Origin of the sequence: Acidovorax sp., from assembly GCF_021287135.1 — a bacterium.
GTDB lineage: Bacteria > Pseudomonadota > Gammaproteobacteria > Burkholderiales > Burkholderiaceae_C > Acidovorax.
The window spans coordinates 1-46,942 of record NZ_JAJTBB010000025.1; the positions used below are offsets into that span (position 1 = coordinate 1).

At 66.5% G+C, this 46,942-nt stretch carries 49 protein-coding genes and 1 tRNA gene; 29 read left to right on the top strand and 21 right to left on the bottom strand.

The annotated features are described in order from the left end of the window. The 6 genes from infB to LWW96_RS06895 all read left to right on the top strand — a co-directional run. Window positions 1–1,359, top strand: a 1,359-nt coding sequence (gene infB, locus LWW96_RS06870; protein ID WP_291485347.1) for a translation initiation factor IF-2, incomplete at its 5' end; no start/stop codon positions are given. A gap of 24 nt (window positions 1,360–1,383) precedes the next feature. Continuing rightward, entirely contained in the window at window positions 1,384–1,764 is a 381-nt protein-coding gene (gene rbfA, locus LWW96_RS06875; protein ID WP_291485349.1) for a 30S ribosome-binding factor RbfA, read from the top strand. Continuing rightward, entirely contained in the window at window positions 1,761–2,741 is a 981-nt protein-coding gene (truB, locus tag LWW96_RS06880; protein ID WP_291485351.1) for a tRNA pseudouridine(55) synthase TruB, read from the top strand. Before rbfA ends, truB begins: the two co-directional genes overlap by 4 nt. Before the next feature lie 19 nt (window positions 2,742–2,760). Then, window positions 2,761–4,590: a translational GTPase TypA gene (gene typA / locus LWW96_RS06885; protein ID WP_291485352.1), complete on the top strand. Its 1,830-nt coding sequence runs from the start codon at window positions 2,761–2,763 to the stop codon at window positions 4,588–4,590. A gap of 71 nt (window positions 4,591–4,661) precedes the next feature. Next, window positions 4,662–5,537 (top strand): DMT family transporter, encoded by an 876-nt coding sequence (locus LWW96_RS06890; protein WP_291485354.1) that lies wholly within the window; start codon window positions 4,662–4,664, stop codon window positions 5,535–5,537. After that, on the top strand, window positions 5,534–6,628 hold the full coding sequence (locus tag LWW96_RS06895; protein ID WP_291485356.1) for an enoyl-CoA hydratase/isomerase family protein: 1,095 nt from the start codon (window positions 5,534–5,536) through the stop codon (window positions 6,626–6,628). The genes LWW96_RS06890 and LWW96_RS06895 overlap by 4 nt, the downstream gene beginning before the upstream one ends. Window positions 6,629–6,641: 13 nt before the next feature. Here LWW96_RS06895 and LWW96_RS06900 read toward each other — a convergent pair whose 3' ends face one another. The 4 genes from LWW96_RS06900 to smpB form a co-directional block, all read right to left on the bottom strand. After that, window positions 6,642–7,553 (bottom strand): anti-sigma factor, encoded by a 912-nt coding sequence (locus LWW96_RS06900; protein WP_291485358.1) that lies wholly within the window; start codon window positions 7,551–7,553, stop codon window positions 6,642–6,644. Between the two features lie 25 nt (window positions 7,554–7,578). Beyond that, window positions 7,579–8,103: a sigma-70 family RNA polymerase sigma factor gene (locus LWW96_RS06905; protein WP_291485360.1), complete on the bottom strand. Its 525-nt coding sequence runs from the start codon at window positions 8,101–8,103 to the stop codon at window positions 7,579–7,581. Window positions 8,104–8,151: 48 nt separating this feature from the next. Continuing rightward, window positions 8,152–8,547: a hypothetical protein gene (locus LWW96_RS06910; RefSeq protein ID WP_291485362.1), complete on the bottom strand. Its 396-nt coding sequence runs from the start codon at window positions 8,545–8,547 to the stop codon at window positions 8,152–8,154. 137 nt (window positions 8,548–8,684) lie between these two features. Beyond that, window positions 8,685–9,158, bottom strand: coding sequence for an SsrA-binding protein SmpB (smpB, locus tag LWW96_RS06915; protein ID WP_291485364.1), 474 nt, complete (start codon window positions 9,156–9,158; stop codon window positions 8,685–8,687). A gap of 128 nt (window positions 9,159–9,286) precedes the next feature. On the opposite strand from smpB, the gene LWW96_RS06920 reads away from it, so the two are divergent. Together LWW96_RS06920 and LWW96_RS06925 are read left to right on the top strand one after the other, a co-directional pair. Beyond that, window positions 9,287–9,727, top strand: a complete 441-nt coding sequence (locus tag LWW96_RS06920; protein ID WP_291485366.1) for a type II toxin-antitoxin system RatA family toxin — start codon at window positions 9,287–9,289, stop codon at window positions 9,725–9,727. Beyond that, entirely contained in the window at window positions 9,720–10,076 is a 357-nt protein-coding gene (locus LWW96_RS06925) for an RnfH family protein (RefSeq protein WP_291485368.1), read from the top strand. Before LWW96_RS06920 ends, LWW96_RS06925 begins: the two co-directional genes overlap by 8 nt. A 37-nt stretch (window positions 10,077–10,113) precedes the next feature. Here LWW96_RS06925 and LWW96_RS06930 read toward each other — a convergent pair whose 3' ends face one another. Then, the gene (locus LWW96_RS06930) at window positions 10,114–10,632 is read right to left on the bottom strand and encodes a DUF4124 domain-containing protein (protein WP_291485370.1); all 519 of its coding nucleotides are present in this window, start codon (window positions 10,630–10,632) and stop codon (window positions 10,114–10,116) included. Between the two features lie 271 nt (window positions 10,633–10,903). On the opposite strand from LWW96_RS06930, the gene guaB reads away from it, so the two are divergent. The 5 genes from guaB (at window position 10,904) to LWW96_RS06955 (ending at window position 15,856) form a co-directional block, all read left to right on the top strand. Further along, window positions 10,904–12,379, top strand: a complete 1,476-nt coding sequence (gene guaB, locus LWW96_RS06935; protein WP_291485372.1) for an IMP dehydrogenase — start codon at window positions 10,904–10,906, stop codon at window positions 12,377–12,379. 109 nt (window positions 12,380–12,488) lie between these two features. Further along, a complete protein-coding gene (locus tag LWW96_RS06940) occupies window positions 12,489–12,749 on the top strand; it encodes a type II toxin-antitoxin system prevent-host-death family antitoxin (protein WP_291485374.1) in 261 nt (86 codons plus the stop codon). Next, window positions 12,746–13,180 carry a type II toxin-antitoxin system VapC family toxin gene (locus LWW96_RS06945; protein WP_291485376.1) on the top strand — a complete coding sequence of 145 codons (435 nt, stop codon included), beginning with the start codon at window positions 12,746–12,748 and terminating at the stop codon, window positions 13,178–13,180. Before LWW96_RS06940 ends, LWW96_RS06945 begins: the two co-directional genes overlap by 4 nt. Before the next feature lie 12 nt (window positions 13,181–13,192). After that, on the top strand, window positions 13,193–14,812 hold the full coding sequence (guaA, locus tag LWW96_RS06950; protein WP_291485378.1) for a glutamine-hydrolyzing GMP synthase: 1,620 nt from the start codon (window positions 13,193–13,195) through the stop codon (window positions 14,810–14,812). Between the two features lie 42 nt (window positions 14,813–14,854). Beyond that, window positions 14,855–15,856: an acyltransferase family protein gene (locus tag LWW96_RS06955; RefSeq protein WP_291485380.1), complete on the top strand. Its 1,002-nt coding sequence runs from the start codon at window positions 14,855–14,857 to the stop codon at window positions 15,854–15,856. A 195-nt stretch (window positions 15,857–16,051) separates the two neighbouring features. Here LWW96_RS06955 and LWW96_RS06960 read toward each other — a convergent pair whose 3' ends face one another. Continuing rightward, window positions 16,052–16,960, bottom strand: coding sequence for a hypothetical protein (locus LWW96_RS06960; RefSeq protein ID WP_291485382.1), 909 nt, complete (start codon window positions 16,958–16,960; stop codon window positions 16,052–16,054). A 237-nt stretch (window positions 16,961–17,197) separates the two neighbouring features. After that, a complete protein-coding gene (putA, locus tag LWW96_RS06965; protein WP_291485384.1) occupies window positions 17,198–20,962 on the bottom strand; it encodes a trifunctional transcriptional regulator/proline dehydrogenase/L-glutamate gamma-semialdehyde dehydrogenase in 3,765 nt (1,254 codons plus the stop codon). Window positions 20,963–21,085: 123 nt separating this feature from the next. On the opposite strand from putA, the gene LWW96_RS06970 reads away from it, so the two are divergent. From LWW96_RS06970 to rlmD, 3 genes are all read left to right on the top strand, one after another. Continuing rightward, entirely contained in the window at window positions 21,086–21,553 is a 468-nt protein-coding gene (locus tag LWW96_RS06970; RefSeq protein WP_291485386.1) for an Lrp/AsnC ligand binding domain-containing protein, read from the top strand. A 98-nt stretch (window positions 21,554–21,651) separates the two neighbouring features. After that, the gene (locus tag LWW96_RS06975; protein ID WP_291485388.1) at window positions 21,652–21,975 is read left to right on the top strand and encodes a hypothetical protein; all 324 of its coding nucleotides are present in this window, start codon (window positions 21,652–21,654) and stop codon (window positions 21,973–21,975) included. A 59-nt stretch (window positions 21,976–22,034) separates the two neighbouring features. Beyond that, a complete protein-coding gene (rlmD, locus tag LWW96_RS06980) occupies window positions 22,035–23,546 on the top strand; it encodes a 23S rRNA (uracil(1939)-C(5))-methyltransferase RlmD (protein ID WP_291485390.1) in 1,512 nt (503 codons plus the stop codon). A 42-nt stretch (window positions 23,547–23,588) separates the two neighbouring features. Here the strand turns inward: rlmD and LWW96_RS06985 are convergent, their stop codons facing one another. After that, a complete protein-coding gene (locus LWW96_RS06985; RefSeq protein WP_291485391.1) occupies window positions 23,589–23,966 on the bottom strand; it encodes a hypothetical protein in 378 nt (125 codons plus the stop codon). Between the two features lie 126 nt (window positions 23,967–24,092). After that, window positions 24,093–24,788, bottom strand: a complete 696-nt coding sequence (locus tag LWW96_RS06990) for a Bax inhibitor-1/YccA family protein (RefSeq protein ID WP_291485432.1) — start codon at window positions 24,786–24,788, stop codon at window positions 24,093–24,095. A 254-nt stretch (window positions 24,789–25,042) separates the two neighbouring features. Between LWW96_RS06990 and LWW96_RS06995 the strand changes: the two genes are divergently transcribed. Beyond that, window positions 25,043–25,450, top strand: a complete 408-nt coding sequence (locus tag LWW96_RS06995) for a heme-binding protein (RefSeq protein ID WP_291485394.1) — start codon at window positions 25,043–25,045, stop codon at window positions 25,448–25,450. A 278-nt stretch (window positions 25,451–25,728) separates the two neighbouring features. On the opposite strand, the gene LWW96_RS07000 is transcribed toward LWW96_RS06995, so the two are convergent. The 9 genes from LWW96_RS07000 to LWW96_RS07040 all read right to left on the bottom strand — a co-directional run bounded on the left by LWW96_RS07000 (window position 25,729) and on the right by LWW96_RS07040 (window position 33,340). Then, the gene (locus LWW96_RS07000; RefSeq protein WP_291485396.1) at window positions 25,729–25,959 is read right to left on the bottom strand and encodes a hemin uptake protein HemP; all 231 of its coding nucleotides are present in this window, start codon (window positions 25,957–25,959) and stop codon (window positions 25,729–25,731) included. 193 nt (window positions 25,960–26,152) lie between these two features. Further along, the gene (locus tag LWW96_RS07005) at window positions 26,153–26,563 is read right to left on the bottom strand and encodes a biopolymer transporter ExbD (RefSeq protein WP_291485398.1); all 411 of its coding nucleotides are present in this window, start codon (window positions 26,561–26,563) and stop codon (window positions 26,153–26,155) included. Window positions 26,564–26,566: 3 nt separating this feature from the next. Beyond that, on the bottom strand, window positions 26,567–27,289 hold the full coding sequence (locus LWW96_RS07010; RefSeq protein ID WP_291485400.1) for a MotA/TolQ/ExbB proton channel family protein: 723 nt from the start codon (window positions 27,287–27,289) through the stop codon (window positions 26,567–26,569). A 28-nt stretch (window positions 27,290–27,317) separates the two neighbouring features. After that, complete coding sequence (locus tag LWW96_RS07015) at window positions 27,318–28,007, bottom strand: energy transducer TonB (protein ID WP_291485402.1); 690 nt, start codon at window positions 28,005–28,007, stop codon at window positions 27,318–27,320. Window positions 28,008–28,109: 102 nt separating this feature from the next. After that, window positions 28,110–28,382 (bottom strand): (2Fe-2S)-binding protein, encoded by a 273-nt coding sequence (locus tag LWW96_RS07020; RefSeq protein WP_291485404.1) that lies wholly within the window; start codon window positions 28,380–28,382, stop codon window positions 28,110–28,112. 124 nt (window positions 28,383–28,506) lie between these two features. Then, window positions 28,507–29,625, bottom strand: coding sequence for an alpha-hydroxy acid oxidase (locus LWW96_RS07025; RefSeq protein ID WP_291485406.1), 1,119 nt, complete (start codon window positions 29,623–29,625; stop codon window positions 28,507–28,509). Window positions 29,626–29,780: 155 nt separating this feature from the next. Continuing rightward, complete coding sequence (locus tag LWW96_RS07030) at window positions 29,781–30,470, bottom strand: Fe2+-dependent dioxygenase (RefSeq protein WP_291485408.1); 690 nt, start codon at window positions 30,468–30,470, stop codon at window positions 29,781–29,783. 72 nt (window positions 30,471–30,542) lie between these two features. Next, window positions 30,543–32,708, bottom strand: a complete 2,166-nt coding sequence (locus LWW96_RS07035; RefSeq protein ID WP_291485411.1) for a TonB-dependent siderophore receptor — start codon at window positions 32,706–32,708, stop codon at window positions 30,543–30,545. Between the two features lie 311 nt (window positions 32,709–33,019). After that, on the bottom strand, window positions 33,020–33,340 hold the full coding sequence (locus LWW96_RS07040; RefSeq protein ID WP_291485413.1) for an SWIB/MDM2 domain-containing protein: 321 nt from the start codon (window positions 33,338–33,340) through the stop codon (window positions 33,020–33,022). Window positions 33,341–33,648: 308 nt separating this feature from the next. On the opposite strand from LWW96_RS07040, the gene rraA reads away from it, so the two are divergent. The 3 genes from rraA (at window position 33,649) to aceA (ending at window position 36,242) form a co-directional block, all read left to right on the top strand. Continuing rightward, entirely contained in the window at window positions 33,649–34,164 is a 516-nt protein-coding gene (gene rraA, locus LWW96_RS07045; RefSeq protein ID WP_291485414.1) for a ribonuclease E activity regulator RraA, read from the top strand. A 60-nt stretch (window positions 34,165–34,224) separates the two neighbouring features. Continuing rightward, window positions 34,225–34,650, top strand: coding sequence for a gamma-glutamylcyclotransferase family protein (locus LWW96_RS07050; RefSeq protein WP_291485416.1), 426 nt, complete (start codon window positions 34,225–34,227; stop codon window positions 34,648–34,650). A gap of 260 nt (window positions 34,651–34,910) precedes the next feature. Next, a complete protein-coding gene (gene aceA, locus LWW96_RS07055; RefSeq protein WP_291485418.1) occupies window positions 34,911–36,242 on the top strand; it encodes an isocitrate lyase in 1,332 nt (443 codons plus the stop codon). Window positions 36,243–36,354: 112 nt separating this feature from the next. Here the strand turns inward: aceA and LWW96_RS07060 are convergent, their stop codons facing one another. Together LWW96_RS07060 and LWW96_RS07065 are read right to left on the bottom strand one after the other, a co-directional pair. Continuing rightward, entirely contained in the window at window positions 36,355–36,741 is a 387-nt protein-coding gene (locus LWW96_RS07060) for a GtrA family protein (RefSeq protein WP_291485420.1), read from the bottom strand. 65 nt (window positions 36,742–36,806) lie between these two features. After that, complete coding sequence (locus tag LWW96_RS07065) at window positions 36,807–37,742, bottom strand: glycosyltransferase family 2 protein (RefSeq protein ID WP_291485422.1); 936 nt, start codon at window positions 37,740–37,742, stop codon at window positions 36,807–36,809. A gap of 453 nt (window positions 37,743–38,195) precedes the next feature. Between LWW96_RS07065 and thrS the strand changes: the two genes are divergently transcribed. The 9 genes from thrS (at window position 38,196) to LWW96_RS07110 (ending at window position 46,437) form a co-directional block, all read left to right on the top strand. Continuing rightward, window positions 38,196–40,115 (top strand): threonine--tRNA ligase, encoded by a 1,920-nt coding sequence (thrS, locus tag LWW96_RS07070; RefSeq protein ID WP_291485424.1) that lies wholly within the window; start codon window positions 38,196–38,198, stop codon window positions 40,113–40,115. Between the two features lie 86 nt (window positions 40,116–40,201). After that, a complete protein-coding gene (gene infC, locus LWW96_RS07075) occupies window positions 40,202–40,816 on the top strand; it encodes a translation initiation factor IF-3 (protein WP_291485433.1) in 615 nt (204 codons plus the stop codon). Window positions 40,817–40,993: 177 nt separating this feature from the next. Next, window positions 40,994–41,197, top strand: a complete 204-nt coding sequence (gene rpmI / locus LWW96_RS07080; protein WP_005795135.1) for a 50S ribosomal protein L35 — start codon at window positions 40,994–40,996, stop codon at window positions 41,195–41,197. A 25-nt stretch (window positions 41,198–41,222) separates the two neighbouring features. Continuing rightward, the gene (rplT, locus tag LWW96_RS07085) at window positions 41,223–41,582 is read left to right on the top strand and encodes a 50S ribosomal protein L20 (protein WP_005795139.1); all 360 of its coding nucleotides are present in this window, start codon (window positions 41,223–41,225) and stop codon (window positions 41,580–41,582) included. A gap of 202 nt (window positions 41,583–41,784) precedes the next feature. Beyond that, the gene (gene pheS, locus LWW96_RS07090; RefSeq protein WP_291485426.1) at window positions 41,785–42,837 is read left to right on the top strand and encodes a phenylalanine--tRNA ligase subunit alpha; all 1,053 of its coding nucleotides are present in this window, start codon (window positions 41,785–41,787) and stop codon (window positions 42,835–42,837) included. Window positions 42,838–42,996: 159 nt separating this feature from the next. Further along, a complete protein-coding gene (gene pheT / locus LWW96_RS07095; RefSeq protein WP_291485428.1) occupies window positions 42,997–45,444 on the top strand; it encodes a phenylalanine--tRNA ligase subunit beta in 2,448 nt (815 codons plus the stop codon). Between the two features lie 2 nt (window positions 45,445–45,446). Then, complete coding sequence (locus tag LWW96_RS07100) at window positions 45,447–45,797, top strand: integration host factor subunit alpha (RefSeq protein ID WP_291485429.1); 351 nt, start codon at window positions 45,447–45,449, stop codon at window positions 45,795–45,797. A 102-nt stretch (window positions 45,798–45,899) separates the two neighbouring features. Then, complete coding sequence (locus tag LWW96_RS07105; RefSeq protein ID WP_291485430.1) at window positions 45,900–46,331, top strand: MerR family transcriptional regulator; 432 nt, start codon at window positions 45,900–45,902, stop codon at window positions 46,329–46,331. A 29-nt stretch (window positions 46,332–46,360) separates the two neighbouring features. Then, window positions 46,361–46,437 (top strand) — tRNA-Pro (locus LWW96_RS07110). Window positions 46,438–46,540: 103 nt separating this feature from the next. Here the strand turns inward: LWW96_RS07110 and LWW96_RS07115 are convergent. After that, window positions 46,541–46,744 (bottom strand): hypothetical protein, encoded by a 204-nt coding sequence (locus LWW96_RS07115; protein WP_291485431.1) that lies wholly within the window; start codon window positions 46,742–46,744, stop codon window positions 46,541–46,543. Window positions 46,745–46,942: the final 198 nt, after the last annotated feature.

The window sequence follows — 46,942 nt, forward strand, 5'->3', positions numbered from 1 at the left end:
GGCATGGTGTCGTTTCTCGACACCCCCGGTCACGAGGCCTTCACGGCCATGCGTGCCCGTGGTGCCCAGGCTACCGACATCGTCATTCTGGTGGTGGCGGCTGACGACGGCGTCATGCCCCAGACCAAGGAAGCCATCAAGCATGCCAAGGCAGCCAAGGTGCCGATCGTGGTGGCCATCACCAAGGCCGACAAGCCCGATGCCAACCCCGAGCGCGTGAAGCAGGAGCTGGTGGTCGAGGAAGTGGTGCCCGAAGAATACGGTGGCGATTCGCCGTTCGTGGCCGTGTCGTCCAAGACCGGCATGGGCATCGACGAACTGCTGGAGCAGGTGCTGCTGCAGGCCGAAGTGCTGGAGCTCAAGGCCCCGGTGGATGCCCTGGCCAAGGGCCTGGTGATCGAAGCGCAGCTGGACAAGGGCCGCGGCCCGGTGGCCACGGTGCTGGTGCAGTCCGGTACGCTGAAGGTGGGCGATGTGGTGCTGGCCGGCCAGACCTCCGGCCGCGTGCGCGCCATGCTGGACGAAAACGGCAAGCCGGCCAAGACGGCGGGCCCGTCCATTCCGGTGGAAATCCAGGGCCTGTCGGACGTGCCGCAGGCGGGCGACGAGTTCATGGTGCTGTCCGACGAGCGCCGTGCGCGCGAAATCGCGACCTACCGTGCCGGCAAGTTCCGCAACACCAAGCTGGCCAAGCAACAGGCCGCCAAGCTGGAAAACGTGTTCAACGAGATGACTGCAGGCGAGGTGCAGACCCTGCCCATCATCATCAAGGCGGACGTGCAAGGCTCGCAGGAAGCGCTGGCAGCCTCGCTGCTCAAGCTCTCCACCGACGAGATCCGCGTGCAGCTGGTCTATGCGGGCGTGGGCGGCATCAGCGAGTCCGACGTGAACCTGGCGATTGCCTCCAAGGCCATCGTGATCGGCTTCAACGTGCGTGCCGACGCCGGTGCGCGCAAGCTGGCCGAGTCGAGCGACGTGGATCTGCACTACTACAACATCATCTACGACGCCGTGGATGAGTTGAAGGCGGCCATGTCCGGCATGCTGGCCCCTGAGCAGCGCGAAGAAGCCATCGGTACGGCCGAGATCCGCACCGTGTTCGTGGCGTCCAAGATCGGTACCGTGGCGGGTTCGTACGTCACGTCCGGCCAGGTCACGCGCAACTGCAAGTTCCGCCTGCTGCGCGACAACGTGGTCATCTACACCGGCGAAGTCGAGTCCGTGCGCCGCCTCAAGGACGATGTCAAGGAAGTCAAGGAAGGCTTCGAGTGCGGTATCAAGCTGCGCAACTACAACGACATCAAAGAGGGCGACCAGCTGGAGTTCTTCGAGATCAAGGAAATCGCGCGGACGCTGTAAGGCGCACGGGATACAAGCGACAACATGGCTGCGAAAAAGTCCTCCACGCCCAATCGTTCCTTCAAGGTGGCCGATCAGATCCAGCGTGATCTGACGGAGCTGATCGCGCGCGAGTTGAAAGACCCGCGCGTGGGCATGGTGACGCTGCAGGGCGTGGAGGTGACGCCCGACTACGCGCATGCCAAGGTGTTCTTCAGCCTGCTGACCGGCGACCCGGAGGAAACCCAGGCGGCGCTGAACCAGGCCGCCGGCTTCCTGCGCAACGGCCTGTTCAAGCGCCTGCACATCCACACGGTGCCCACGCTGCACTTCGTGTTCGACCGCACCACCGAACGGGCGGCCGACATGAATGCGCTGATTGCGCGCGCCGTGGCTTCCCGCTCCAAAGACGGCGAGGACGCATGACCGAGCGCGCTCCCCGCACCAGGGTGCAGCGGCGCCCGGTGCACGGAGTGCTGCTGCTCGACAAACCCCTGGGCCTGTCCAGTAACGACGCCTTGCAAAAGGCGAAGTGGCTGCTGCGCGCCGAAAAGGCCGGCCACACCGGCACGCTGGACCCGCTGGCCAGCGGCGTGCTGCCGCTGTGTTTTGGCGCGGCCACCAAGTTCAGCCAGCTGCAGCTCGATGCGCCCAAGACCTACGAGGCCGTTGCCCTGCTGGGCGTGACCACCACCACCGGCGACGCCGAGGGCGAAGTGCTGGAGCGCCGCGAGGTCGACCCCGCACAGCTCACCCCGGACCGCCTGGCGGCTGTGCAGCAGCAGTTCACCGGCCCGATCCGGCAGGTGCCGCCCATGCACAGCGCGCTCAAGAAGGACGGCAAGGCCCTTTACGAGTACGCACGTGCCGGCATTTCCGTGGAGCGGCCCGCGCGCGACGTGGTGATTCATGCATTGAAACTGGCCCTGACGCAGACTGAGCAAGCGCTACCAGCTATCAAAATGATAGTTACTTGCAGCAAGGGCACCTACATCCGCACGCTGGGCGAGGACATCGGTGCCGCGCTGGGCTGCGGTGCGCACCTGGTGTTCTTGCGCCGCATCGACACTGGCGGGCTGGGGGTGGAGCGTTGCATCACCCTGGCGGCGCTGGAGGCCATGGACGAGGCCGCGCGCACCGCGGCGCTGGAACCGGCCGAATCGCTGCTGGCACAGCATGTGCGTGTCACGCTGGACAGCGACAATGCGGCCCGGTTCCTGTCCGGCGTGCGCCGGCGCGGGCCGTGGCCGGACGCGCCCGCCGTGGCGGTGTTTGGCGACGAGCCGCGCGCACTGCTGGGCGTGGGGCACATCGCGGGGGGCGAGCTGATACCAGACCGGCTGCTGTCCCCGCTGGAAATTCAACAGATTCTGGAAGGCACGCCGCGCCTACACACGAGTTAAGCGGCACATTGGAAAAACTATGACGACGACCAAACAAATCCGCAACATCGCCATCATCGCCCACGTGGACCATGGCAAGACCACCATGGTGGACCAGCTGCTGCGCCAGTCCGGCACCTTCGCCGACCACGAAAAGGTCGTCGATACCGTGATGGACAACAACGCGATCGAAAAAGAGCGTGGCATCACCATCCTGGCCAAGAACTGCGCCGTGAGCTGGAAGGGCACGCACATCAACATCGTGGACACCCCCGGCCACGCGGACTTCGGCGGCGAAGTGGAGCGTGCCCTGTCCATGGTGGACAGCGTGGTGCTGCTGATCGACGCGCAGGAAGGCCCCATGCCCCAGACGCGCTTCGTGACCAAGAAGGCCCTGGCCCTGGGCCTGCGCCCCATCCTGGTGGTGAACAAGGTGGACAAGCCCGGTGCCAACCCCGACAAGGTGGTCAACGCTGCGTTCGACCTGTTCGACAAGCTGGGTGCCACCGATGAACAGCTGGATTTCCCGGTCGTGTACGCCTCGGGCATCAACGGCTGGTCGTCGCTGGAAGAGGGCGCTCCCGGTGAGCAGTGGGGCCCCGACATGTCGGCCCTGTTCGACACCATCCTCAAGCACGTGCCGCCGAACACCGGCGACGCCAATGCGCCGCTGCAACTGCAGATCTCGGCGCTGGACTTCTCCACCTTCGTGGGCCGCATCGGCGTGGGCCGTATCAGCCAGGGCACTTTGAAGCCCATGCAGGACGTGATCGTCATGGAAGGCCCCGGCGGCAAGACCACCAAGGGCCGTGTGAACCAGGTGCTGACCTTCCAGGGCCTGGACCGCATGCAGACGCCGTTGGCCGGCCCCGGCGACATCGTGCTGATCAACGGCATTGAAGACATCGGCATCGGTGTGACCGTGACCGACCCGGCCAACCCCGCACCGCTGCCCATGCTGAAGGTGGACGAGCCCACGCTGACCATGAACTTCTGCGTGAACACCTCGCCCCTGGCCGGCCGCGAAGGCAAGTTCGTGACCAGCCGCCAGATCTGGGACCGCCTGCAAAAGGAACTGCAGCACAACGTGGCCCTGCGCGTGAAGGAAACCGACGAAGAAGGCGTGTTCGAAGTGATGGGCCGCGGTGAACTGCACCTGACCATCCTCTTGGAAAACATGCGCCGGGAAGGCTACGAGCTGGCCGTGTCCAAGCCCCGCGTGGTGTTCAAGGACATCGATGGCGTGAAGCACGAGCCTATCGAGCTGGTGACGGCCGACATCGAAGAAGGCCACCAAGGCGGCGTGATGCAAGCCCTGGGCGAGCGCAAGGGCGAGCTGGTGAACATGGAGCCGGACGGCCGTGGCCGCGTGCGCCTGGAGTACCGCATCCCGGCCCGGGGCCTGATCGGCTTCACCAACGAGTTCCTGAACCTGACGCGCGGCTCGGGCCTCATCAGCAACATTTTCGACGGCTACGAGCCGCACAAGGGCGACATCGGCGGCCGCAAGAACGGCGTGCTGATCTCCATGGACGACGGTGAAATCTTCACCTACGCCCTGGGCAAGCTGGACGACCGCGGCCGCATGTTCGTGAAGGCCAACGACCCGGTGTACGAAGGCATGATCGTCGGCATCCACAGCCGCGACAACGACCTCGTGGTGAACGCCACCCGCACCAAGCAGCTGACCAACTTCCGCGTGTCCGGCAAGGAAGACGCGATCAAGATCACGCCCCCGATCGACCTCACGCTGGAATACGGCGTGGAGTTCATCGAGGACGACGAGCTGGTCGAGATCACGCCCAAGTCCGTGCGCCTGCGCAAGCGCCACTTGACGGAAAACGAGCGCAAGCGCGCCGCCCGTTCTTGATAAGCTCAGCGCTTCTGAAAGGGCCACTGCCACGCAGTGGCCTTTTTTCCGTCTGAAATGTCCGGAACCTCATGTTGAAACTCACGCATTTCCGCGCCGTGCTGCTGATGGTGGCCGTGACCCTGATGTGGTCGATTGCCGGGGTGGTCACGCGCCACCTGGAGCACGCGGCGAGTTTTGAGGTGACCTTCTGGCGCAGCTTCTTCACGCTGGTGTCGCTGCTGGTCATCCTGCCCGCGCTGCAGGGCCGGGCGGTGTTTGCGTCCATGCGGCACAGCGGACGGGCCCTGTGGATCTCCGGCGTGTGCTGGAGCGTGATGTTCACGGCGTTCATGGTGGCCCTGGTGTTGATGCCGGTGGCCAATGTGCTGGTGACGATGGCCGTGGGCCCGCTGCTCACGGCGCTGTTCTCGTGGCTGTTCATCGGGCACCGCATCGCGCCGCGCACCTGGGTGGCGATTGCGCTGGCGGGGCTGGGCATTGCGTGGATGTATGGCTCGCAGATGGCGGGCCTGCCCTGGGCTGGCACGCTGGTGGCCCTGTGCGTGCCGGTGGCTGCCGCCGTGAACTGGACGGTCGTGCAACACTCGCAACGCCACGGCCACGCGGTGGACCTGGTTCCCGCCGTGCTGGTGGGCGCGGTGATCTCGGTGGTGGCCACGCTGCCGCTGGCCATGCCGTTCCAGGCTTCGGGGCACGACTTGGCGCTGCTGGCCCTGCTGGGCGTGGTGCAATTGGCGATTCCCTGCGTGCTGGCCGTGCGCTGTGGCCGGGTGCTCAAGGCGCCCGAGATGGCGCTGCTCGGCTTGCTGGAAGTGATCTTTGGCATCCTGCTGGCCTGGCTGGGTGCTGGCGAAAAGCCCGCCCCGGCGGTGCTGACGGGAGGCGCGCTCGTGATTGGCGCGCTGGTTTTCAATGAACTGTTAGGTTGGAAGGAACAAAAATGACGGAGACGGTAGTGCCGGAAGTGTTGAGCGAAGTGCGTGGGCAAGTGGGCTTCCTCACGCTGAACCGCCCGCGTGCGCTCAATGCCTTGTCGCTGGGCATGGTGCGTGAGCTGATGGGCGTCTTGCTCGCCTGGCAGAACGATGCGCGCGTGCTGGCCGTGGCCATCCGGGGCAGCAACAAGGAAGGGCCGTTCGGCGCCTTCTGCGCGGGCGGCGACATCCGCTTTCTGCACCAGGCAGGCAGCCAGGGCAACCCGCAGCTGGAAGACTTCTTCACCGAGGAATACGCGCTCAACCACCTGATCCACAACTACGCCAAGCCTTACATCGCCTTCATGGATGGCATCGTGATGGGCGGCGGCATGGGCATCAGCCAGGGTGCCGCGCTGCGCGTGGTGACCGAGCGCACCAAGATGGCCATGCCCGAGACGGCCATCGGCCTGTTCCCCGACGTGGGCGGTGGGTACTTCCTGAGCCGCTGCCCTGGCCATATCGGCGAGTGGCTGGCGCTGACGGGCGACACCATCGGCGCGGGCGACGCCATGGAAAGCGGCCTGGCCGATGGTTGCCTGCCCGCCGACCAACAGGCCGCTGTCTGGGACGCCCTGGCCACGCAAACCTTTGCGGACGATGCAGCTGTCCAGGCTTTTGTTGCTTCAAAATTTGTAGCTGCAGGCGCCCACCACACAAGCGCTAGAGGCCAAATTGACCAAATTTTCTCGCTGCCCACCGTGGGCGCGATCATCGCCGCCCTGGAAGCCGCCGACAGCGACTGGGCGCGCAGCACCGCCGCCACGCTGCGCAAGCGCTCGCCGCTGATGCTGCATGTGGTGCTGGAGCAGATCCGCCGCGCCCGCGGCATGGGCCTGGCCGACGACCTTCGCATGGAGCGCGACATGGTGCGCCACTGCTTCTACCTGCGCCCGGGCCAAAGCGAAACGGTGGAGGGCATCCGCGCCCTGGCCGTGGACAAGGACCACGCGCCAAAGTGGAATCCGGCCCGCATCGAAGATGTGACGCCGGCGATGGTGGCGCCGTTCTTCGTGAGCCCCTGGCCCGCGCACGCGCACCCGCTGGCGTCGCTGGCCTGAGCGGTTTTGTCGATTACGGCTGCAGCTGCTGGTAGACGCGGGTTGCCAGCGCCAGCAGTTCGGCCCGCGACAGCTGCCCGCTCAGCGCATAGCCGAAACCCTGGTCCACCCAGTAGAACCCGGGCACCGGCCCCTCCTGCGTGAACTGGAAAGCGGCCTCTGGAAGCGGCCCGGCGGGGTGTTCCGCACCCCGGCCGGGCGCCTGCGCGGCCGCGGAGGCCAGGGCACCCAGGTACAGCGTGATGCGCTGGCCTGCGCCGTTCTGGTACATGAACTGCGCGCGCGCCCCGCTGTCGCCCGGCAGCAGCCGCCCGCCGACCAGGTCATAGCCCAGCGGGGCAAGAACCGGCACCTTGAGCGGGCGGTCCAGCCGCTTGGAGAGCCACTGCACCAGGTGCTCCTGCTGTGCGGCCGTCACTTCCACCGGGTGGCGCACCTCGGGCTGGTACACGGCATGCGCCACGGCGGCCTGCTGGGCGAAGCGCTGGGCCGGGGCCATGGCCACCCAGCCCGCGGACGCGCTGGGTGCGGCCGCTGCACTCGTTGTTGCGGCAGTGCCTGCGCGCTGCGCGGCCCAGTGGCCGTGTCCTGACCAGCCCAGCCCGAACGCTGCCAGCACGGAGGCGGCCATGCCGCCCCAGCGCCACCAGGCGGCGCGCTGCCGTGCCTGCCCGTCCACGGCGGCCAGCGCGGCTTGCAACAGCGTCTCGGGCACGGGGGCGTGCTGCAGGTCCTGGTGCAGCGCCCGCAGCTGTGCCCGCTGCTGCTGCCAGCGGGCCAGCGTCTGCTGCGCCGCCGGATCGCCGGCCAGCTGGTTCTGCAGGGCTTGCGCCTGCTCGGGCGGCAGCCGGCCGTCCACCAGCGCGTGCCAGGCGTCGAGGCGGTCGTCATCGGTGCAGGCGGCGGGGCGGCTGTTCGGGTCCATGGCGTGGCAGGGCGGCAGGGGGTTTTTACTTCAGGCGGCGCAGGCCGGGCGATTCGCGGCGCGCGGCGGGGCGGGCGGCGGGCGTGTGGTCCATCAGTGCCGCCAGCCGCGTGCGTGCCCTCGAGAGGCGCGACATCACCGTGCCCACGGGGATGGCCAGAATGCGCGCCGTGTCTTCATAGCCCATGTCCTCCACCGTCACCAGCAGAAGCACGGCGCGCTGCTCGGCGGGCAGGCGCTGCAGGCAGCGCTCCAGGTCCAGCAGCGCCTCGTCGGCGGGGCCGCTGGCGCCCGGCAGGTGCTCCTGCACTTCGTCAATGTCCACGGCCGCGAGTGTGGGCGCGGCCCGGCGCTGGTTGAGGTACAGGTTGTGCATCAGGGTGAACAGCCAGGCGCGCAGGTCGCTGCCGGGCCGCCACAGCCGCCATTTGCTGCACGCGCGCTCCAGCGTGTCCTGCACCAGGTCATCGGCCGCCCAGGCGTCGCCCGTCAGCATGCGCGCGTAGCGGCGCAGGCCGGGCAGTTGCTCGATGACCTGGGCGCGGTTCATCCGGGCGGCGTGAGGGCAGGGCGGGCGCTGGTCCGGTGCAGGCGCTTGTCAGGGCCGGGCCGTGTGCCACACCTGGTTGACGCCGTCGCCCGTCTTGTCGCCGGGCTTGGCATCCTTGGCCCAGTAGTACAGCGGCTTGCCCTTGTAGGCCAGCTGCATCTTGCCGTCGTCGCGGGTCACCAGGGTGTAGTCGCCGCCGGGCGCGGTGCTGGCCACCAGCGGCGGCCAGTTGGTCGCGCACGGGCCGTTGCACACCGACTTGCCGCTGCCGGCCACGTCGCGGTCAAAGGTGTAGAGCGTCATGCCGTTGGCGCCCACCAGCACGCCGTCCACGGTTTTCACGGGCGATGCAGGTGCACTGCCGCCATACCCGGAGGCACAGCCGGCAAGCACCGTCAATGTCAGGGAGAGGGCGATCGTCGGGACAAGCTGCAATTTCTTCATGGGTTTCTCCAGGTCGGGGTGCAGGCCGCAATGGGGGCCTGACGCTCGGATAAACACATGGGCCCAGGGATTTATTCCGTCTTGCCGGAAAAAAACTGCAGCGCGCGCTGCACTGCGCTGCGTGGGCCGTGCCGGGGTCAGCGGTTGCGGCTCTTCATCGCGCGTTCCACCTCGCGCTTGCCTTCGCGGTCCTTGATGGTGTCCCGCTTGTCGTGCTCGGCCTTGCCCTTGGCCAGCGCGATCTCGCACTTCACGAAGCCGTTCTTCCAGTGCAGGTTCAGCGGCACCAGCGTGTAGCCCTTTTGCTCCACCTTGCCGATCAGGCGCTTGATCTCGTCCTTCTTGAGCAGCAGCTTCTTGGTGCGCGCGGATTCCGGGTTCACGTGGGTGGACGCCGTCTTGAGCGGGTGGATGAGGCAGCCCAGCAGGTACAGCTCGCCATCGCGGATCAGCACGTAGCCGTCGGTCAACTGCACCTTGCCCTCGCGCAGCGCCTTGACTTCCCAGCCGTGCAGCACCATGCCCGCCTCGTGGCGTTCCTCGAAGAAATAGTTGAATGCCGCCTTCTTGTTCTCGGCAATGCGGGCGGGAGCGTCGGGTTTCTTGGCCATGGCGTTCAGATGCGGCTTCCAGCGGGAGACAAAAGGTCTCCGTACATACAATTGTGGCCGTTCAAAGACCCGCGATTCTAGTTCCCTGGCCCGCCTTGCCCCTGCAGGACGTCACGCCAGCTTCCTGCATGAAAACCGTCCACAAGTCCGTCCTCATCTGGTACAGCCCCGAAGAGATGTTTTCCCTGGTCACCGGGGTGGAACACTACCCCCAGTTTCTGCCGTGGTGCGACCGCGCGGCCGTGCTGGAGCGCACCGACACCGGCATGACCGCCGAGGTGGGCATCGCCTTCAGCGGCATCCGCCAGACCTTCGTGACGCGCAACACGCACGAGGCAGGCCGCCGCGTGCAGATGCACCTGGTCAAGGGGCCCTTCTCGCGCCTGGATGGAGACTGGCATTTCCATCCGGTGGGTGACGGCTCGCAGCGCGCCTGCAAGGTGGAACTGCTGCTGAACTACGGATTCGACAGCGCCGCGCTGGCCGCGCTGGTGGGACCCGTGTTCGACCGCATCGCCGGCAGCATGGTGGACGCCTTCGTCAAGCGTGCCGAGCAGGTGTATGGCTGAACCGCAGGGCCGGCCCCCGCTGCGCGTCACCGTCGTGGTGTGCCTGGGGCCGCGGAATACGCAGGAAGGCGTGGTGGACCTGCCCGAAGGCGCCACGGTGGCCGACGCGCTGCAGGCCTGCGCCACGGCCCACGGCTGGGCGCTGCCGCCGGACGGCGAGCCGGCGCTGGGGATTTGGGGGCGCGCCGCGGCGGCGCAGGCCCCCGTCCGGGACGGGGACCGCGTGGAGGTTTACCGCCCGCTGGTGGTGGACCCCAAGGTGGCCCGCCGCGAGCGCTTTGCGCGGCAGGGCGCGCGTTCCACCGGCCTGTTCGCCCGCCAGCGGCCGGGGGGCAAGGCGGGGTACTGAAGCACAGGCTGGCGGGCGCCCGTGCGTTTGCGCGCGCTTAGCGCTTGCACTCCGAGGCGATCACCCCGTCGATGCGCTTGGCTTCGGCAGCCAGGCCCGCTTCGTCCAGGAAGATGCGTTCGCCCTGGGCGTTGGACTGGGTGACGGGCCGGCCCGAATCCAGGGCCGCCTTGGCCTGGCGAGCGCGGGTGCAGTTTTCGGCCTTGGCCTTGGCGATGCGTTCTTCTTCAGCCTTCACCTTGGCGGCTTCAGCGGCCTCGGCCTGGGCCTTCTTTTCTTCCAGGGCCTTGTCCTTGCCGGGCGCACTGGCGGCGGGCTTGGGGGCAGGGGCGGACGCGCCGGAAGCGGCCTCAGCCGGCACCGAGGCATCGGCCTGCGGCGCGCGCGGCAGGCCCCGGTTGGGCTGCTTGAGGATGTTCTTTTCAGGAATCTCCTGCGGCGGCGGGCGGTCGCTGAAGACCTTGCGGCCGTCCTTGTCGATCCACTGCCATTGCGCCGCCGCGCCCATGGCCCAGGTGCAGGCCACGGCCAGCAGGAGAAGCTTGTGCATTTTCATGCGGCCAAGTTTATCCATCTGCCCCCACGCCTGCCACCGCGGGGCGGACGGATGGGCGCGTTTTCGCCACATGCGGAGCCTGTCGGCCCTGGAATCGGCGGCTGGCAATCGAACGCAGCGGCTCATTTTTCACCGGCGTGTTGCCCCCTCGCTGCGGCCATGAGGCGGCAAGTTCGCCGAAAACTGCGCTCGCTGGGTCGATTTTCGCTTTCGGCCCGCCCAGCCCGGCGGCTTCCTGGCGCGGGTACAATCCGTTTTTTGGAGCTTTCTCATGCGCCTTCTCGGAAAAGCGCTCACCTTCGACGATGTGTTGCTGGTGCCAGCGTACTCCCAGGTCCTGCCCAAGGACACGTCCCTCGCGACGAAACTCTCCCGCAACATCCAGCTGAACCTGCCGCTCGTGTCCGCCGCCATGGACACCGTGACCGAGGCGCGCCTGGCCATTGCCATTGCCCAGGAGGGCGGCATCGGCATCGTGCACAAGAACCTCACGGCGCAGGAACAGGCCGCCCACGTGGCCAAGGTCAAGCGCTATGAGTCGGGCGTGCTGCGCGACCCGGTGGTCATCACCCCCGAGCACACCGTGCTGCAGGTGCTGCAGCTGTCCGAACAGCTGGGCATCTCGGGCTTCCCGGTGTGCGACGGCGGCAAGGTGGTGGGTATCGTCACGGGCCGCGATCTGCGCTTCGAGACGCGCTACGACGTCAAGGTCCACCAGATCATGACGCCGCGCGAGAAGCTCATCACCGTCAACGAGAAGGAACACACCTCGCCTGCCCAGGCGAAGGCGCTGCTCAACAAGCACAAGCTCGAGCGCATCCTGGTCGTGAACGACGCCTTTGAGCTCAAGGGCCTGATCACGGTGAAGGACATCACCAAGCAGACCAGCTTCCCCAACGCAGCACGCGACGCCGCAGGCCGCCTGCGCGTGGGCGCTGCCGTGGGCGTGGGCGAGGGCACCGAAGAGCGCGTGGAAGCGCTGGTCAAGGCGGGTGTGGACGCCATCGTGGTGGACACGGCCCACGGCCACAGCAAGGGCGTGATCGACCGCGTGCGCTGGGTCAAGCAGAACTACCCGCAGGTGGACGTGATCGGCGGCAACATCGCCACCGGCGCGGCTGCGCTGGCGCTGGTCGAGGCCGGCGCCGACGCGGTCAAGGTCGGCATTGGCCCTGGCTCCATCTGCACCACCCGCATCGTGGCCGGTGTGGGCGTGCCCCAGATCATGGCCATCGACAGCGTGGCCACCGCCCTCAAGGGCACGGGCGTGCCGCTGATCGCGGACGGCGGCATCCGCTACAGCGGTGACATTGCCAAGGCCCTGGCCGCTGGTGCTGGCACCGTGATGATGGGCGGCATGTTCGCCGGCACCGAGGAGGCCCCCGGTGAGGTGATCCTGTACCAAGGCCGCAGCTACAAGAGCTACCGCGGCATGGGCTCCATCGGCGCCATGCAGCAGGGCAGTGCCGACCGTTACTTCCAGGAGTCGAGCACGGGCAACCCCAACGCCGACAAGCTGGTGCCCGAAGGCATCGAAGGCCGCGTGCCCTACAAGGGCTCCATGGTCAGCATCGTCTACCAGATGGCCGGCGGCGTGCGCGCCTCCATGGGCTACTGCGGCTGCGCCACCATCGAGGACATGAACAACAAGGCCGAGTTCGTCGAGATCACCACGGCCGGTATCCGCGAGAGCCACGTGCACGATGTCCAAATTACGAAGGAAGCGCCGAACTACCGCGCTGACTGATCGTTGTCGGTCCAATCTGGCCTGATTGAAAAAATCGGGTCAGACTGCTATAGTCTGGTCTGAATTTGTCATTCAGGCCAGACTTTTCTTTTTTGGGGTCCGCGCACCCATGCAATCCGTCGGTATCTACGAAGCCAAGAGCCGGTTCTCGGCCCTGATCGAGCTGGTCGAGCAGGGCGAGGAAGTGCGCATCACCCGCCACGGCAAAGAGGTGGTGCGCATGCTGCCGGTGCGGCGCCGCCCGGTCATCACCGACGAGCAGATTGCGCGCGAACTGAGCCAGATCGACGCGTTGCACGCCAGCATCCGCCCGGCGGCCGACGCCTCCCGCAGCGACAGCCTGCGCCGCAAGGGCCGGACCGCCGCATGACCGCCTTCGTACTCGACGCCTCCGTGACCGCCGCCTGGCTCCTGCCCGATGCGGCCAGCGAGCACACGCGCCGCCTGTACACGCTGATCCGCCGCGACCAGCTGGAGCCCCAGGCGCCCAACCTCTGGCAGTGGGAGTGCAGCAACCTCCTCAGCAGCGGCGTGCACAGCGGCCGCATCCCGTCCGCCTCGGTCGAAGGCCTGTGGGGCGTGCTGGAAGCCATCCGCCACCGCGTGGAACTGCACGAGCTGGCCCCGGCCCAGCACAAGGCCGTGCTCGATGTGGCGCTGGAAACCGGCCTGCCTACTTTTGACGCCGCTTATCTGTGGCTTGCGCGCTCGCTGCGGCTGCCCCTGGCCACGTTCGACCCTCACCAGATCGCAGCCGCCCAGCGCAGCGGCGTCCCGCTTTTCGACCTCTCCCGCCTCTGACGGACCACCACCATGCAACACCAGAAAATCCTCATCCTCGATTTCGGCTCGCAAGTCACCCAGCTCATTGCCCGCCGTGTGCGTGAAGCCAACGTGTACTGCGAGGTGCACCCCTGCGACGTGTCGGACGACTGGGTGCGGGACTACGCCAAGGACGGCTCGCTCAAGGGCGTCATCCTCTCGGGCAGCCACGCCAGCGTGTACGAGGAAACCACCGACAAGGCCCCCCAGGCCGTGTTCGAACTGGGCCTGCCGGTGCTGGGCATCTGCTACGGCATGCAGACCATGGCGCACCAGCTGGGCGGCAAGGTCGAGGGCGGCCACAAGCGCGAGTTCGGCTTCGCCGCCGTGCGCGCCCGCGGCCACACCGCGCTGCTCAAGGGCATTGCCGACTTCACCACGCCCGAAGGCCACGGCATGCTCAACGTCTGGATGAGCCACGGCGACAAGGTCACCGAGCTGCCCCCGGGCTTCAAGCTCATGGCCAGCACGGACAGCTGCCCGATCGCCGGCATGGCCGACGAAGAACGCCGCTTCTACGCCGTGCAGTTCCACCCCGAAGTCACGCACACCGTGCAGGGCCGGGCGCTGCTGGAGCGCTTTGTGCTGGGCATCTGCGGCGTGCAGCCCGACTGGGTGATGAAGGACCACATCGCCGAGGCCGTGCAAGCCATCCGCGCCCAGGTGGGCGACGAGGAAGTGATCCTGGGTCTCTCCGGCGGTGTGGATTCGTCCGTGGCCGCAGCCCTGATCCACCGCGCCATTGGCGACCAGCTGACCTGCGTGTTTGTGGACCACGGCCTGCTGCGCCTGAACGAGGGCGACATGGTGATGGACATGTTCGAAGGCAAGCTGCACGCCAAGGTGATCCGCGTGGATGCGAGCGAACTGTTCCTCTCCAAGCTCGCCGGCGTGAGCGACCCCGAGCAAAAGCGCAAGATCATCGGCGGCCTGTTCGTCGACGTGTTCAAGGCCGAGGCCGCCAAGCTCAAGGCCGGCACCGGCGGCCACAAGGGCGCAACGTTCCTGGCCCAGGGCACCATCTACCCCGACGTCATCGAATCCGGCGGCGCCAAGAGCAAGAAGGCCGTCACCATCAAGAGCCACCACAACGTGGGCGGTCTGCCCGAGCAGCTGGGCCTGAAGCTGCTGGAGCCGCTGCGCGACCTGTTCAAGGACGAGGTGCGCGAACTGGGCGTGGCCCTGGGCCTGCCGCCCGAGATGGTCTACCGCCACCCGTTTCCCGGCCCCGGCCTGGGCGTGCGCATCCTGGGCGAAGTGAAGAAGGAATACGCGGACCTGCTGCGCCGTGCCGACGCGATCTTCATCGAAGAGCTGCGCAACTTCACCGACGAGGCCACGGGAAAGACCTGGTACGACCTCACCAGCCAGGCCTTCACCGTGTTCCTGCCCGTCAAGAGCGTGGGCGTGATGGGCGATGGCCGCACCTACGACTACGTGGTGGCCCTGCGCGCCGTGCAGACCAGCGACTTCATGACCGCCGACTGGGCCGAGCTGCCCTATGCGCTGCTCAAGAAGGTGTCGGGCCGCATCATCAACGAGGTGCGCGGCATCAACCGCGTGACCTACGACGTGAGCAGCAAGCCGCCGGCAACCATCGAGTGGGAGTAATCAACCTCCACAGCGCGGTACCGCAAGTGAACCACCCAGACCATGGCCTGGCTTGACGTAGCGCGGGTGGCTGCCATCCTGGCGGTCGTGCTTTTGCACACGGCCGCCAGTGTGGTGTCGCTGGCTCCGCTGGGCTCGGCGGCCTGGTGGGCGGGCAACGGGTACGACGCCCTGGTGCGGTGGTGCGTGCCGGTGTTCGTGATGGTGAGCGGGGCGCTGCTGCTGGACGCACGCAAGGCCGAAAGCCTGGCGGCGTTCTACCGTAAGCGTGCAGCCCGGATTGCGCTGCCGCTGCTGTTCTGGAGCGCGGTGTACATCCTCTGGAACTACCGCCACGCATGGGACCAGCTGGGCCCGGCGGCCGTGCTGCAGAGCGTGGCACGCGGGTGGCCGCACTACCACCTGTGGTTTCTGTACATGCTGCTGTGTTTGTACCTGTTCACGCCGTTTTTACGGGTGGTGGCCTGGCACACGTCGCGGCGCGATCTGTGGTGGCTGGTGGCCGCCTTGTTCGTGCTGGCCGGCGTGAACGAATGGCACCGTGTTGCCACCGGCGGCGGCGCGGGGCTGTTCATCAACTGGTTCTTGTCGTACCTGCCGTACTTCTTCTGCGGCTACCTGCTGCGGACGGCGCAGCGCGACGTGCCCATGCCCTGGCTGGCGGCCGTCTTTGCGCTGTCGGTGGCCGCCACGGCGGCGGGCTGCTACGGGGTGGGGCGTGCCCACGGGCTGGACAAGGGCCTGTACTTCTACGGCTACCTGAGTGCCACGGTCATTCCCATGTCGCTGAGCGCGATGCTGCTATTCAAGCGCTGCACCTGGGAGGGGGCGTGGGCGCGTGGCGCCCAGCAGCTCTCGCAGTTGACGCTGGGGGCCTATCTGGTGCACCCCATCCTGCTGGAGTCGCTGCGCGGCGCGGGCCTGCAGCCGGAACAAGGGGGCGCGCTGTGGTCGGTGCCCGCGCTGGCCGCGGTGGTGTTCGCGGGCTCGCTGGGCGTGGCCTGGGTCTTCCAGCGCCTGCCGCTGCTCCACCGCACGGTCTAAGAACGTATTGCGGTCTGCTGCGTTGCGGCGCTTGCCAATAGCCGCGCTGTTGGCTGCGCACCGCGCCTGGCATCCCCTCCCGCAAAGACCGCTGCGCGACCCCTGGGAGATCGTCCACACGTTCCAAGCATCCTTGGCGCGATGGGTCGCGCCCGGTTCGTGCAAAGGATCCGTGGTGTGGTGCGGCCTGGCGTATCAGGCGCGTGCTTCGCCGGTGGCGGGGTCGTAGGCCGCGCCGTCCGGGCCGATGATGCTGTTGGTGGCGGCGTCGTAGGTGGTCAGGCGGTAGGTGCCGGCGCCTTTGCCGTCCAGGCCGATGTACGAGGCCTGGGCAAACACCTGGCGGTTGTCCTGGGCGACGACGCCGTCGGCGGTCCACTTGTTGCTCATCAGCCATTCCGACGGGTTCACGCCCTGGGGCACTTCCACCTTGCCGTCTGTGCGCATCTTGGCCATCGTGGGGTCCATGTTGAAGCCTTCGGCCGCCAGCAGCGTGGCGGGGGGCTGGCTCTTGTAGAAGGCGGCGGTTTCCGCGGGCATCTGCGACAGGTCGCTTTTCACGAGGGTGGAGCCGTCGGTGGGGAACTTGGACAGCTGGCCGCTGCGGATGGCCGCGTAGTCGGCGGCAAATTCGGGGTTGTTCTTGAAGAACATGTACCGCCCCACGGCTTCCTGGTCGCCGCCGCTGAGGGACATGGAGATCATGCGCACATAGTCGGGCACCTTGTAGTCCTCGGCGAACGTGTCACCCAGGCCTTGTTCCCATGCGCGGAATTCCTGCAGGTTGTTGAACGGCGCCTTGGCCGTGGTGGTGCTGGTGCTGGCACCGGCGGCGGTGTCGGTGCCGCTCTTTTCGGTGTAGCGCTCAGCCGTGGATTGGTAGGGCTTGGTGCTTTGCTGCGTGGCGGTGGCTCCGGCCGCCGTGTCGCCGGCCGTGGCGGGCTGTGCCGACAGCTCGGCCAGGGTGCTCTGCAGCTCCTTGAGGAAGGTGAGGGGGTCGGCGTCGCCGTGCTGTTGGGCGGTGCGCTCCGCTGCCTTGGCGGCCAAGGTGCTGGAGACGCCCAGGGAGGTCAGCATGTGGGTGGCTTGGGAGATATCGAGCATCTTGCAGGTCCTTCGGTGGCAGGCGGCAGCGCCTGGCGGGCCACGGCGGAATGCCATGGGGGGCGTGGCTGATCGTCTCGCAAAGCCGTGCGCGCCGGTGCCCCGGTAAGCGGCACAAAACCGGCGCTTTTCAGACGTCTGCCGGGGCGAAGGAATGCTCCTGAAAGCATAGCTGCCAGCGCTTTATGGACGGGCGCTGGAGGCTGTTTTTGCTAAAAACCCCATCGGGGCGGGGGCTCAGCCGATGGTCATCAGGCTGGCGTTGCCCCCGGCGGCGGCCGTGTTCACGCTCAGCGCGCGTTCGACGAGCAGGCGTTCCAGCGGGATGTCGTCCTCCCCCGGCGCCATGGCCGTCACGCCCACGATGGGGCCAGGCCGGCGGGCGAGGGCGGCGCACACGGCCTGCAGCGACGCGGTGTCGCCGTGGTGCAGCACGGCATCCAGCGGCACGCCGGCGTCGGTCAGCGCTCCGTCCTGCGCGGTCACCTGTGCCTGCACGGGCGCGGGCAGCCGCGTGCGCAACGCGGCTTGGTCCACCGGCCAGACCGCCGTGCCGCCCACGGCCAGCACGGCGGCCGTCTGCACCAGCAGGTCGTCGGTGCGGGGGGCCAGGCACAACACCCGGCCGCGCGGCGCCAGGGTGTAGACGTTGCGCTCGCCCGTGGGGCCGGGCAGGGTGCGGGCAGTGCCGCTCTGGCTGTCTTGCGCAAAGCGCTCGCAGACGCGGGCCAGGGCTGTGCGGCCGTCGGCGTCGGCCCACTGCCGCAGGGCGGTCAGCGGCGCCAGCAGGCGTTCGCGCTGGGTGCCATCAGGCGGTGCGCTGCGGTCGACCGCGGCCAAGGTGCGTGCCACGGCGTTGGCGGGGCGGCGCGACAGCAGGCGCAGCAGGTACAGCGGCCCGCCGGCCTTGGGGCCGGTGCCCGACAGGCCTTCGCCGCCAAAGGGCTGCACGCCCACCACGGCGCCCACCATGTTGCGGTTCACGTACACGTTGCCGGCGTGGGCGCGGTCCACCACGCGGGCAATGGTTTCGTCGATGCGGGTGTGCACGCCTTGGGTCAGGCCGTAGCCGGTGGCGTTGATCTGGTCGAGCAGCTGGTCCAGGTCGTTGCGCGCGTAGCGCACCAGGTGCAGCACGGGGCCGAAGACTTCGCGCTGCAGCTCGCCGATGTGGTTCAGCGCGATCAGCGTAGGCGGCACAAACGTGCCTTGTGCTGCGGCGGCCGAAACGTGGCTCGGGTGCTGGAACACGCGGTGGCCTTGGGCCTTGAATTTTTCGATGTGCTGGGTGATGCCGGCCCGGGCTTCGGCGTCGATCACCGGGCCCACGTCCACGCGCAGCTCGGCGGGGTTGCCCACGCGCAGCTCGCCCATGGCGCCCTGCAGCATCTCCACCACGCGGTCGGCAGCTTCTTCCTGCACGCACAGCACGCGCAGGGCGGAGCAGCGCTGGCCGGCGCTGTCAAAGGCGGACGCGACGGCATCGCCCACCACCTGCTCGACGAGGGCGGACGAGTCCACGATCATCGCGTTCTGCCCGCCCGTTTCCGCAATCAGCGGGATGGGGCGGCCTGCGGCATCCAGCCGCCCGGCCACCGTGCGCTGCAGGATGCGCGCCACCTCGGTGGATCCGGTGAACATCACGCCCATCACGCGCGCATCGCCCACCAGGCGCGCACCCACGGTTTCGCCCGTGCCGGGCAGCAGTTGCACGGCCGCACGCGGCACCCCCGCCTGCCACAGCAGGCGCACGGCTTCGGCGGCAATCAGCGGTGTTTGCTCGGCGGGCTTGGCCAGCACCGGGTTGCCGGCAGCCAGTGCGGCGGCGACCTGGCCCATGAAGATGGCGAGCGGGAAGTTCCACGGGCTGATGCAGGCCACGGGGCCCAGGGGGACGTGCGTGGCGTTGTCAAACGTGCCGCGTACCTGCGCGGCGTAGTAGCGCAGAAAGTCCACGGCCTCGCGCACCTCGGCCACGGCGTTGCTGGCGCTCTTGCCCGCTTCGCGCATCAGCAGGCCCATGAGGGGCTGCATGCGTTCTTCCAGCAGGTCGGCCGTGCGTTGCAGGGCGGCGGCGCGCTCTGCGGGCGGCGTGGCGGCCCAGGGGGCGGCCATGGCTTGGGCGTGGGCCAGGGCCTGGTCCACGTCGTTGGCCGTGGCCTCCTGCACCTGGCCCACCACGTCGGCGTGGTCGGCCGGGTTGCGCACGGGCTGGGTGGGGCCTGTGGGCGCTTCCGTGGCCAGCAGCGGCGCGGCGTGCCAGGGGTGCTCGGCCGTGGCTTGCAGCGTATCGGCCAGTTCGGTCAGCGTGTTTTCGTTGGACAGGTCCAGCCCGCGCGAGTTGGCGCGGTGCGCGCCGTAGAGCGCGCCGGGCAGCGGAATGCGCGGGTGGGGCAGGCCGGCTGCGCCCTCGGCGGCGGCCTGTTCGTCCACCACCTGCACGGGGCTTTTCACCAGATCTTCCAGGGCAAGGGTCTCGTCGGCAATGCGGTTCACGAACGAGGTGTTGGCGCCGTTCTCCAGCAGGCGGCGCACCAGGTAGGCCAGCAGCGTCTCGTGCGTGCCCACGGGGGCGTAGATGCGGCACGGCCGCCCGAGCTTGCCGGCAGCGACGGCGCCCACCACCTGCTCGTACAGCGGCTCGCCCATGCCGTGCAGGCACTGGAACTCGTACTGCCCGGCGTAGTAGTTGCTGCCCGCCAGCTGGTAGATGGTGGCCAGCGTCTCGGCGTTGTGGGTGGCGAACTGGGGGTACACGGCCTCGGGTGCGGCCAGCAGCTTGCGAGCGCAGGCGATGTAGGAGATGTCGGTGTGCACCTTGCGGGTGTAGACGGGGTAGTCCGCCAGGCCGTCGACCTGCGCGCGCTTGATCTCGCTGTCCCAGTACGCGCCCTTGACCAGCCGCACCATCAGGCGGTGCTGGGTGCGGCGGGCCAAGTCCACCACAGAGTCGATGGCGAAGGGGCAGCGCTTCTGGTAGGCCTGGAGGACGAAGCCCATGCCATTCCAGCCCGCCAGCGCGGGCTCGTGGCACAGGCGCTCCAGCAGGTCCAGCGACAGCTCCAGCCGGTCGGCTTCCTCGGCATCGATGTTCAGGCCGATGTCGTATTGCCGGGCCAGCAGGGTCAGGCGCAGCACGCGCGGGTACAGCTCGTCCATCACGCGGCCAAACTGCGCGCGGCTGTAGCGCGGGTGCAGGGCCGAGAGCTTGATGGAGATGCCCGGGCCGTCATAGATGCCGCGGCCGTTGGAGGCCTTGCCGATGGCGTGGATGGCCTGCTCGTACGACTGGTAGTAGCGCTCGGCATCCGCGCTGGTCAGCGCCGCCTCGCCCAGCATGTCGTAGGAGTAGCGAAAGCCTTCGGCCTCCATCGTGCGGGCGTTGCGCAGGGCCTCGTCAATCGTTTCGCCGGTCACGAACTGTTCGCCCATCATGCGCATGGCCATGTCCACGCCCTTGCGGATCAGCGGCTCGCCGCCTTTGCCGATCAGGCGGCTGAGCGATGCGCCCAGGCTGCCCTCGCTGTGCGTGGCGACCAGCTTGCCGGTCAGCAGCAGGCCCCAGGTGGCGGCGTTCACAAACAGGGACGGACTTTTGCCCAGGTGTGCGTCCCACTGGCCGCGGCTGATCTTGTCGCGGATCAGCGCGTCGCGCGTGGCCTTGTCGGGGATGCGCAGCAGCGCCTCGGCCAGGCACATCAGCGCCACGCCTTCTTGCGACGACAGCGAGAACTCCTGCAGCAGCCCTTGCACCAGGCCTGCGCGGCCCGCGCTGGCCTTGCGCTCGCGCAGCGCCCGGGCAATGCGCAGCGCCAGTTGCTGGGCCTGCGCCGCCTGGTCTGCCGGCAGGCGGGCCTGGGCCAGCAGCGGTGCCAGGGCCTCGGGCTCGGGGCGGCGGTAGGCGGCGGTGAGGGCCGCGCGCAGCGGGTTGGAGAGCGGCGTGCGGGGCGCAAACCCGGCAAACGGCGTGGTGGCGGGCAGGGACGGGGCAGGCTGCGTCATGGCGGGCGTCTCGGAAAGCAAAGCGTTGTTGAACAGGGCTGCTGGCGATGATCGGGGTGTTTGTGGTGAATAAATGTCGGAAGATTGGCTTTTTGCAAGAATGATTCACTACCATATGGCCTCATGGAAAATGATCTGGACCGTATTGACCGCAAGATCCTGTCAATCCTGCAGGAAGACGGCCGCATCGCCAACCTGAAGCTGGCCGAGGCGGTGGCCCTGTCGCCCACGGCCGTGCTGGCGCGGGTGCAGCGCCTCACGCGGGATGGCTACATCCTCGGCTACGAGGCGCGGCTGAACCCGCTCAAGCTGGGCGCGGGCATGCTGGTGTTCGTGGAGGTGCTGCTGGACCGCACCACACCCAATGTGTTCGACCAGTTCAAGGCCGCCGTGCAGGTGCACCCCGAGATCATGGAATGCCACATGGTGGCCGGCGGGTTCGACTACCTGCTCAAGACCCGCTCGGCCGACATGAATGCCTACCGCGTGTTCGCCGGCAACGTGCTGTGGCAGCTGCCCGGCGTGCGCGAGACGCGCACCTACGCGGTGATGGAAGAGGTCAAGCACAGCAACCACCTGCATCTGCGCTGAGCGCGGCGCTGCGGGCAGGTGGCGCGCCCTGCGTTGGCGGGGGCGTGCAAACTCCGCATAATGCCCGTCCATCCCATTGGCTGATTGAGGAGAAGACCATGAACCGCCTTGTCTGCGCCGCCGCTGCGGCTGTGTTGTCTGCCGTGCTGAGCCCTTCGGCGCTGGCTGCGTGCTATGTGGTTTACGGGGCCGACAAGGACATCCTCTACCGCGATGCGCACCCGCCGGTGGACCTCTCGCGCCAGTTGCATGAAACAGTGCCGGCGGTGGCGCCCGGCGCCACGCTGGTGTTCACGCCCGACAGCGGCGGCTGCGAGTCGCCCATCCACAACCTGCCCGTGGGCTGGAGCCAGGCGGCCACCGGCGCCCCGGCAGCGGCGGGCGAAGGCTTCGTGCGCGCACCGCGGGGCGACCGCGGCTGACCGCCCCAGGCAAGGCCCCGCTGGCCGGCGGCCGCCCCGGGGCCTGAGACAATCGGGGGATGAGCGAACCGAAAGAACTATCCCCCGCGTTGGAACCTTCCACGCAAGACACGCCGGATCTGCCCGAGGGCTGGCTGCAGGTGCAGTCCATGGACCTGGACGCCCAGGGCGTGGCCCGCAGGCCGGACGGCAAGGTGGTGTTCATCGACGGTGCCCTGCCGTTTGAGCTGGTCAGCGCCAACACCCACCGCAAGAAGAACAACTGGGAGCAGGCCAGCCTGCTGGCCATCCACCGCGAATCGCCGCAGCGCGTGCGCCCCGGCTGCCCGCACTTCGGCCTGCACGCGGGCGCTTGCGGCGGCTGCAAGATGCAGCACCTGGACGCGGCCGCCCAGGTGGCCGTGAAGCAGCGCGTGCTGGAGGACAACCTGTGGCACCTGGGCAAGGTCCAGGCCGAGATGCTGCTGCGCCCCATCCAGGGCCCCACCTGGGGCTACCGCTACCGCGCCCGCCTGGCCGTGCGCCATGTGATCAAGAAGGGCACGGTGCTGGTGGGCTTTCACGAGCGCAAGAGCCGCTACATCGCCGACATGCAGACCTGCAAGATCCTGCCGCCGCATGTGGACGCCCTGCTGATGCCCCTGCGTGGCCTGATCGCCAGCCTGGATGCGCGCGACACCTGCCCGCAGATCGAGCTGGCCTGCGGCGACACCGTGACGGCGCTGGTGCTGCGCCACCTGGAGCCGTTGAGCGCCGCGGACACCGAGCGGCTGCGTGCCTTTGGCGCCCAGCACGCCGTGCAATGGTGGCTGCAGCCCAAGGGGCCGGACACGGTGCACCTGCTGGACGCGGGCGGCGAGACCCTGTCGTACGGCCTGCCGGACTTCGGCATCACCATGCCGTTCAAGCCCACGGATTTCACGCAGGTGAACCCGCACATCAACCGCGTGCTGGTCAGCCGCGCGCTGCGGCTGCTGGACGTGGGCAAGCACGAGCGCGTGATTGACTGGTTTTGCGGCCTGGGCAACTTCACGCTGCCGCTGGCCACCCGCGCGCGCGAGGTGCTGGGCATCGAGGGCAGCGAGGCGCTGGTGGCCCGGTCGCGCGAAAACTATGTGCTGAATCAGGGCCTGGCGCCCGTCCATCAAGCGCTGGCAGCTACAAAATTTGTAGCGCGCAATCTTTTCGAGATGACGCCGGAAATGCTGGTGGCCGACGGCACGGCCGACAAATGGCTGGTGGACCCGCCGCGCGAGGGCGCGTTTGCGCTGGTGAAGGCCCTGGCCGATATCCACCGCGCCCGCCATGGCGTGGAGGGCGCGGCACCCCTGCCGCCGCAGGCAGAGGGCTGGACGCCGCCCCGGCGCATCGTCTACGTCAGCTGCAACCCCGCCACGCTGGCGCGCGATGCCGGCCTGCTGGTGCACCAGGGCGGTTACCGCTGCACGGCGGCCGGCATGGTCAACATGTTCCCGCACACGGCGCATGTGGAGAGCATGGCCGTGTTCGAGTGGGACGGGCACGCGCCATCGGTCAAGGTGGATGACGCCGCGCCCGAGGTGGCCGGGTAAATCCCTCCGAAAGGCAGCCCCGGCAGGGTTGCCCGCAGGCGTTCAGCTGCGGCTGCGGCTGGCGGCCGGGTCGCGGGGTTCGGTTTCGATGTCGCTGGAGCGTTCAGTGCGCTCGGGCTTGCTTTCCACCTTGCCGAGCACCGAGGGCGTGCCCTCGATCTTGTTCTCGCGCATGTACGCGTCCATGTCCTTCCACCCGGCGAACACCGCCGCCTTGGGGGCCTTGGGGTTCAGCGTGTAGCAGTCCTCCAGGCCGCGCAGGGCGTGGCGGCATGCGCCGCCGATGGCCTTGGCTTCCTCTTCCCGCTGGGCGATGCGCGGATCCGGGCCCAGGCCGGGGATCTTGTCGCAGGCAGTCAGCAGCAGGATGCTGGACAGGGCCAGCAGCCGCAGGGCGAAGAAGGTGGATTTGCGAACCATGTGCTTGCATTATCGGCAGGACTTCGCTGCGATTGAGGCTTGAAGCCTCCGCCGGCTCCACAAAAAACAAAAAAGGCTCCCGAAGGAGCCTTGGATTCAGATGCGGCGAAAGCCGCCCAGGGGGGCTTACTCCCTTTCTCCGCCCATGATGCCCAGCAGCGCCAGCAGGCTCTGGAACACGTTGAACAGGTCCAGGTACAACGCCAGCGTGGCGCTGATGTAGTTGGTCTCGCCGCCGTCCAGGATCTGCTTGAGGTCGTACAGCATGTAGGCGCTGAAGATGCCGATGGCGGCGACCGAGATGGCCATCATGCCGGCCGACGAGCCCACGAACACGTTGATGATGGCGCCCACCATCAGCACCAGCGCGCCCACCATGAGCCATTTGCCCATGCCCGACAGGTCGCGCTTGATCACGCTGGCCAGGCTCGCCATCACGACGAACACGCCGGCGGTGCCTGCAAAGGCCGTCATGATGAGGTCGGTGCCGTTCTTGAAGCCCAGCACCATGCCGATCAGGCGCGACAGCATCAGCCCCATGAAGAACGTGAAGGCCAGCAGCACCGGAATGCCGGCGGCCGAGCGCTTGGTCTTTTCAATGGCGAACATGAAGGCGAACGCGCCGCCCAGAAACACCATCAGCCCCACACCGCCGCGCAGCGACTGCGTGATGCCGGTGGCCACGCCCACCCACGCGCCGAGCACGGTGGGGATCATGCTCAGGGCGAGCAGCCAGTACGTATTGCGAAGCACCTTGTGGCGCTCTTCCTGCGAGATGCCGTAGCCCGCAGAGTGGCCCAGGGTGGTGACTTGGTCGTTCATCATCTTGTGTCTCTCCTTGTTGGCCTGCACAGCGCAGACACTTGCAAATTCTAGGACCTTGCGTTTTTGCGGGCCGCCGTCGCCGCGCCGGTCACCTACTTTTTGGTGTGGGTACTTTCACCCTGAATGGCGGCAGTGCCGTGCGCGGCGCCGCTATGCTTGCTCCCTGCCGCGTGGAATGCCGTGGGATCCTCTGCTCGCGCCATTGTTCCCGCTGTTCTTCTCTTTCAATTCTTGCAAAGCAAAACTCTTCCATGAAAACCAAACACGAACTTGAACTGGCCGACGTCAAGACCATCGCTGCCGCGGCCGAGGCCGAGGCGCTCAAGAACGGCTGGGCGGTGACCATCGCCATCGTGGACGATGGCGGCCACCTGCTGTGGCTGCAGCGGCTGGACGGTGCTGCCGCCGTGTCGTCGCACATCGCCCCCGCCAAGGCCCGCACGGCCGCCCTGGGCCGGCGCGAAAGCAAGGTGTACGAGGACGTGGTCAATGGCGGCCGCACCTCGTTCCTGAGCGCCCCCGGCATCGACGGGCTGCTGGAGGGCGGCGTGCCCGTCCTCAAGGACGGCCAGTGCCTGGGCGCCGTGGGGGTGAGCGGGGTCAAGTCCACCGAAGACGCGCAGATCGCGCGGGCCGGCATCGCTGCGCTGGGGCTGTGACGCCTGGGGCGAGGCGCCCGCGGGCGCCTTGTCTGCTATCTTTTGAAGAGCTGCTTGCGCAGACTGGGCGGTCGATTGGGCCCCCTATCAGTCTCGGCAAGCGCCCATGAAAAAACCGGCGCAGCGCCGGTTTTTTCATGGGCGTCCCAAGGACAGGATCGTGCGGTGGGGCGGGGCAGGGCGGGAAAAAAGGCCTGGCTACGCGGGTAAACCCGTTGGCTGGCAAAAACGACCCTGGCGGACTTATTGCAAGCCCGGGAGTCGCCCCACGATGAAACTCATTTGGTCAGGATCAGCTTGCCCAGCTTCGTCGCTTGCAGGCGGTACACCGACCCGTTGTGGCTGATGGCGACGGCCTTCTGGCCCTGCAGCAGCGCGCTGCTGTCGACTGCGGCAACGCCGGGCACACCGGCCCCGGTGGGGGCTCCGTCACCCTCCGCGGCGGGGGTGCGTGCGGAGTCGGCGGTGCGGGTACGCAGGAGCGAGGCGGCGGGCGTGGAAGCTTGCATGGAGAGGTCCTGTGGCATTGCAGTGCGTTTTGTTAATGATAACGATTCGCAATTACAAGTCAAGCGAGAAAACGGTATCTTTTTGTGGCAAGGGTGGGCGGTGGCTGGGCCGCACAGCGGCCTTGTGCGACCCCGAAAAGATGATGAACAGCTTCTGGGCAGGGGGCCGGGCCCCCGCGCCTCAGAACGGTCCTCAGGACTGGGGGTCGGTCACAAAGCCGATCTTGCGCACGCCGGCGCGCTGGGCCGCGGCCATGGCCTGGGCGACGAACTCGTAGCGCACGTTCTTGTCGCCACGGATGTGCAGGTCGGGCTGGGGCTCCTTGGCGGCCTCGGCCTGCAGGCGCGGGAAGAGTTCTTCTTCCGACACCTGCGACTCGTTCCAGTAGTACTTGCCATCGGCCGACACGGACAGGCGCACGGTTTCGGGCTTGACGTTCTCGGGCTGGTTCGTGGCGCGGGGCAGGTCCACGTTCACCGCATGTTTCATCACGGGCACGGTGATGATGAAGATGATGAGCAGCACCAGCATGACGTCCACCAGGGGCGTCATGTTGATCTCGTTCATCACGTCATCGGCGTCGTCTTGGGTTCCGAAGGCCATGGCTCAGTTGCCTTTCTTCATGGGCAGCACCTTGCTGCCCAGGTCGCCGCCAGCGCTCACGCGGGCGCCGGTCACGAAGTAGGCGTGCAGGTCGTGGGCAAAGCTGTTGAGGCTGCCCAGGATGGACTTGTTGCCGCGCACCAGCGCGTTGTAGCCCAGCACGGCAGGGATGGCCACGGCCAGGCCCAGCGCGGTCATGATCAGTGCCTCGCCGATAGGGCCGGCCACCTTGTCGATGGTGGATTGGCCCGAGGTGCCGATGGCCACCAGCGCGTGGTAGATGCCCCACACGGTGCCGAACAGGCCGATGAAGGGCGCGGTGGAGCCCACCGAGGCCAGGATGGCCAGGCCCGATTGCAGACGGGCCGTGAACTCGTCGATGCAGTTGCGCAGGCAGCGGGTTACCCAGTCGCTCACGTCCAGACTGTCGTGCAGGTGGGCCTTGGTGTTGCGGTGGTGCGCCGTCGCCTCGCGGCCTTCCAGGGCCAGGTGGCGGAAGGGGTTGGCCGGATCGCCGCCCAGCTTGGTCAGGCCGGCGGCGAAGTCCTCGCTGTGCCAGAAGTCCCGGGCGTTGCGGGCGTATTTCTTGAACTTGATGATGTCCAGCGCCTTGATGAGGATGACGATCCACGAGGCCAGCGACATGCCCAGCAGGATGATGGCCACGGCGCGGGTGACGAAGTCCCCCTGGGTCCAGACGTTGGCAATGCCGAAATGCGATTCCATGAGAACTACTCCCTAAGCGGTAATGTGATTATTCGAGAACGAAGTTGATGGGCACCAGGTTCCACATGGTCTCTGGCACGCCATTGCGTTTGCCCGGCACGAAGCGCCAGCGCATGACGGCCTCCTGCGCCTGCCGGTCCAGCCGGTCGAAGCCGCTGGACTTGCTGATCTCCACCTTCTGCGGCAGGCCGTCGGTGCCGATGAGCACGCGCAGCACCACCTTGCCTTGCTCGCCCATGCGTTTGCTGATGGCGGGGTAGCTGGGCTTGGGGTTGTTCAGGTAGGCGGCGTCGCTGGACGGCAGCTCGATCTTCGGCGGCGCGGGCGGCGCCGGAGGCGCCGGGGCTGGCGCGGGTGGCGCCACCGGGCCCTCGATGGGTGGCGCGGGCGGCTGCGGCGTGGTGATGCCGGTGGGGGCGTTGGGCGCGGGCGTGGGGTCCGCAATGGCCACGGGCATGGGCGCGGGGCGCGGCGCGGCCTTGGGAGCCGGGCGCGGGGGCGGCGGCGGCGCGGGCGGTGGTGGCGTGACCTTGGGCGGCGCGGGGGGCGCGATGAATTCGGACAGCAGCTCGGCGGGCACGATGACCTCGGCCGCCTTGCGCACCAGCCCCGACTGCAGGGCCCACAGGCCCACCACATGCAACGCCACGACCGAACCGACGATCACGGTGTTGCGGCTGAGACCGCCGGGGGCGGCAAAACGATCTGCGTGAGACATAAAAATGATAGCGGCCAGCGCTTGTCCAGCAAGCGCTAGCGCCCTAAAAGACCCTCACTGATTATTTGCGAAAGATCCACCAGGCCGAGCCTGCGACAAGGATCAGGCTGCCTGCGAGTGTAGAGAGGAGTTCCATGACTTGCTTTCCAGAATGGAGCTGGCAAGCTGGATGGCCTGGGGCGCTGCATCGTTGTGCAGGGCGGCCACAGGGGCCGAAGGGCTGCACTGGGCCACCACGTCCCGGGCGCAGCCTTCGCAGCACCCGCACTGCGTGGCCACACCCAGTTCGAACTGGATTTCGTCAAAGCTCATCCCGGCACGGGCGTGGCGGGCGATCTCCCGGTCGGAAATCCGGCGGCAAACACAAACGATCATGGCGGCAGGGCAGACAGTGTGGCTGGCGTTGATTGGGATGTTGAAATTATAAATGCGAATCCATCGCATTTGCAATAAATCAACGGTGCCTGCAGGGGCAACGGTCGGCACCTGCCATGGCACCTTAGTCGGGTGCGATCAAGGCGGGGGACGCGTCGGCCAGCGTGGCGCAGCCGGTGAGGGCCATGGCGATCTCCAGCTCGTCGCGCAGCAGGCGCAGCACGTGGGCCACGCCGGCCGCCCCTGCGTTGGCCAGGCCCCAGACGGCCGGGCGCCCCACCAGCACGGCCGACGCCCCCAAGGCCATGGCCTTGAGCACATCGGTGCCGCGCCGGATGCCGCCGTCCACCAGCACCGGCACCGCCCCGCCCACGGCCTGCACGACGCGGGGCAGGGCCGTGGCGGTGGCGGGGGCCGTATCGAGCGTGCGCCCGCCGTGGTTGGACACGATCAGCCCCGCCGCGCCCGCATCCACGGCCTGCCGCGCATCAGCCGGGTGCAGCACGCCCTTGAGCAGCACGGGCAGGCGTGTCACCGACCGGAGCCAGGCGATGTCGTCCCAAGTGGGAGCGTGGTGCAGCAGCCCGTCGAACAAGGCGCTCTGCCCGGCGGCGAGGCGGGGCGCTGCGGGCGGCTGCATGCCGGCCAGGTTCACGGGGCCGATGCCAGGCGGCAGCCGAAAGCCTGCGCGCCGTTCGCGGTCCCGCGCACCGCTGGTGGGGGCGTCCACCGTCAGCACCAGGGCCTCGTACCCGGCGGCCTCGGCGCGCTGCACCAGCGCCCGGGTGAAGCCGCGGTCCGGCTGCAGGTACAGCTGGAACCACAGGGGCCCGCGGCCCGGGTCCGGGTGCACGGCGCTGGCCACGGCCTCCAGCGACACGCTGGCCTGGGTGCTGAGCACCACGCCCGCGCCCAGCGCGGCCGCGGCGTAGACCAGGGCCAGTTCGCCGTCCGGGTGGGCCAGGCGCTGAAAGGCAATGGGCGCCAGCAGGATGGGATGCGCCAGCGTGCGGCCCAGCAGCGGGACCCGCGTGTGCCCGCCGGCCAGCGGGCGCAGCACCCGCGGCCACAGTGGCAGGGCTTCCCACGCGCTGCGGTTGCTGCGCAGGGTGATCTCATCGGCCGCGCCGCCGCTGAAGTACGACCAGGCGTTGTCGTCCAGCCTTTGGCGGGCGTGCTGCTCATGGTCGGGCAGGCTCACGATGTCGGCTGCAAGCGGCTGCTGGACGGGAAGAGTGGTCATATCAAAGAAAATAGCTGCTGGCGCTTGATGCATAAGCGTGAGCAGCTATCAATAAAGGAGCAATTGCAGTGCGGCGCCGCCGGCGCGGGCGCCCCGCCGCACGGTGCCGGACGATGGGGGGCTGTTCGGCCTTCGTCTTTGCGGGTGGCGGTGCCTCATACATCGGCCCACATGCGCAGCAGGTTGTGGTACGTGCCGGAGAGCGCGATCACCGAAGGATCCTTCTCGCCCACGCTTTGGCGCAGCCGCAGCAGCGCCATGTCCATGTCGAACAGCAACTGCCGCTGCTCCAGCCCGCGGACCATGCTCTCCACCCAGAAGAAGCTGCACACGCGGCGGCCCCGCGTGACCGGGGACACCTGGTGCACGGTGCTGCTGGGGTACAGGATCAGGTCGCCGGCCGGCAGCTTGATGCGCTTTTCGCCCCAGGCCTCGCTGGCCACGAGTTCGCCGCCCTCGTATTCGTCCGGCGGCGTGAGAAACAGCGTGCACGACAGGTCGCTGCGCACCCAGCACTTGTCGGCGCGGGAGTGCATGACGGCGCTGTCCACATGGTTGCCATAGAAATTGGCCTCGCCGCCGTAGTTGTTGAACAGCGGGTTGAAGATGCGCCGCGGCAGGGCCGCCGAGAAGAACAGCGCATTGCGGTGCAGCGCGGCCTTGACCAAACCCTGCAGCTGCGCGGAGACATCGCTGCCTTGGGCCAGCTGCAGATTGTTCTTCTGGTGCACGGCTTGCTCGCCCGCACTGCGCGCGCCTTCCACCCACGGGGCCTCAGGCCCCAGGTGCTGGCGAAAGAAGGCCACTTCGTCTGCGCTGAGAACGTCTTTGATGTGCAGGAACATGGTGCTCGATGATGAACCCGCGCGCGCCGGGATGTCCACTGCGGCGCGCGCGGGTTGTGCTTCGCCCTGGGGTCAGAAGCGGGTCTTCAGCGTCAGCTGCACGGCGCGCGGCGCGCCCGGCGTGTAGAAGCCGCGGTACAGGCCGTCCGCATAGGTGCGGTCGAACAGGTTGCTGACGTTGAGCTTGAGCGAGGTCTTGTCGTCAAACGCGTATTCCGCCATGGCGTCCATCACGGCAAAGCCGCTGGCATACACCGCACGGGAGCCCTCGGGGTTCTGCTTGGCGCGGTAGGTGATGCCGGCGCCCACGCGCAGCTTGGAGGTCACGGCATACGTGCTCCACACGCTGCCGCTGTGCTTGGGCGTGAGGCCTGGGCGGTCGCCCTGCACCTGCGCGCCGCCGCCGTTGGCCGCCAGCGCCACGTTGCTGCGGTCGATCTTGGCCGAGGGAATCCAGGTGTGGTTGAAGAACAGCTCCCACTTCGGCGTCAGGCGGCCCGCCAGGTTGAACTCCATGCCCGTGGCGTGGCGCTTGCCCGACAGCAGCTCCTGCGCCGCGGCAGAGTCGGGGTCGGTATTGCGCTCGTTGTACTTCTCGCTGTAGAAGGCGGCCACGCCCAGCAGCGCGCGGCGCTCAAACAGCTCGAACTTGCTGCCGATCTCGATGTTGCGGCTCTTCTCGGCGGGCGTGTTGGCCGCGCGTGTCGTGCCGTTGTTAAGGTTGATGCCGTACTGGTAGGTGTCGCCCGACGTGTTGTACGAGGTGCCATACGACACGTAGTACGACGACAGCTCGTCCGGCTGGAACAGCAGGCCCAGGCGGGGGCTGAACAGGCTGTCGGAGCGGTCGCCGGCGACACTGCCATCGGGGTTGCGGTACGACGCCTTGAAGTTGTCATAGCGCAGGCCGCCCACGAACTTCAGGGTGTCGTTCAGCGAGACCGTGTCCTGGAAGTACAGGCCCAGGTTGCGCGAGGTGAACGTGTTCCATGCCACGGGCGCGCGGCCGTCCGCCACCCATGCGCCATCGTTGGGCGTGCCCACCGTGGTGGTGGGGCGGGGCGTGGGGTTGGAATAGTTCTGGTTGCGCTTGGCGTCGTCGTCGTAATAGTCCACGCCGGCCAGCACCGCGTTCTTGCGGCCTCCCCAGTTGAAGGTGTTGCTGTAGTCGCTTTGCACCTGCAGCACATCGCTCTCGCCCTTGCGGCCCTTGGACCCACGGGTCAGCACGGTGCTGTCGTTGATCTGGCCCAGTGTGATGTTGCTGTTCTGAAAGCCGATGGTGCTGGCCAGCAGATCGCGCTCGTACCGGCCGTAGCGCAGGCGCGTGTTCAGCTCGCCACTGTCGTCAAAGCGGTGGATGTGGCCCAGCGTGACGTACTGCGACGAGGTGTTGTTGTGGTCGCTGGCCAGGCCGTAGTAGTTGCGTGCGTCCAGCGGCGTGTTGATCTTGCCGTCCACCAGGCGCCAGGGGTGGTTGTAGAGCGGGCGGCCCTTGGATTCGAGGTAGTACAGCCCGATCGAGAACTCGTCCCGCGTGCCGATGCCCCAGGCGAACGTGGGCGCAATGCCGCGCTTGTCCTGCTTGGCGCCATAGTTGTCGAACTCCTGCACCATCGCGTTCAGGCGGAACGCGGCGTTTTCGCCGGTCTTGAAGTTGAAGTCGCCCGTCAGGCGGTGGTACTGGCCCGTGCCCAGCGTGTACGAGACCTCGTGCTGGTCGATGAGCAGGGGCGCCTTGTTGACCTGGTTGACCACGCCGCCGGTGGAGCCCTTGCCAAACAGCATGGAGGCCGAGCCCTTGAGCACTTCGATGCGGTCGTTGTTGAAGGTGTCGCGCTCGATCAGCGGAGCGTCCTTCATGCCGTCCACGTAGATATCGCCCGCCTGGCCCAGCGAGAAGCCGCGCAGGCGCACGTCCTCTTCGCCGGTTTCGCCCGACAGGAACGTGACGCCGGCCGTGGTGCGCAGCACCTCGCGGAAGTCGTCCTGGTTGCGGTCGTTCATCAGCTTCTCGGTGAACACCGTCACCGATTGCGGAATGTCCTTGATGTCCTGCTTGCCCTTGCCGACGGTGGTCTGCTTGATGAGCAGTGTGTCCTTGCCCTGGACCTCCGCCTGCTCCTTGACCGTCACGGTCGACAGGGTGGTTTCGGCCGGCGCGGTCTGCGCCATGCTGCCCACAGAGGCGGCCAGCATCAACGCGCCCAGCGGAAGCAGGGCCTTGTCCGATGCCATGCCGCTACGGGGAGCAAATGCAGAGGCGGTAGTGTTTTGTGGGGTGCGCAGCAAAGTGCTGCGGCGCTGAGCGCGGTTTTTCGCCAAGATTGGCCTCCGTCAAAGGGAAATGTGCTGTGGGCGCGTGAAAGCGCCGGGCGCAGACGAGAGGCAGTGGCTAGATGAACATGGCTGTGCTTCGACTTGCAGCTTTATGTTACATCAAATGCGGGTCATTCTCATTTGCATTGATGTCAATTTGCCACACGCCGGGCCGCCGCCATGAAAAAAGCCGGCAAAGCCGGCTTTTGGGGGAGTTTGCGCAGCAGCGCTTACTTGACGTGCTTGCCGATCAGGCCGGCCAGTTCAAACATCGACACCTGGGGCTTGCCAAACAGTTCCTTCAGCTTGGCGTCGGCGTTGATGTTGCGCTTGTTGGTGGCGTCCTGCAGGTTGTTGGCCTTGATGTAGGTCCACAGCTTGCTGATGATCTCCGTGCGCGGCAGAGGCGCCGAGCCCACCACGGCAGCCAGCGCGGGGCTGGGCGTGAGCGCCTTCATGAAGGCGGCATTGGGGGTGCGCTTCTTGGCGGGGGCAGCAGCCTTCTTGGCTGCGGGGGCTGTTTTTGCCGGAGCTTTTTTTGCAGTTGCCATGTTGGGTTTTCCTTGGAAGTAGATTTTCACCAGCGAAGACGACGCTTTCCCACTGGCAGGCCGATGCTACTGGGAAAAAAACACGTTTCCAAGGGAAGCGGGGCTTTTTTTGCCTCGATTTGTAGCCGTGGCGCCGCGTTCCGGCCCAAAGCGGCCCGCAAAGCGCGCCGTTGTTGACAATTCAGAGGTTTCGGGGCGCTTGCGGCAGGGTGTTTTCGCTGTACGACAATGCAAGGCGAACCCCCGCCGTGCCGTTGTGGCGCTGGCGGACCGACTGCCCACGTTTCGTTTTTTTGAAAGGCTTCAGCATGTCTGCCGTTCCCCCCGTTCCGACGTTCAGCACCTGTGATTTCTGTGACGCGCACAAGGGCGACCTGAGCGGCGCCTTCCGCGTGCTCCCGCCCGTGTTCCAGAGCTATGGCGCGGTGGCGGCGTTTGCCGGACCGGTCAGCACCGTCAAGTGCCACGAGGACAACACCCAGGTCAAGGCGGCCGTCGAATCGTCGGGCGAGGGGCGCGTGCTGGTGGTCGACGGCGGTGCATCGTTGCGCCGGGCACTCGTGGGCGGCAACCTGGCTGCGGCGGCGGCCCGCAACGGCTGGGCCGGGCTGGTGGTCAACGGCTGCGTGCGCGACGTGGCCGAACTGAATGCTGCGGCGGTCGGCATCCGGGCGCTGGCGCTGATGCCGCTGCCCACGGAGCGCCGGGGGGAAGGCCAGCGAGACGTGCCGGTGCAGATGCAAGGGGTCTGGGTGCGGCCGGGCGACTGGCTGTACGCCGACGCCGACGGCATCGTGGTGGGCGCGCAGCCGTTGTCCAAGTAGATCGCCCGGGGCCTGGCCCCGCCACCCGCTTTCGTTTTTCCTGGCCCGGAGCCCTCTGCCATGCCCGAACCAACGCCGGCAGCGCCGGCCCTCCGCCATGTTTTTGTCTACGGCACGCTGCGCCGCGGCGGCATCAACGACATCACGCGGTTGCGCCCCGCTCCCCGCTTCGTGGGGGCGGCGCGCGTGGCCGGCGTGCTCTACCACCTGGGGGCCTATCCCGGCATGACGCTGGGCGGCAGCGAATGGGTGCAAGGGGAGGTCTACGCCATCGACCCGGCCCTGGAGCCTCTGCTGGACGAAATCGAGGACCTCGGCTCCCACCCCACGGACGAGTACATCAAGCGCGAGATCGACGTCGCGGTGGACACCCGGGTGCTGCAGTGCCTGGTGTACGAAATCAACCCCCGCTACGCCCAGCCTGCACTGCGCGTGCCTGGCGGGGACTGGATGCAGGCGGTGGCGCCGCAGCCGTCGCTGCGATGACGGGTGCGTTTTTTGTGTGATGAGAGTTGCTTTTCATGATGTGAATTGCAACGATTGCTGCGCTGCGAAATTTTTTCTCAATATGAGAAATTCTTTTTCACATTGAGGGAGTGTGTTGCTAAGCTATTGATGTGTAAGAGAAAAATTTATCTCTTGTATAAGACATAAGAGCTTGCGCAGGTCTTATAGAAGACTTACAGTTGTCTCCAAGGGCGGCATCTGCAGCCCGGTGTTTTCAACCAACCCTCTGGAGTGATCTCATGCCCCAATCCCTCAACGAACAACTGAGCCGTGAACAGCAAATTGCCGCCCTGGAAAAAGACTGGGCGCAAAACCCCCGCTGGAAGGGTGTGAAGCGCGGTTACTCCGCCGCCGACGTGGTGCGTCTGCGCGGCAGCCTGCAGCCCGAGTACACGCTGGCCAAGCGCGGCGCTGAAAAGCTGTGGGACAAGATCAATGGCGGCGCCAAGAAGGGCTACGTGAACGCGTTTGGCGCCATCTCCGCTGGCCAGGCCATGCAGCAGGCCAAGGCCGGCCTCGAAGCCGTGTACCTGTCGGGCTGGCAAGTGGCCGCCGACGGCAACACCAGCGAAACCATGTACCCCGACCAGTCGCTGTACGCGTACGACTCGGTGCCCACCATGGTCCGCCGCATCAACAACACCTTCAAGCGTGCCGACGAAATCCAGTGGAGCCGTGGCGTCAATCCCGGCGACAAGGAGTTCATCGACTACTTCCTGCCCATCGTGGCTGACGCGGAAGCCGGTTTCGGCGGCGTGCTCAACGCCTTCGAGCTGATGAAGAACATGATCTCCGCGGGCGCTGCCGGCGTGCACTTCGAAGACCAGCTGGCTGCCGTGAAGAAGTGCGGCCACATGGGCGGCAAGGTGCTGGTGCCCACGCAAGAAGCCTGCGAGAAGCTGATCGCCGCACGCTTTGCGGCGGACGTGATGGGCGTGCCCACCATCGTGCTGGCCCGCACCGACGCCGAGGCTGCCAACCTGATCACGTCCGACCACGACGCCAACGACAAGCCTTTCCTGACCGGCGAGCGCACGCAAGAAGGCTTCTACCGCGTGAAGAACGGCCTGGAGCAAGCCATCAGCCGCGGCGTGGCCTACGCCCCCTATGCCGACCTGGTGTGGTGCGAAACCGGCGTGCCCGACATCGGCTTTGCCCGTGAATTCGCCCAAGCCGTGCTGGCCGCCAATCCCGGCAAGCTGCTGTCGTACAACTGCTCGCCTTCCTTCAACTGGAAGAAGAACCTCAACGACAAGCAGATCGCAGCCTTCCAGGAAGAGCTGTCCGCGCTGGGCTACAAGTACCAGTTCATCACGCTGGCCGGCATCCACATCAACTGGTACAACACGTTCCAGTTCGCCCACGCCTATGCCCAGGGCGAAGGCATGAAGCACTATGTGGAAATGGTGCAAGAGCCTGAATTCGCTGCACGCGACAAGGGCTACACCTTCGTGTCGCACCAGCAGGAAGTGGGCGCAGGCTACTTCGACGACGTGACCACGGTGATCCAGGGTGGCTCGTCCAGCGTGAAGGCGCTGACGGGTTCTACCGAAGAAGAGCAGTTCCACTGATCTCCCGGCCCCTCCAGCGAGGGGTTGAGCGTGGCTCCGTCACCTGCAAGAAAGCCACCCGCCCGGGTGGCTTTCTTTTTTTCATGGTGCCTTGCCGGTCGCGCAGGGTTGCTTATTGCGAGGCGCCGCAATTCTTGTGGAAGGTCCAGGCGTTGTTCAGCAAGAAGTTGTTCAGCGCCACGGCCACCGCCGCCGCCATGGCCCCCCACCCGTACCACAACCCGAGGACGTCGGTGAAGAGCTTGATGATGAGGATGTTGAGGCCCAGGCCGATCAGCGACACGACGCAGTACTTGATCATCGAAGCCCAGTAGCTGCCCGAGAACCCGAAGGTCCAGAACCGGTTGGCGAGGTAGGAGATGAGCAGGGCCAGAATGAACCCCGCGGTGGTGGCCGCCACCGGATCGGCCAGATGCATCTCCACCAGCAGAAACAGGGTGGACATGTGCACCACGGCGCCGAGCACGCCCACCACCCCGTAGCGCAGCAACCGGGACAAGGGGGGCAGAGCCCGCGGTGTTGCTGCCGCTGTGGCCGGATGCGGTGCGTTGTGCGGGTCGTGCGTCATCGCCTGGGGCCCGGCAGTTCTTGCGAAACAATGTACCGCGGACGTTGTTTCACTTCCTCGTAGATGCGCGCCAGGTACTCGCCAATGATGCCCAGTCCGATCATGAGCGAGCTGCCGATGATCAGCAGCAGCAGGATCACCGTGGTGAAGCCGGTGATGGCCGCACCGGAGAGCTTCATGTAGACCGTGTGGACACCCAGCAACACCGAGAAGGCGAAAAAGACCAGGCCGAAGATGGTGATCAGGTGCAGCGGAAAGGTGCTGAAGCTTGTCACGGCCACGGCCGCGAGCCGGACCAGGCCGAAAACGGACCACCCCGAATCGCCCGCAATGCGGGGCTCCACCTGAAAGGGAATCTGCGTGGTGCGAAACCCCATCCAGCTGACCATCCCCCGAAAGAACACGTTGCGTTCCTTCATCGTCCGGTAGGCCTCGACCACCCGCTGGTCCAGCAGCTTGTAGTCGGAGGCGCCGTTCAGGTCGTGGCCCGAGAAGGCGCGCAGGATCAGGTAGAAGAGCTTGGCGCGGGCGGCGGACATCGCGGATTCGTTGCCCCGGCTGGACTTGACCGCCTCGACGATGTCGGCCTCGCCCGTTCGCCACGTCTGGACGAGGGTGGGCAGCAGGGAGGGCGGGTGCTGCATGTCGCCATCCATCAGGACGACGGCCCGCCCGCGGGCGGCGGCCAGCCCAGCGGACACGGCGGCCTCCTTGCCGAAGTTGCGGCTCAGCCGCAAGCCGCGCAACCCCGGCATGCCGGCGGACAGGGTGGTGATTTCGTCCCAGGTGCTGTCCTTGGAGCCGTCATCCACCACCACGATTTCCCAGGTCGATGCGCACTGGGAGAGGTATTTTTCAACTTCGCGCAGCGTGACGCGGATGCCCGCAGCCTCGCAGTACACCGGGATGACGACGGAAATCTCAGGTTGCATAAGTATGATCAGAAATCGGCTGCGCCGGACCCGGCCGCAAGCACCGGAGCGACGACGGTGCTTTGCTCTCCAAAGGAACCGTGGCGCAGCCTCTGCGCGGGACTGTCGCACATTTCGCGGTTTGAACCGTATGGCGGGATTCTCGGTCGAAAATGGCCGGGCGCGGCGCGGTTGTCTGGCGGCCGCCACGCTTTCCCCGCGCTCGGTGGGGCCGGCGGAACCGCAGCCGGAGTAAAATGACGGCAACTTCAATGCACAAGAGCGAGAAAGGCAATCTGGTTATGACACCGCGAACTACCTCGGAGATCACTCTCGCCGGCCGCTGAGGCTGGCTGTTCGCGCCTGCACGAGATTGCACTTCCCCCTCCAAAAGCGCGGACCGGTTCCGCGCTTTTTTGTTTCCGGGCCTGGCGCGTGCCCGATTTCTGATTCACGAAGAGAAAGACAGCTCCCATGATTCACATCACGCTTCCGGATGGTTCGCAACGCGAGTTCCCTGGTCCGGTCACGGTGGCCGAGGTGGCCGCTTCCATCGGTGCAGGCCTGGCCAAGGCCGCCCTGGCCGGCAAGATTGGCGACAAGGTAGTGGACACCAGCTACCAGATCACGGCCGACAGTCCGCTGTCCATCGTGACCGCCAAGGACGCTGATGGCCTGGAAGTGATCCGCCACTCGACGGCCCACTTGCTGGCCTATGCCGTCAAGGAGCTGTTTCCCGAAGCGCAGGTCACCATCGGGCCGGTGATCGAGAACGGCTTCTACTACGACTTCGCCTACAAGCGCCCCTTCACGCCCGAGGACCTGGCCGCAATCGAAAAGCGCATGGCCGAGCTGGCCGCCAAGGACGAGCCCGTGGTGCGGCGCGTGCTGCCGCGTGACGAGGCCGTGGCCTATTTCAAGGGCCTGGGCGAGAACTACAAGGCGGAGATCATCGCCAGCATCCCCAGCAACGAGGACGTGAGCCTGTACCGCGAGGGCAGCTTCGAAGACCTGTGCCGCGGCCCTCACGTGCCCAGCACGGGCAAGCTCAAGCACTTCAAGCTGATGAAGGTGGCGGGAGCCTACTGGCGCGGCGACCATCGCAACGAAATGCTGCAGCGGGTGTATGGCACCGCCTGGGCCAGCAAGGAAGAGCTGCAGCAGTACCTCACCATGCTGGAAGAGGCCGAAAAGCGCGACCACCGCAAGCTGGGTCGTGAGCTGGACCTGTTCCACCTGGACGAGCATTCGCCTGGCACGGTGTTCTGGCACCCCAAGGGCTGGGCGCTGTGGCAGGAGGTGGAGCAGTACATGCGCCGCGTGTACCGCGACAACGGCTACCAGGAGGTGAAGGGGCCGCAGATCCTGGACAAGAGCCTGTGGGAGAAGACGGGCCACTGGGACAAGTACCGTGACAACATGTTCACGACGGAGTCGGAAAAGCGCGAGTACGCGCTCAAGCCGATGAACTGCCCGGGCCACATCCTGATCTACAAGCAGGGCATCAAGAGCTACCGCGACCTGCCGCTGCGGTACGGCGAGTTTGGCGCCTGCCACCGCAACGAGCCGACCGGTGGCCTGCACGGCATCATGCGCGTGCGTGGCTTCACGCAGGACGACGGCCACATCTTCTGCACCGAAGAGCAGGTGCAGGAGGAATGCGCCAACTACACGGCCCTGGTGCAGAAGGTCTACAAGGACTTCGGCTTCACCGACATCATCTACAAGGTGGCCACGCGCCCCGAGGCGCGCATCGGCTCGGAAGAAGCCTGGGACCGCGCCGAAAAGGCGCTGATGGACGGCCTGCGCCACTCGGGCTGTGAATTCGAGATCGCCGAAGGCGAGGGCGCTTTCTACGGCCCGAAGATCGAGTACACGCTCAAGGACGCACTGGGCCGCCAATGGCAGTGCGGCACGATGCAGATCGACCCCAACCTGCCCGAGCGCCTGGACGCCGAATACGTGGCCGAAGACGGCAGCCGCAAGCGCCCCCTGATGCTCCACCGTGCCACGGTGGGCAGCATGGAGCGTTTCATTGGCATGCTGATCGAGCACTACGCCGGCGCCATGCCGGTGTGGCTGGCTCCCGTGCAGGTGGCGGTGCTCAATATCACCGATGCCCAGGCCGATTACTGTCGCGAAATTGCCGCACAGCTGCAAAAAGCACTGCCGAATCAAGACCTTAGGGTGGTGACCGATCTGCGCAACGAGAAGATTACGTATAAAATACGGGAGCATTCGTTGCAAAAGCTGCCGTACATCCTCGTCGCGGGCGACAAGGAAAAGGCCGCCGGAGCCGTCGCAGTGCGTGGCCGTGGCAATCGTGACCTCGGCGTGATGTCCGTTGAAGCGTTCGCTCAGTTGATCGCCCAGGACATCGCCACCAAAGCCTGATTTTTATTGAAAACAAGCTTCGGCGCTTGCCTTGTGGGCGGTTTTTGCTACAAAAATTGTAGTGTTTTGTTTGAAGGAATACAGCCATCGCTACGGAATTTCGTGATCGTCGCCAGCGCGAGGAACGCAAGCACCGCCTGAACCGGGAAATCATGGCCCCGGAAGTTCGCTTGTCCGGACCGGACAATGAGCCTCTGGGTGTGGTGAGCTTGATGGAAGCCTTGCGCATGGCAGGCGAGCTGGATGTGGACTTGGTCGAGATCGCCGCCACGGCCAATCCGCCAGTGTGCCGGCTCATGGACTATGGCAAATTCAAGTACCAGGAGCAAAAGCGCGCTGCGGAAGCCAAGGCCAAGCAGACGGTCATCGAGATCAAGGAAGTCAAATTCCGCCCGGGTACGGACGATGGCGACTACAACATCAAGATGCGCAATATTCGCCGGTTCCTGGCGGATGGCGACAAGTGCAAGATCACTTTGCGCTTCCGTGGCCGTGAAATCACGCACCAGGAGCTGGGGCTGGCCTTGCTGAACCGCATCCGGGACGACCTGGGCGACACGATCCTCGTCGAGCAGTTCCCCAAGCTGGAAGGCCGCCAGATGATCATGATGATCGCTCCAGGGCGCAAGAAGCCTGGCGGCGGGGCTGCGAAGCCTGCGGCCGACGGGGCTGCACCCGCCGCGGGCGGTGCCGCGGCCTGACAGGCGGCAGGGTTAGGGTTTTGGGTTCTGCTTCCGCAAGGAGGCGGGGCCTGGAAAAGGCAGTGCATCCGCACTGCCGCTGGGGGGTGCAAACCTTCCAAAAGAAGTGGCTCGGGGCCAACAAGTTTGCGGATCGGTCTGCAAACGCCTCGCGAGCACAAACAAAGGAGCATTCAAATGCCCAAAATGAAGACCAAGAGCAGCGCGAAAAAACGTTTCCGCGTTCGTCCCGGTGGCACCGTCAAGCGCGGTCAAGCCTTCAAGCGTCACATCTTGACCAAGAAGACCACCAAGAACAAGCGCCACCTGCGTGGTGCAGTGAATGTGCATGAGACCAACATGGGCTCGATCGCACAAATGCTGCCCAGCGCTGGCCTGTAATAACTGACGAACAAGGAGTACATACATGCCTCGCGTCAAACGTGGTGTAACGGCCCGTGCCCGTCACAAGAAAGTTCTCGCCCTTGCCAAGGGTTTCCGTGGTCGCCGCGGTAACGTCTTCCGCATCGCCAAACAGGCGGTGATGAAGGCGGGGCAATATGCCTACCGTGACCGCCGCACCAAGAAGCGCGTGTTCCGCCAGCTGTGGATCGCCCGTATCAACGCCGCTGCCCGTGAACTGGGCCTGACCTACAGCCAGTTCGCCAACGGCCTGAAGAAGGCATCCATCGAGATCGACCGCAAGATGCTGGCCGATCTCGCCGTGCACGACAAGGCTGCCTTTGGCAGCATCGTGGAGCAAGTCAAGGCCAAGCTGGCTGCTTGAGTTCACGATGAGTGGCTATCGTTCTGATAGCTGCTTGCGCAATAACAGCAAGGGCTAGGGCTTGAAAAGGCGCTAGCCCTTGTTCATTTTCACGGGTCGATAAAGAACGATTTGCGCACAACGGGTGGAGGCAAGACGCCTGCCGCAGGGCGATGCCGCCGGTGCATTCCCCTTTGTTTGCGCAAGTCCTGAAAGAGTCGGTATGAACGAGTTGGATTCCCTGGTCGAGAGCGCGACGCAGTTGTTCGCGCAAAGCGCTACCCCTGCTGATCTGGAAAACGCCAAGGCGCAGTTTCTGGGCAAGTCGGGCCGCGTGACCGAGCTCATGAAGGGCATGGCGCAGTTGTCCGTGGAGGAAAAGAAATCCCGCGGTGCTGCCATCAACCTCGCCAAGCAAGCCATTGAGGCTGCTCTGACGGCACGCCGCCAGGCCCTGGCCGATGCCGAGTTGCAGGCCCAGCTCAAGGCCGAGGCGCTGGATGTGAGCCTGCCGGGCCGCCAGCGCGGGCAGGGTGGGCTGCACCCCGTGTCGCTCACGCTCGAGCGCATCGAGGGCATCTTCGGCTCCATGGGTTTCGATGTGGCCCAGGGCCCCGAGATTGAGACCGACTGGTTCAACTTCACCGCGCTGAACACGCCGGAAGACCATCCCGCGCGTTCCATGCACGACACCTTCTACGTGGAGGGCGGCACCGCCACCGCCCCCAACCTGCTGCGCACGCACACCAGCCCCATGCAGGTCCGCCACGCGGTGCAGCACGTCAAGAAGCACCGCGCGCTGCTCGATGCGGGCCAGCCCATGCCCGAGATCCGCGTGATCGCCCCGGGCCGCACCTACCGCGTGGACAGCGACGCCACGCACTCGCCCATGTTCCACCAGTGCGAGGGCCTGTGGATTGGCGAGAACGTGAGCTTCAAGGACCTGAAGGTCGTGTTCACCGATTTCTGCCGCACCTTCTTTGAAAGCGACGATCTGGTGCTGCGTTTCCGCCCGAGCTTCTTCCCGTTCACGGAGCCCAGCGCCGAGATCGACATCCAGTTCCAGACCGGCCCGCTGGCCGGCCGCTGGCTGGAGGTGGCCGGCTCGGGCCAGGTGCACCCCAACGTGGTGCGCAACATGGGGCTGGACCCCGAAAAGTACATCGGCTTTGCCTTTGGCATGGGCCCCGACCGGCTGACCATGCTGCGCTACGGCGTGAACGACCTTCGCCTGTTCTTCGACGGCGACATCCGTTTCCTGTCGCAGTTCCAGTAAGCCAGCGAATCCATCCAGGCACTGCAAAAAAGTGAGCTGCCAGCGCTTGATTCAACTGGTTTTCAATGCGATTTCGCATGGAAACTGAAGACTGACAAGCGCAAGCAGCTATCTTTTCAAGAGCAAGTGCCAAGAGCCTAAGCCAAGAGTTACTACACCATGCAATTCCCCGAGTCCTGGTTGCGCGAGTTCTGCAACCCCCCGCTGAGCACCCAAGCGCTGGCCGACACCCTCACCATGGCCGGCCTGGAGGTCGAAGAGCTGCGCCCCGTGGCGCCGCCGTTCACGAAGATCGTCGTGGGCGAAATCAAAGAGGCCGTGCAACACCCCGACGCCGACCGCCTGCGCGTGTGCCAGGTGGATGTGGGGCAGGGCGCCCTGCTCAACATCGTGTGCGGCGCACCCAACGCGCGCGTGGGCATCAAGGTGCCGTGCGCCCTGGTCGGCGCAGAGCTGCCGCCGGGCGATGACGGCAAGCCCTTCCTCATCAAGGTGGGCAAGCTGCGCGGCGTGGAAAGCCAGGGCATGCTGTGCTCGGCGCGCGAGCTGAAGCTGTCCGAAGACCACGGCGGCTTGCTGGAGCTGGATGCCGCAGCGCCCGTCGGTCAGGACATCCGCACCTACCTGAACCTGGACGACACGCTGTTCACGCTCAAGCTCACGCCCAACCTGGCGCATTGCCTGAGCGTCTACGGCATTGCGCGCGAGCTGGCGGCGCTGACCGGCGCGCCGCTGAAGCAGCCGTCGTTCCCCGCCGTGCAGCCCACGCTGAACGACAAGCTGCCCGTGAAGATCAGCGCGCCCGACCTGTGCGGCCGTTTCTCGGGCCGCATCGTGCGCAACGTGAACACGCGCGCCGCCACGCCGCAGTGGATGCTGGACCGCCTGGCGCGCTGCGGCCAGCGTGGCGTGTCGCCGCTGGTGGACATCTCCAACTACGTGATGTTCGAGCTGGGCCGCCCCTCGCACATCTTCGATCTGGACAAGATCCATGGCGCCTTGAACGTGCGCTGGGGCCAGCCGGGCGAGCAGCTCAAGCTGCTCAACGGCAACACCATCACGGTGGACGAGAAGGTGGGCGTGATTGCCGACGACAGCCAGGTCGAGTCGCTCGCCGGCATCATGGGCGGCGACGCGACGGCCGTGTCGGACGACACCCAGAACATCTACATCGAAGCCGCCTTCTGGTGGCCCAAGGCCGTGGCCGGGCGCTCGCGCCGTTTCAACTTCTCCACCGACGCCGGCCACCGCTTTGAACGCGGCGTGGACCCGAGCCTGACGGTGGAGCACATCGAGCGCATCACGCAGCTCGTCATCGACATCTGCGGCACGCCCGAGACCGCCTGCGGCCCCATGGACGACCAGCAGGTGAACGTGCCTCAGCCCCAGCCCGTCACGCTGCGCGTGGCGCGCGCCGCCAAGGTCATCGGCATGCCGCTCACGCAGGCGCAGTGCGCCGACGCGCTGCGCGGCCTGGGCCTGCCGGTGACGGAAGGCGAGGGCACGCTCACCGTGGCGCCGCCCTCGTACCGCTTCGACATCACCCTCGAAGAAGACCTGATCGAGGAAGTGGCCCGCATGGTGGGCTACAACAACCTGCTCACCACGCCGCCGCTGGCGCCCATCACGCCCAAGCTGCCGCCCGAAGCCACGCGCAGCCCGTTTGCCGTGCGCCGCCAACTGGCCGGCCTGGGCTACCAGGAAACCATCAACTTCAGCTTCGTGGAAGAGCGCTGGGAGCATGAGTTGGCGGCCAACCCCACGCCCATCAAGCTGCTCAACCCCATCGCCAGCCAGATGGGCGTGATGCGCTCCACGCTGCTGGGCTCGCTGCTGCAGGTGCTCAAGTTCAACCTCGACCGCAAGGCCGAGCGCGTGCGCGTGTTCGAGCTGGGCCGCGTGTTCCTGCGCGACGCGAGCGTGCGCAACAGCGACACCACGGTGGAAGGCTTTCACCAGCCCATGCGCGTGGCGGGCCTGGCCTACGGCGCGGCGGATACGCTGCAGTGGGGCCGCAAGGAGCAGGCCGTCGACTTCTTTGACGTGAAGGGCGATGTGGAAGCGCTGCTGGCACCACTGCGCGCCAGCTTTGAAGCGGCCACGCACCCCGCCATGCACCCGGGCCGCTGCGCACGCGTGCTGGTGGGCGGCCAGGCCATCGGTTTCGTGGGCGAGCTGCACCCGCAGTGGCGCCAATCGTGGGACCTGCCCCAGGCGCCGGTGCTGTTCGAGCTGGAGCTGGACGCCGTGCTGCAGCGCGCCGTGCCGCAATTCCAGCCAGTGGCCAAGCACCAGGCGGTGGAGCGCGATGTGGCCGTGGTGGTGGCCGAACGCGTCACGCACGCCGACATCATGGCCGCCATCCGTGCCGCAGCCCCGCAGGGCATGCTGCGCTCGGCCGTGCTGTTCGACGTGTACCGGCCCAAGGCACTGCGCCCGGGAGAGGCGGCACCCGCCGGCGGCCTGGCAGCGGGCGAGAAGAGCCTGGCGGTGCGCCTGACGCTGGGCCGCGGCGAAGCCACGTTGACCGAGGCCGAGATCGAGGCCGCCGTGCAGGCGGTGGTGGCCCGCCTCGTGCAGGACACCGGCGCGCGGCTGCGGGTGTGACGATGACGTTGAAGGGGAGTGATGCAGTGATTGAATTTGCTGTCGAGAGCCTGGAAACCCCGGCACTGACCAAGGCCCAGCTGGCCGATCTGCTGTTCGACCAGATCGGCCTGAACAAGCGCGAGTCCAAGGACATGATCGACGCGTTTTTTGACCTCATTGCCCAGAGCCTGGTCGAGGGCAAGGACGTCAAGCTGTCGGGCTTCGGCAATTTCCAGATCCGGACCAAGGCGCCGCGCCCGGGGCGCAATCCGCGCACCGGCGAGGCCATTCCGATCAAGGCCCGCCGCGTCGTGACGTTCCACGCCAGCACCAAGCTCAAGGAGCAGATTCAGACGTCCGGCACATTGTGAATTATTGCCAATGTGTTGCCGAAACTTTGATGCGGGCTGGCGGCGCCGGCCCGTCTGCAGTACCCTCACCGGCTTTCTCCCTCTGGTCTGAACGCAACCTTCATGGGAAACGCACTTCCATCCATCCCTGCCAAGCGCTATTTCACCATCGGTGAAGTGGCCGAGCTGTGCGGCGTCAAGCCCCATGTGCTGCGCTATTGGGAGCAGGAGTTCACGCAACTGCGCCCCATGAAGCGCCGCGGCAACCGCCGCTACTACCAGCACCACGAAGTGCTGATGATCCGCCGCATCCGCGATCTGCTGTACGACCAAGGCTTCACCATCAACGGCGCGCGCAACCGCCTGCAGGAACTGGCCCATGCAGCCCGCAACGACGCAGCCGCTGTGGAACTGGTGGACGAACCCGAACTGCCCAGCATGCTGGTGGATGCCGCGCGCGACCTCTCCATTGATGCGCGGGGGGGCGTCGCGCTGGATTCCAACGCGGTGCGCAAAGAATTGTTTGAAATTCGTGCGCTACTTTCTCCCAGCTGAGATTTTTGTGTATATAATCTAAGTCTTGTCGGCGTGTAGCGCAGCCTGGTAGCGCACTTGCATGGGGTGCAAGGGGTCGCGAGTTCGAATCCCGCCACGCCGACCATTGATAGCAAGAGCCCAGAATCGAAAGATTCTGGGCTTTTTTGCTTTGGGCGTCTTTCGACCGCCTGCAGGGAAAGGCGATGCGATAGCGCCGCCCTTGCGGATCAGCCTTTTGCCTTGGGTGCCGGCGTACCGTGCGGAAAGCCCAGCGCCCGCAGTTCCTCATCGCTCAGGTGCAGCTCGGTCAATTCAGGCTGGCGGGGCTCCACCGCACGCCGACGTTCGTAGTTGCCCGGCGGGCCGGCTTCGGTTTGCCGTCGGTCCTTTCCGCTGCGTCGGTCGTTGGTGGCTCTGCGTTCCAAGGTCATCTGCGTCTCCTGCGCTGGGCTCGTCGGGGGTGGGTGGCGCCGACCAGCAAGGTCGGCCCTAGGAGTCTGCGCGGCAGAAGGAGCATCGGCTGCAACGCGCGATAAACCGGTCTCGCGCGGTACTCCCTCCTGCGCCCAGGGGGCCACCCTGGGCTTGTCGGTAGCACCACGCGATCCTCGGTTTTCGCGCGTTTCGCT

What these genes read in the sequence shown, in the direction of transcription:
- rbfA (WP_291485349.1), top strand. Translation starts at nt 1,384, where the DNA reads ATGGCTGCGAAAAAGTCCTCCACGCCCAATCGTTCCTTCAAGGTGGCC.
- truB (WP_291485351.1), top strand. Translation starts at nt 1,761, where the DNA reads ATGACCGAGCGCGCTCCCCGCACCAGGGTGCAGCGGCGCCCGGTGCAC.
- typA (WP_291485352.1), top strand. Translation starts at nt 2,761, where the DNA reads ATGACGACGACCAAACAAATCCGCAACATCGCCATCATCGCCCACGTG.
- LWW96_RS06890 (WP_291485354.1), top strand. Translation starts at nt 4,662, where the DNA reads ATGTTGAAACTCACGCATTTCCGCGCCGTGCTGCTGATGGTGGCCGTG.
- LWW96_RS06895 (WP_291485356.1), top strand. Translation starts at nt 5,534, where the DNA reads ATGACGGAGACGGTAGTGCCGGAAGTGTTGAGCGAAGTGCGTGGGCAA.
- LWW96_RS06900 (WP_291485358.1), bottom strand. Translation starts at nt 7,553, where the DNA reads ATGGACCCGAACAGCCGCCCCGCCGCCTGCACCGATGACGACCGCCTC.
- LWW96_RS06905 (WP_291485360.1), bottom strand. Translation starts at nt 8,103, where the DNA reads ATGAACCGCGCCCAGGTCATCGAGCAACTGCCCGGCCTGCGCCGCTAC.
- LWW96_RS06910 (WP_291485362.1), bottom strand. Translation starts at nt 8,547, where the DNA reads ATGAAGAAATTGCAGCTTGTCCCGACGATCGCCCTCTCCCTGACATTG.
- smpB (WP_291485364.1), bottom strand. Translation starts at nt 9,158, where the DNA reads ATGGCCAAGAAACCCGACGCTCCCGCCCGCATTGCCGAGAACAAGAAG.
- LWW96_RS06920 (WP_291485366.1), top strand. Translation starts at nt 9,287, where the DNA reads ATGAAAACCGTCCACAAGTCCGTCCTCATCTGGTACAGCCCCGAAGAG.
- LWW96_RS06925 (WP_291485368.1), top strand. Translation starts at nt 9,720, where the DNA reads ATGGCTGAACCGCAGGGCCGGCCCCCGCTGCGCGTCACCGTCGTGGTG.
- LWW96_RS06930 (WP_291485370.1), bottom strand. Translation starts at nt 10,632, where the DNA reads ATGAAAATGCACAAGCTTCTCCTGCTGGCCGTGGCCTGCACCTGGGCC.
- guaB (WP_291485372.1), top strand. Translation starts at nt 10,904, where the DNA reads ATGCGCCTTCTCGGAAAAGCGCTCACCTTCGACGATGTGTTGCTGGTG.
- LWW96_RS06940 (WP_291485374.1), top strand. Translation starts at nt 12,489, where the DNA reads ATGCAATCCGTCGGTATCTACGAAGCCAAGAGCCGGTTCTCGGCCCTG.
- LWW96_RS06945 (WP_291485376.1), top strand. Translation starts at nt 12,746, where the DNA reads ATGACCGCCTTCGTACTCGACGCCTCCGTGACCGCCGCCTGGCTCCTG.
- guaA (WP_291485378.1), top strand. Translation starts at nt 13,193, where the DNA reads ATGCAACACCAGAAAATCCTCATCCTCGATTTCGGCTCGCAAGTCACC.
- LWW96_RS06955 (WP_291485380.1), top strand. Translation starts at nt 14,855, where the DNA reads ATGGCCTGGCTTGACGTAGCGCGGGTGGCTGCCATCCTGGCGGTCGTG.
- LWW96_RS06960 (WP_291485382.1), bottom strand. Translation starts at nt 16,960, where the DNA reads ATGCTCGATATCTCCCAAGCCACCCACATGCTGACCTCCCTGGGCGTC.
- putA (WP_291485384.1), bottom strand. Translation starts at nt 20,962, where the DNA reads ATGACGCAGCCTGCCCCGTCCCTGCCCGCCACCACGCCGTTTGCCGGG.
- LWW96_RS06970 (WP_291485386.1), top strand. Translation starts at nt 21,086, where the DNA reads ATGGAAAATGATCTGGACCGTATTGACCGCAAGATCCTGTCAATCCTG.
- LWW96_RS06975 (WP_291485388.1), top strand. Translation starts at nt 21,652, where the DNA reads ATGAACCGCCTTGTCTGCGCCGCCGCTGCGGCTGTGTTGTCTGCCGTG.
- rlmD (WP_291485390.1), top strand. Translation starts at nt 22,035, where the DNA reads ATGAGCGAACCGAAAGAACTATCCCCCGCGTTGGAACCTTCCACGCAA.
- LWW96_RS06985 (WP_291485391.1), bottom strand. Translation starts at nt 23,966, where the DNA reads ATGGTTCGCAAATCCACCTTCTTCGCCCTGCGGCTGCTGGCCCTGTCC.
- LWW96_RS06990 (WP_291485432.1), bottom strand. Translation starts at nt 24,788, where the DNA reads ATGAACGACCAAGTCACCACCCTGGGCCACTCTGCGGGCTACGGCATC.
- LWW96_RS06995 (WP_291485394.1), top strand. Translation starts at nt 25,043, where the DNA reads ATGAAAACCAAACACGAACTTGAACTGGCCGACGTCAAGACCATCGCT.
- LWW96_RS07000 (WP_291485396.1), bottom strand. Translation starts at nt 25,959, where the DNA reads ATGCAAGCTTCCACGCCCGCCGCCTCGCTCCTGCGTACCCGCACCGCC.
- LWW96_RS07005 (WP_291485398.1), bottom strand. Translation starts at nt 26,563, where the DNA reads ATGGCCTTCGGAACCCAAGACGACGCCGATGACGTGATGAACGAGATC.
- LWW96_RS07010 (WP_291485400.1), bottom strand. Translation starts at nt 27,289, where the DNA reads ATGGAATCGCATTTCGGCATTGCCAACGTCTGGACCCAGGGGGACTTC.
- LWW96_RS07015 (WP_291485402.1), bottom strand. Translation starts at nt 28,007, where the DNA reads ATGTCTCACGCAGATCGTTTTGCCGCCCCCGGCGGTCTCAGCCGCAAC.
- LWW96_RS07020 (WP_291485404.1), bottom strand. Translation starts at nt 28,382, where the DNA reads ATGATCGTTTGTGTTTGCCGCCGGATTTCCGACCGGGAGATCGCCCGC.
- LWW96_RS07025 (WP_291485406.1), bottom strand. Translation starts at nt 29,625, where the DNA reads ATGACCACTCTTCCCGTCCAGCAGCCGCTTGCAGCCGACATCGTGAGC.
- LWW96_RS07030 (WP_291485408.1), bottom strand. Translation starts at nt 30,470, where the DNA reads ATGTTCCTGCACATCAAAGACGTTCTCAGCGCAGACGAAGTGGCCTTC.
- LWW96_RS07035 (WP_291485411.1), bottom strand. Translation starts at nt 32,708, where the DNA reads ATGGCATCGGACAAGGCCCTGCTTCCGCTGGGCGCGTTGATGCTGGCC.
- LWW96_RS07040 (WP_291485413.1), bottom strand. Translation starts at nt 33,340, where the DNA reads ATGGCAACTGCAAAAAAAGCTCCGGCAAAAACAGCCCCCGCAGCCAAG.
- rraA (WP_291485414.1), top strand. Translation starts at nt 33,649, where the DNA reads ATGTCTGCCGTTCCCCCCGTTCCGACGTTCAGCACCTGTGATTTCTGT.
- LWW96_RS07050 (WP_291485416.1), top strand. Translation starts at nt 34,225, where the DNA reads ATGCCCGAACCAACGCCGGCAGCGCCGGCCCTCCGCCATGTTTTTGTC.
- aceA (WP_291485418.1), top strand. Translation starts at nt 34,911, where the DNA reads ATGCCCCAATCCCTCAACGAACAACTGAGCCGTGAACAGCAAATTGCC.
- LWW96_RS07065 (WP_291485422.1), bottom strand. Translation starts at nt 37,742, where the DNA reads ATGCAACCTGAGATTTCCGTCGTCATCCCGGTGTACTGCGAGGCTGCG.
- thrS (WP_291485424.1), top strand. Translation starts at nt 38,196, where the DNA reads ATGATTCACATCACGCTTCCGGATGGTTCGCAACGCGAGTTCCCTGGT.
- rpmI (WP_005795135.1), top strand. Translation starts at nt 40,994, where the DNA reads ATGCCCAAAATGAAGACCAAGAGCAGCGCGAAAAAACGTTTCCGCGTT.
- rplT (WP_005795139.1), top strand. Translation starts at nt 41,223, where the DNA reads ATGCCTCGCGTCAAACGTGGTGTAACGGCCCGTGCCCGTCACAAGAAA.
- pheS (WP_291485426.1), top strand. Translation starts at nt 41,785, where the DNA reads ATGAACGAGTTGGATTCCCTGGTCGAGAGCGCGACGCAGTTGTTCGCG.
- pheT (WP_291485428.1), top strand. Translation starts at nt 42,997, where the DNA reads ATGCAATTCCCCGAGTCCTGGTTGCGCGAGTTCTGCAACCCCCCGCTG.
- LWW96_RS07100 (WP_291485429.1), top strand. Translation starts at nt 45,447, where the DNA reads ATGACGTTGAAGGGGAGTGATGCAGTGATTGAATTTGCTGTCGAGAGC.
- LWW96_RS07105 (WP_291485430.1), top strand. Translation starts at nt 45,900, where the DNA reads ATGGGAAACGCACTTCCATCCATCCCTGCCAAGCGCTATTTCACCATC.
- LWW96_RS07115 (WP_291485431.1), bottom strand. Translation starts at nt 46,744, where the DNA reads ATGACCTTGGAACGCAGAGCCACCAACGACCGACGCAGCGGAAAGGAC.